The sequence below is a fragment of the Cellulomonas hominis genome (genome assembly GCF_005239125.1).
GTDB classification, from domain to species: Bacteria; Actinomycetota; Actinomycetes; order Actinomycetales; family Cellulomonadaceae; genus Cellulomonas; species Cellulomonas hominis_A.
On record NZ_SZYE01000007.1, the window covers coordinates 1 to 49,544 of the forward strand.

Genomic DNA, 49,544 nt, shown 5'->3' on the forward strand with positions numbered 1-49,544 from the left:
GCGTTCACGCAGTTCGTCGAGCCGATCGCGCGGCTGGTGCTGGGCCTGAACGACGCCACCGCGGGCATCGGGCGGTTCCTGCCCGGCGCGGCGGGCGAGGCGATCAGCGGCGGGTCCGCTGGCGCGGCTGGCGGCGCGGACCCGGGCGCGCGGGGCGTAGGCGCGCCCCGGACCCCCCGACGACGCCGGGTGGAGCGTCCTGCCCGACACGCTTCGGCGCGTCGGGCAGGACGCTCCACCCGATCCGGGGCGGGACCGCGTCAGGTGATGTCGCGCTTCAGGGTCGTGAACCGCCCCAGCGCCGCGAGCGCCACCGCGTACGCCACGAGCACCGCCGCCCCCGCGGCCGGCCCGAGCAGGGCGCCCGCACCGGTCGCCGAGTAGAACGACCCGCCGCTGATCGCCTCGCCCGCCGCGCCGGGCAGGAACCGCCCGATGCCCGCGGTGGCGTCGTTCAGGCCCAGCACCAGCCGCGCGATCGGCTCGACGAACTGCGTGAACGCCAGCACCACGACGATCGCCACCACCTGGTTCGGCATCGCGAACCCGAGGCCGACGCCGACGACGCACCACACGGTCAGCGCCAGCGCGGTCCGGGCGATGATGCCCCACACCGCGCCGTCGCCGAGCAGGTTCGGCGCGTCGGTGAACGCGAAGGCGAGCGCGCCCGCGCCGACGGTGGCCAGCGTGCCGAGCACGCCGTACAGCACGCCCATCGGGACGCTCGCGGCGAGCTTCGCGACGACGAACCGGTTGCGGTCCGGCTGCGCGAGCAGCGTCGGGGTCAGCGTCCGGTGCCGGAACTCGGCGGTCACCGACAGCAGGCCGACCAGCAGCGGCAGCGCGTACCCGAACGACGCGGGCAGCGTGTACACCGCCGTGACGACGGCCTGGGGGTCCAGGACGACGGGGGCGCCGTCCGCACCGGACACGTCCGCGCCGTCGAAGGTGAACGCGAACGCCATCGCGGCGCCCATGAACGCCATGTACCCGATCATGACGATCAGCAGCACCCACCAGGTGCGGGTGGTGACGATCTTCCGGTACTCGGAGACCAGGGAGTCCTTCATCGCGCACCTCCGGCGGGGGCGTCGGTCGGGGCGGGGGCGGGCGCGGCGTGCGCGCCACGAGCCGGGGCGGGGGCGGTGAGCCGGAGGAACACGTCCTCCAGGCCGACGCCGTGCGTGGCGAGCTCGTGCAGCTCGACGCCGGCCGCGAACGCGGCGTGGCCGACGGTCGCGACGTCGGTGCCGACGAGCTCGGCGACCCCGGCGGTCGGCGCGCCGTCCGCGGCGCGCTGCCAGCCGGCGCCCGCGACGAGCGCGTCCAGCGCCGCGGCGTCGGGGGAGGCGACCCGGACCCGCGGCTCGGCGAGCCCGCTGAGCTCGGCGAGCGTGGAGGCGTGCACCAGCCGGCCACCGGCGATGATCACCACGTCGTCCACGGTCTGCTGGACCTCGGACAGCACGTGCGAGGACACCAGCACGGTGCGCCCCTGGGCGGCGAGCGCCCGCAGCAGGTCGCGCAGCCACCGGATGCCCTCGGGGTCGAGGCCGTTGGCGGGCTCGTCGAGCAGCAGCACGGGCGGGTCGCCCAGCAGCGTCGTCGCCAGGGCCAGCCGCTGGCGCATGCCGAGCGAGAACCCGCCGACCCGCCGCTTCGCCGCCGACGTGAGGCCGACGAGGTCGAGCACCTCGTGCGCCCGGCGGTCCGGCACGCCCGCCTGGGGCGCGTACACCCGCAGGTGGTCCAGGGCCGTGCGGCCGGGGTGGAAGTCGGCGGCCTCCAGCGCGGCGCCGACGGTGCGCATCGGGCGGTCGAGCGCCCCGTACCGGCGGCCGCCGATGGTCGCGGTGCCCGCGGTGGGCTGCACGAGGCCGAGCAGCATGCGCAGCGTCGTCGTCTTGCCGGCGCCGTTGGGGCCGAGGAACCCGGTGACCCGCCCGGGGCGGACCGTGAAGCTCAGGTCGTCCACGGCCCGGACCTGGCCGAACGTCTTCGTGAGGTGGGAGACCTCGATGGCGTGCGTCGCGTCGGGTGGCATGCCTCGACCCTAGGGACCCGGCACCCTCCGGCGGATCAGCCGCGAGGCGGAACCGCCGGTCGCCGCCGCCTCCGCCGCCCGGCGGATCTCGAGCGGGCCCGACCGGGCGCGGGGCCCCGTCGGCCTCAGAACGCCGCGGTCGCCGGTCGCGAGGTGCGGCGCGACGGCAGCATCACCCGCATCGTGCAGCCGGACTCGCTGTCCGCCACCTCGACGGTCCCGCCGTGCAGGGTCACCGCCCACCGCACGATCGACAGCCCCAGGCCGGTGCCGCCGGTCGAGATCTGCCCGGTGATCGCGGGGGTGTTGCCGCGCGCGAACCGCTCGAACACCCGCTCGCGCTGGTCGGCGGCGATGCCGGGGCCCTGGTCGATGACGTCGAGCTGGACGAACCCGCCGGCGCGGTGCGCCTCCAGCCGGACCGGCGCGCCGCGGGGGGAGTGCCGGACGGCGTTCTGCACGAGGTTGGCGACGACCTGGTGCAGCCGCTCGCGGTCCGCCGGGAGGGTCAGCCCGGGCGGGTCGACGACCACGGGGAACGTGAGGTCCTTGGACGCCCCCACCAGCCGGCCCTCCTGCGCGGCCTCCTCCAGGAACTGCTGCACGGGCACGTCGGTCACCTGGAGGTCGACGGCGCCGGCCTCGAGGCGCGACAGGTCGAGCAGCGTCGCCACCAGGCGGCTCAGCCGCTGGGTCTGCGCCAGCGCGGCGCGCATCGCCTCGGGGTCGGGGTCCTCGACGCCGTCGACGATGTTCTCGAGCTGCGCCTGCAGCGCCGTGACCGGCGTGCGCAGCTCGTGCGACACGTTCGCGACCATCTCCCGGCGCAGGGAGTCCGCCTGCTCCAGGTCGTCGGCCATCCGGTTGAACGCGGTGGCGAGCTCGCCGACCTCGTCCCTGCTGGTCGCCCGCACCCGGCGGCTGTAGTCGCCGGCGGCCATCGCGCGCGCCGCGGACGTCATCTCCCGCAGCGGCGACGTCATGCCGCGCGCGAGGACCTGGGTCATCACCAGCGCGAGGACGATGACGATCGGGAAGGTCCGCGTCGGGCCGAGCGCGTTGTTCAGCCCGATCCACGTCAGCAGCGCCGCGACGAACACCGCCGCGGCCACCAGGACGCCGAGCTTGATCTTGATCGACCGCAGCCGGTCGAGCGGGCGCACGTCCGGCAGCCTGGCCACCCGGGCGGTCCGCTGGTGGCGGGGCGTCGACGGACCCGTCACGCCGTGCCGCCTCCCGGGGTCGCGCCCGGCGCGGCGGCCGGCTCGAGGGCGTAGCCCACGCCGTGCACCGTCCGGATGAGGTCGGCGCCCAGCTTCCTGCGCAGGGCCTTCACATGCGAGTCGACCGTGCGGGTCCCGGAGGCGTCCACCCAGTCCCAGACCTCGGCCAGGAGGCGCTCCCGGGTGAGGACGGTGCGGGGGCTCGCGGCGAGCGCGAGCAGCAGGTCGAACTCGGTCGGCGTGAGGTGCACCTCCTCGCCGGCGCGGTGCACGCGGCGCTGCGCGCGGTCGATCACCACGTCGCCGACGGCGACGGGCGGCTCGGCCGCCTCCGAGCCCGCCGCGGCCAGCTCGGCCGCCAGGGCGGCGCGCTGCTGACGGCGCAGCAGGGCCTTGACCCGCGCGACGAGCTCCCGCATGGAGAACGGCTTGGTCATGTAGTCGTCCGCGCCGACGCCGAGGCCGATCAGCATGTCCGTCTCGTCGTCCCGGGCCGTGAGCATCAGCACGGGGACCGGGCGGTCGGCCTGGATCCGGCGGCACACCTCGAGGCCGTCGATGCCGGGCAGCATCACGTCGAGCACCACCACGTCCGGTGCCAGGCGGGCCGCGGCGTCGACGGCCTGCAGGCCGTCGCCGACCGTCTCGACCTGCCAGCCCTCGGCGGAGAGCCGGCGCGCGACGGCCGTGGCGATGGCGGGCTCGTCCTCGACGACGAGGACCGAGGTGGCCGCGGCGCCCGGGGCGCCCGCGGGGGTTCCGGCGGCGGCACCGGGGCGGGATGCGAACGTCATCCCGCCAGCGTAGAGCGCAGGTGTGGAGGTTTCGTATGATTGCGCCACCATGAGCAGCTCAAGTCGCTGCCGGCGTCCCTCCCGGGCCGACGTGCCCGGGGGAGACCATGCCGGCCCTTCCTGCCTCCTGACCCTCCCTGCGCGCGTCCCGGCACCGGCGTACCCGCGCGACGGCGGGGGTGACCCGTGCTGACCGACTGGCTGCTCGTGGCCCTCGGCGTCGTGCTCACCGCCGGCACCGCCGTGTTCGTCGCGAGCGAGTTCTCCCTCGTCACGCTCGACCCGGGCGTCGTCGAGGGCCAGACCCGGCCGGACGACCGCCGCGGGCAGAGCGTGCTCAAGGCGCTGCGCCGGCTGTCCACGGAGCTGTCCGGCGCCCAGGTGGGCATCACCGTGACCACCGTGCTGCTCGGCTACACCACCCAGCCGGCGGTGAACGCGCTGCTCGCCGAGCCGCTGCGCGGGTCGTTCCTCGGCCCGGCGATCGGCGGCGGCGTGGCGCTGGTCGTGACGCTCGTCCTGGTCAACGGCTTCTCGATGCTGTTCGGCGAGCTGGTGCCGAAGAACTTCGCCATCAGCCGCCCGCTGGGCACCGCGCGGTGGGTCGCGCCGCTCCAGGCCGGGTTCACGTCCGCGCTGCGCCCGCTCATCACGCTGTTCAACTCGAGCGCGAACGCGCTGCTGCGCCGCCTCGGCGTCGAGCCGCGGGAGGAGCTCTCGGGCGGCCGGTCGCCGCAGGAGCTCGCCGCGCTCGTGAAGCGCTCCGCCCAGCAGGGCACCCTCGACGAGTCGACCGCCACCCTGCTGACCAACTCCATCGAGTTCACCGACCTCACCGCCGTGGACGTGATGACCGACCGCCAGCGGGTCGTCGTGCTGCGGCGCGGCGACACCGCCACCGACGTGGTCCGGCTCTCCCGGGAGACCGGCCACTCCCGGTTCCCGGTGATCGGCGACGACTCCGACGACATCGTGGGCCTGGTGCACCTGCGCCGGGCGATCGCGGTGCCGCACGAGCGCCGGGACGAGGTGCCCGCGGCCGCCCTCATGGTGGACGCGCCCCGGGTCCCGGAGACCGTGCACCTCGGCCCCCTGCTGGTCGAGCTGCGCGAGCACGGCCTGCAGATGGCGGTCGTCGTGGACGAGTACGGCGGCACGTCCGGTGTCGTGACGCTGGAGGACGTGGTCGAGGAGCTGGTCGGGGACGTCGCGGACGAGCACGACCGCCGGCGCACCGCCGCCTCGCGGCGCGCCGACGGCGCGTGGGTCGTGTCCGGGCTGCTCCGGCCCGACGAGCTCACGGAGCGGACCGGCCTGGTCGTCCCGGAGGACGGCCCGTACGAGACGCTCGGCGGCCTGATGATGGCGGCGCTGGGCCGCGTGCCGGAGGCCGGCGACGAGGTGCTCGCCGGCGACGTGCTGCTGCGCGTCGAGACGATGGCCCGCCGACGGGTCGAGCGCGTGCTGGTGCGCCCGGCGCACGCGTCCGCCGGTGCCGAGGGGGCGGCCCGATGAGCCCCGGGGTGGCCCTGGCGCTCGCGGTGGCGCTGCTCGCCGGCAACGCGTTCTTCGTCGCGGCCGAGTTCGCGATCATCTCCGCGCGCCGCTCGGCGATCGAGCCGCTCGCCGCGGCGGGCGACCGGCGCGCGACCACCGTGCTGTGGGCCATGGAGCACGTGTCCCTCATGCTCGCCTGCGCGCAGCTCGGCGTGACCGTCTGCTCCACGAGCCTGGGCCTCGTCGCCGAGCCGGCGATCGCCCACCTGATCGAGGACCCGCTGCACGCGATCGGGGTCAGTGCCTCGCTGGCCCACCCCATCGCGTTCGTCGTCGCCCTGCTGGTCGTCGTCTACCTGCACGTGGTGCTCGGCGAGATGGTGCCGAAGAACCTGGCGGTGTCCGGCCCGGACCGCGCGGTGCTGGTGTTCGGCCCGCCGCTGGTCTGGCTGGGCCGGGTGGTGCGGCCGGTCATCGCGGCCCTGAACTGGATCGCGAACCACGTGCTGCGGCTGTTCCGGGTGGACCCCCGCGACGAGGTCGCGTCGGCGTTCACGGCCCAGGAGGTGCAGTCGATCGTCGAGCAGTCGCAGGCGGAGGGGCTGCTGCACGACGAGCAGGGCCTGCTCTCGGGTGCGCTGGAGTTCTCCGACCGCACGGCGGCCGACGTCATGGTCCCGGTCGCCGACCTCGTCACCGTGCCGGTCGACGTGACGCCCGACGAGGTCGAGCGGCTGGTCGCCCGCACCGGGTACAGCCGGTTCCCGGTGCTCGGCCGGGACGGCGCCCCGGGCGGCTACCTGCACGTGAAGGACGTGCTGTACGCGGACGACGGCTCCCGCCGGCTCCCGGTGCCGACCTGGCGCGTCCGCGCGCTGGCGGTCGTGGCGCCGGGCGACGAGGTCGAGGAGGCCCTGACCGCCATGCAGCGCTCGGGCGTGCACCTCGCGCGCGTGGAGGACGGCGGCCGGGCGGTGGGCGTGGTCTTCCTCGAGGACATCCTCGAGGAGCTCGTCGGCGAGGTCCGCGACGCGATGCAGCGCGGGGAGTTCCGGCACCGGACGGGCGCCTGAGCCGCGTCCGCTGGGCCGTTCGTGGGACCTACGTCACACGACAGGGTGGTCCCGGTGGGTGAACGAGCGCGACACGCCGATGATCCGCCCGCCGCCCCCCGGACGGGGGGTTGGAACCGGTGGGGGCGCTCCGTTATGGTTTCGTGATCGCTCACCCGGATCCCCCCGGCGGTCGCGCTCCCAGCGCGCCGCCCTCTCCCGGGTAGCGCCCCTCGTCCGTCGGCGACCTGTCGCCTGCCCGTGCTCGGAGGTCCCGTGGCGTCGCACCGCGTGCAGCCCGCCGCCGACGCCGGCGCCCCCACCCGCCGCCAGCTCCGCGAGGCGGCCCGCACGCGTCCCGCGGCCGCGGCCCCCGCCGCCGAGGCGCCGGCTGCCCCCACCGCCGAACGCCGCCGCACCAGCCCGCTGGCCCGCTGGGGCACCCGCGCCGGCGTGCTGGTCACGCTGGCCGCCGTCACGGTCGCCGTCCCGCTGTCCCAGGGCGCGGCCCGCAGCGAGGACGGCTTCACCGACGCGCAGGCCGACGCGACGCTCCCGAGCACGGTCGAGGCGCTCACCTCGTCCGCCACGTCCGTGCTCCCGCCGGCGTCGCTCGTGTCGAGCGACGCCACCGCCCTCCGCGCGCAGATCGACGTCAGCCGCAGCGAGGACCGCGAGATCCTGCCCGGCTGCGACGGCGAGGCCGGCACGGCCAGCGCCAACGGGCAGCTGCCGCAGTCCGACCTCTGCTACCTCTGGGACGACAAGACCCAGCTCCGCGCCGACGCCGCCGAGGCGCTCGCCGAGCTCAACGCCATGTGGGTGACCCGCTGGGGCACCGACCTCTGCCTCTCCAGCGGCTACCGCACCCTCGCCGAGCAGCGCGCCGTCAAGGCGGCCAAGGGCTCGCTCGCCGCCCCCGCGGGCCGCAGCAACCACGGCTGGGGCCTCGCGGTCGACCTGTGCACCTCGCAGACCACCGGTGCGCAGTGGGAGTGGCTGAACGAGAACGCGCCGGTGTTCGGCTGGGAGAACCCCGACTGGGCGCGCCCCGGCGGCTCGGGCCCGTACGAGCGCTGGCACTGGGAGTACACCAAGGGCGTCATGGCCGACGGCGAGTACTACGGCTGACGGCCGCCCTCACGACGCGGAACGGCCCCGCCTCCCTCGGGAGGCGGGGCCGTTCGCGTGCGGGGGGCCGGCCCTCCGGGGGCGCCGAGATCGGTGCGCCGTGCCGAGATCGGCGCCCAGGGGCACCGATCTCGGGCGGGAGCGCCGATCTCGGCGTGTGTGCCGGCGCAGGTGCCCGGTCAGGACAGGGTCATGCCCCAGGTGACCTCGTGGGTGGTGCCCGGCTCCAGGCGGACCAGGCGTTCGCCCGTGCGGAACGCGTCCGCGATGCAGCTCATCGGCTCGGCGGCGACGCCCCGGCGGTCGATCTTCGGGATCCCGTTGCCGGTGCACACCTGCCAGGTGTCCATCGAGCCGTCCATCCACATCGCCGCGGCGTGGCCGTCCGGCGACCCGAGCACGATCCAGGACAGCCCGTCGGCGTCCCGGGTCACGTCGACGAACGCGTCGTCCAGCGCCACCCCGGCGAGGGGCTGCGGCGTCCGGCGGTCCTCGGCCCCGGACAGCGGGCGGGTGCCGGTCGGCAGCAGGCGGTCGTCGACGGTCACCTGCGACGCGGCGTCGACGCGCAGGGTGCAGTCGTCCACGGCGGCGTCGCCGGGGGAGAGCCACGGGTGGAAGCCGATGCCGTACGGGGCGGCCGTCGCGTCCAGGTTGGTCGTCGCGACGTGCACCCGCAGCCCGGCGTCGGACAGCGAGTAGGTGACGTCGACGCGCAGCGACCACGGGTAGCCCGGCGTCGGCACCAGGTCGTGCCGCAGCGTGACGGAGGTGTCGCCGTCGGGGCCGGCCTCGGAGGCGACCTTCGCGTACCGGACCTGGGCCACCAGGCCGTGCAGGGCGGTCATCCGGTCGGGCTCGGTGACGGCGACCTGGTAGTCGGTGCCGTCCCAGGTGTACTGCCCGTCCCGCAGCCGGTTCGGCCACGGGGCGAGGACGGCGCCGGAGAAGGCCGGGGCCAGGTCGGACTCGTCGAACGGCAGCACGACGTCGCGGCCGCCGACGCTGTAGGAGCGGACGCTGGCCCCGACCTCGGCGATCACGGCGCGGTGGGCGCCGTGGGCGAGGAGGTGCTGCTGTCCGGAGGGTGCGGGCGTGTTCACGCTCACACCGTAGCGGCCGGCGGGTCGCCCGCGGCCCCGGTGCCCCCGCACCGCCCGGCAGCCGGTAGCCTGGACCGCCGTGGCAGCCACCGACTTCCCCGCCGAGATCCGCGACCTGCGCAGCACCCTGCACTCGATCCAGGCGGTGTCCGACCCCACGGCGCTCCGGGCGAAGATCGCCGACCTCTCCGAGCAGGCGTCCGCCCCCGACCTGTGGGACGACCCCGAGTCCGCGCAGAAGGTCACGAGCGCGCTGAGCGCGGCGCAGTCCGAGCTCGACCGGGTCGACACGCTCGGCGGGCGCATCGACGACCTCGAGACCCTCGTGGAGATGGCGACGGAGGACGGCGGCGACGCCGAGACCCTCGCCGAGGCGGAGGCGGAGCTCGTCACGATCCGCAAGGACCTGGGCGAGCTCGAGGTCCGCACGCTGCTGAACGGCGAGTACGACCAGCGCGAGGCGGTCGTGACCATCCGCGCGGGCGCCGGCGGCGTGGACGCGGCGGACTTCGCCGAGATGCTCATGCGGATGTACCTGCGCTGGGCCGAGCGGCACGGCTACCCGACGACGGTGCTCGACACCTCGTACGCGGAGGAGGCCGGTCTGAAGTCGGCGACCTTCGAGGTGAAGGCGCCGTACGCGTTCGGCCACCTGTCGGTCGAGGCCGGCACGCACCGCCTCGTGCGCATCTCGCCGTTCGACAACCAGGGCCGCCGGCAGACGTCGTTCGCCGCGGTCGAGGTCATCCCGCTCATCGAGCAGAGCGACGACAACATCGAGATCCCCGAGTCGGAGATCAAGGTCGACGTGTTCCGGTCGTCCGGCCCCGGCGGCCAGTCGGTCAACACGACCGACTCGGCGGTCCGCATGACGCACATCCCGACCGGCATCGTCGTGTCGATGCAGAACGAGAAGTCGCAGATCCAGAACCGCGCGGCCGCGCTGCGCGTGCTCCAGTCCCGCCTCCTCCTGGTCCGCAAGGCCGAGGAGGACGCGAAGAAGAAGGAGCTCGCGGGCGACATCAAGGCGTCCTGGGGCGACCAGATGCGGTCCTACGTGCTGCACCCGTACCAGATGGTCAAGGACCTGAGGACCGAGCACGAGGTCGGCAACACCTCCGCGGTGTTCGACGGCGACATCGACGGGTTCATCGAGGCGGGCATCCGGTGGCGCCGGCAGGCGTCCGTCGAGGCCTGATCTCCGCCCGATCGGGGTGGGTGAGGGTGTGAATCGGGCATAACGCCCGGCGCGGGGCCCGGTGGGGCGACTCACAGGTTCCCGCGCGGCGTGTCACGGTCGGGTCACGACGGGCCGCTGCCTACGCTCGACGCGGCCCGGTCGCACCACCCTCCGCACGCCCCTCAGTCCCCGACCGACCGGCCGCCCAAGCCCCGTGATCAGATTCGAGAACGTCACCAAGGTCTACGCGCGCGGCGCGCGCCCCGCCCTGGACCACATCGACCTCGAGGTCGAGCGCGGCGAGTTCGTGTTCCTCGTCGGCGCGTCCGGCTCCGGGAAGTCGACCTTCCTGCGCCTGGCGCTGCGCGAGGAGCGGCCGTCGGCCGGCAAGGTCTTCGTCGCCGGCAAGGACCTCACCACCCTGTCCTCGTGGAAGGTCCCGCACCTGCGCCGCCAGATCGGCGCGGTGTTCCAGGACTTCCGCCTGCTGCACAACAAGACGGTCTTCGAGAACGTCGCGTTCGCGCTCCAGGTGATCGGCAAGCCGCGGCACCACATCCTCACCACCGTGCCCGACGTGCTGGAGATGGTCGGCCTGGCCGGCAAGGAGAAGCGCCGCCCGCACGAGCTGTCCGGCGGCGAGCAGCAGCGCGTCGCCATCGCCCGCGCGTTCGTGAACCGCCCGGCGATCCTGCTGGCGGACGAGCCCACCGGCAACCTCGACCCGACGACCTCCCTGGGGATCATGCGCCTGCTCGACCGGATCAACCGCACGGGCACCACGGTCGTCATGGCGACGCACGACGACGAGATCGTCGACCAGATGCGCAAGCGCGTGGTCGAGCTGTCCGGCGGCGAGATGGTGCGCGACCAGTCGCGCGGCGTCTACGGCTCGGACCGCTGAGGGGGGATCGACGTGCGACTGCAGTTCATCCTCTCGGAGATCGGCATCGGCCTGCGCCGGAACCTCTCCATGACCATCTCGGTCATCCTCGTCACCTTCGTCTCGCTGACCTTCGTCGGCGCGGCCGCCCTGCTGCAGATGCAGATCACGAAGATGCAGGACGACTTCTACGGCAAGGTCGAGGTCGCGGTGTACCTCTGCCCGGCCGGCACCTCGTCCGAGCCCACCTGCGCGGGCGGCGAGGTCACCGACGACCAGAAGCAGGCGATCCTCGACGCCCTCGACGCCCCCGACGTGGCCCCCTACGTGGAGAGCGTCACCGAGGAGTCCAAGGAGCAGGCGTTCGAGACGTTCCAGCGGCAGTTCGAGGGCCAGTTCTGGGCGCAGGTCACCACCGTCGACGACATGAACGAGTCCCTGCGCATCAAGCTCACCGACCCGGAGAAGTTCGAGGTCGTGGCCGACGTGCTCCAGGGCCGGCAGGGCGTCGAGACGGTCCAGGACCAGCGCGACCTCTACAACACGCTGTTCAAGGTGCTGAACTCGGCGACCCTGCTCTCGCTCGGCCTGGCCGGCGTGATGCTGCTGGCTGCGGTGCTGCTGATCACGACGACGATCCGGCTGTCGGCGATGAGCCGCCGGCGCGAGACCGGGATCATGCGGATGGTCGGCGCCTCCAACCTGTTCATCCAGCTGCCGTTCATGCTCGAGGGCGCGATCGCCGCGACGGTCGGCGCCGTGCTGTCGGTCGTCGGGCTGTGGGCGGGCGTCCGCTACCTGGTGACGGACTGGCTCGGCGGCCAGGTCGCCTGGATCCCGTACGTCACCACGAACGAGGTGTGGCAGGTGGCCCCGTTCCTCGTGGCGGCCGCGATCCTGCTCGCCGCGATCTCGTCCCTGGTCACCCTGAGCCGCTACACGAAGGTCTGACATGGCGAGCATGCGCACCCTGACCCCCCGCCGCGCGCGCGGCGCCCGCGCCGTCGCCGCGTCGGTCGCCGGCGTCCTCGCGGTGCTGCTCGGCCTGACCGCGGCCGGGTCCGCCGTCGGTGACGACCTCGACGACCGGCAGTCCGCGCTGCAGCGGCAGCAGGCGCAGAACGACCAGCAGCGCGCCGATGCCGAGGCCGCACTCGAGGGGCTCAGCGCGCAGTACCAGCAGACCGCGCAGGACCTGCTGGCGGTCCAGCAGCAGCTCGCCCCGGCGCAGGCGGCGCTGACCGCCGCGCAGGAGGCGCTGGCCGGCTACGAGCGGGAGGCGGAGCTGATCGCCGCGCGCCTGCAGGACGCCGAGGACCAGGAGACGTCGATCAGCGCGACGATCGCCACCGACACCGAGCGGTCCGACCAGATCCGCAGCCAGATCAGCCAGATGGCGCGCCAGGCCTATCAGGGCGGCCCGAGCATGTCCGGCCTGAGCATCATAGTCGGCGCCCAGACCGTCGAGGAGTTCACCGAGCAGTACGGGCTGGCGACCGCGGCGCAGCGCACCCAGAACGAGGTGCTCGACGAGCTCGCCGACATCGAGGCGGCCAACAAGAACAGCCAGGCGCGGCTGACGGCCGTCCGCGAGCGGATCACCGAGCTGAAGGCCGAGGCGGACGCCAAGGTCGCCGAGGCCGAGAAGGCCCGCCAGGAGGCCGCCGACCGCAAGGCCGAGGTCGAGGACCTGATCGCGCAGCAGACCGCGAAGCAGCAGCAGCTCGCGTCCCAGAAGGCAGCCGCCGAGGCCGAGATCGCGTCGATCGACGCCGAGAAGGCGTCCATCGAGTCCGAGCTGACCAAGGTCGCGAACGAGCAGCGCGCCCGCGCCGCCGCCGCGGCCGCCGCGGCGGGCCAGCCCGCACCCGCCGCCGGTCCCGTGTCCGGTGCGCTGTTCGGGAACCCGACGTCGATCAACCCGATCCACGTCACCAGCGAGTACGGCATGCGGCTGCACCCGATCCTCGGGTACTACCGGCTGCACGCCGGCATCGACCTGCGCACCTACTGCGGCACCCCGATCTACGCCGCCCGCGAGGGGACCGTGCAGTGGGCGCGCTGGCGCAACGGGTTCGGCAACCAGGTCATGATCGACCACGGGCTCTACAACGGCAGCTCGCTGATGACGTCGTACAACCACATGACGAGCTTCGTGGTCGGCGGCGGGCAGCACGTGTCCCAGGGCCAGCTGGTCGGGTACTCGGGCAACACCGGGACGTCGGCGGCGTGCCACCTGCACTTCGAGGTGTACGTCAACGGGGCGACGGTGAACCCGCGGCCCCTGCTCGGCCTGTAGCGGAATCCGGGCGACGCGCGGCGCACGGCCGGATAGGCTGCTGCGTCGCCCCTCGGACCCGCCGGGGCCCGCGCACGACCTCAGGAGGAGAGTCATGGCCAAGCAGAGCGGACGGTCGCTCGTCGCGTCCAACCGCAAGGCGCGCCACGACTACCTCATCGAGGACGTGTTCGAGGCCGGCGTCGTCCTCAGCGGCACCGAGGTCAAGGCGCTGCGCGCCGGGCGCGCGTCGCTGGTCGACGGCTGGTGCACGATCGAGTCGGGCGAGGCCTGGCTCGAGGGCGTGCACATCCCGGAGTACTCCCAGGGCACCTGGACGAACCACGCCCCGCGGCGCAAGCGGAAGCTGCTGCTGCACCGGCAGGAGATCGACCGGCTCGAGGCGAAGACCCGCGAGAAGGGCCAGACGATCGTCCCGCTGAGCCTGTACTTCCTCGACGGGCGGGCGAAGGTCGAGATCGCCCTGGCGCGCGGCAAGCGGGAGTTCGACAAGCGCCAGGCGCTGCGCGAGCGCCAGGACAACCTCGAGGCGCAGCGCGCCATGCGGGAGAAGCGCGACCGCTGACGCGCGCCGACGCGCCGTCCCGCCGCGCCGTCGCACCCATCTCGCCGAGTCTCCACGACGCGTCTGCGCGCGGGCCGCGGTGCAGAGGCGAGAAGTGGAGAGTCGGCGGACGTGGCGGCGCGCGCAGAGCGCGTGGGCGCGCGGCGCGAGGGCGGGTCAGGTCAGGGCGGTGCGCAGGGCGCCCGGGTCGGTCGTCGGGCGGTCGCAGACGAAGCCCCGGCACACGTACGCCGCCGCGCGCCCGCCGACCAGCGGGCGGTCGCGCAGCAGGGCCACCGCCGCGGGGGTCGCCGCCACCTCGTCCGGGTCGCCCTGCGCGAGCACCAGGCCGGGTGCGGGGGAGCGCACCGCCGCACGGACCAGCGCGACCCGGCCCGGGTCGTCGGCCCGGCCGAGCACCGCGACCTCCCGCGGGCCGTCCAGCACCGCCTCGGCGGTCGCCAGCGCCCACGCGACCGCGCGCGGGTGCTGGTGCGCGATCGACAGCGGCCCGGCGAGCGCCAGCTCCGCGGCCTGCCGGTCCGTCGCGGACCCGGACAGCGCGGCCCGGGCGAGCAGCGCCCCGGCGGCGGCGGACTGCCCGGCGGCCGACGGCCCGTCCGCGACGTCCGGCCGGGTCGCCAGGCGTGCCACGACCGGGTCGGTCTGGTCGTCGGCGGTGTCCCGGAACCCGTGGCCCGGGGCCCGGAACCGCGCGAGCACGGTGTCCAGGAGCGCCGACGCGCGCGCCGCCCAGTGCGGGTCGCCGGTCACGCCGCCGAGCACGAGGAAGCCCTCCGCGACCGCCGCGTAGTCGGTGAGCACGCCGGGTGCCGTGCCGACGGCGCCGTCCCGGGACGTGCGCGCGAGCCGGAGCAGGCCGTCGCCGCCGTCGAGGGTGTGGACGGTGTCGAGCAGCCGGGCAGCACCCACCGCCGCGGCGACCCACTCCCGCCGCTCCAGGGCGGCGCCGGCCTCGGCGAGCGCGGCGACCGCCAGCCCGTTCCACGCGGCCACCACCTTGTCGTCCCGCGCCGGCTGCGGCCGGGCCGACCGCGCGCGCAGCAGCGCCCGGCGCACCCGCGCGAACCGCACCTCGTCCTCCGGTGCCGGGTCGGCGCGCAGCTGCAGCACCGAGGTGCCCGCCTCGAAGGTGCCCTCCTCGGTGACGCCGAACAGCGCCGCGGCCCACGCGCCGTCCTCGGGGCCCAGCGCCTCGTCCAGGGTCGCCGGGGTCCAGACGTACGTCGCGCCCTCGACGCCGCGGGTGTCCGCGTCGAGCGACGAGGCGAACGCGCCCTCCGGGGTGCGCAGGTCGCGCAGCAGCCAGTCCGCGGTCCCCTCGACCACCCGGCGTGCCAGGTCCGACCCGGTGCTGCGCCACCAGTGCACGCCGATCCGCAGCAGCATGGCGTTGTCCTCGAGCATCTTCTCGAAGTGCGGCACGGTCCACGTGCCGTCGACGGCGTACCGGGCGAACCCGCCGCCGACCTGGTCCGCCATCCCGCCGCGCGCCATCGCCTCGAGGGTGCCGGTCGCCATCGCCAGGGCGCGCTCGTCGCCGGTGCGCGCGTGCCGGCGGAGCAGCCACTCGAGCGCGGTCGACGGCGGGAACTTGGGGGCGCCGCCGAACCCGCCGTGCTCGGCGTCGTAGGTGGCGGCCAGGGCCTCGGCCGCCAGGTCCGACACCCGGGCGACGGCGTCCAGGTCGAGGACGGGGCCGTCCGCGCCGTCCGCGCCCGGACCGCCGGCAGCGCCCTCGGCGGCCTCGGCGTCCGCGGACCGTGCCGCGTCGTCCGCGGTCCCCGCCGGGGCCCCGCCCCCGAGGTGCGCCAGGAGCTCGGCCGCCCCGCCCCGCACCTCGTCGCGCCGCTCCCGCCACGCCCGGGACAGCGCCTCGAGCACCTGCCCGAACGACGGCCGCCCGGCCACGGGCACCGGCGGGAAGTACGTCCCGCAGAAGAACGGGTCGCCGTCCGGCGTCGCGAACACCGTCATCGGCCAGCCGCCCTGGCCGGTCATCGCCTGGGTCGCCGCCATGTACGCCGCGTCCAGGTCGGGGCGTTCCTCCCGGTCGACCTTCACATTGACGAACCGGCGGTTCATCACCGCGGCGACGCCGGCGTCCTCGAACGACTCGTGCGCCATCACGTGGCACCAGTGGCAGGCGGCGTAGCCCACCGAGACCAGCAGCGGCACGTCGCGGCGGCGCGCCTCGGCGAACGCGTCCTCGCCCCACTCGTACCAGTCGACCGGGTTCTCGGCGTGCTGGCGCAGGTACGGGCTGGTGCTGCGGGCGAGGCGGTTGGGCATGCCTCCACTCTCGCGCCGCGCTCCCGCGGCCGCGACCCCGCGGCCGCCCGGGTGGCCTCGGCCGCCCGGGTGGCCGGGGCGTGCGGAGTCCGCCAGAGTCGGGACCTCAGCCCCCGAACCGAGGAGTCCGTCCGTGCCGTCGTCGCCCTCCGACACCCCGACCCGCGACGGGGGCCGGCGGCTCCCGGGGCGGTTGCTCGCCCGGACGGTCGGGGGCGCCCCGCCCCGCGGGCTCGACCCGGAGGCGGGCGTGGTGGTCACCGACGTCGGGCGCGCCGACGACCCGGCGGTGGTGCTGGTGCACGGGATCGGCGTCTCCGAGCGGTACTACCGCGGCCTGGCCCGCGAGCTCGCCCCCGACCGGCGGGTGCTGGTGCCGGACCTGCCGGGGTTCGGCCGCAGCCCCCGCCCGTCGCGCGTCCCCGCGGTCGAGGACCTGGCGGACGTCGTGCTGGCCGTGCTCCGCCACCGCGGGATCGAGCGGGCCACGCTGGTGGGGCACTCGATGGGTGCCCAGGTCGTCGCGGAGGCGATGCTGCGGGCGCCCGAGGTGGTGGAGCGCGTGGTGCTGATCGGCGCGGTCGTGGACCCGGGTGCGCCCTCGGTGCTGCGCCAGGCGCTCCGGCTCGCGAAGGACGGCCTGCACGAGCCGCTGCGGGTCAACGCGGTCGTGGCGAGCGACTACCTGCGCACCGGCCCGTCCTGGTACTCGGCGGTGCTGCCGCACATGTTCGCCTACGACACGGCGGGGGCGGTGTCCCGGCTGCCGGGGCCCGCGCTGGTCGTGCGGGGCGAGCACGACCCGGTGTCGTCGCGGGCGTGGGCGCGCCGGCTCGGGGCGCTCGCGCCGCGGGCGGACGTGCGGGAGGTGCCCGGTGCCGGGCACGTCGCGATGGCCTCGCACCCGCCGCTGCTCGCCCGCTGGGTGCGCGAGGCGCCGTGCTGACCGCCGCCGAGGGCGCCCGGCGCGCCGTCTGGTGGGGGCAGGACTACGCGTACGCGGGCTGGCGGCAGGCCCGCGGGCTGCTGTCCCGCACGTCGCCCGACTCGTACACGCGCCCCGCGCACCCGAGGCGGCCCCCGGTGCTCCTGCTCCCGGGGGTCTGGGAGACGTGGCGGTTCCTGGAGCCGCTGGCGCGGGGGCTGTTCGCGGGCGGGCACCCGGTGCACGTCGTCGCGCCGTTCGGCCTCAACCGGGGGAGCGTCCCGGACATGGCGGACCTCGCGGCGGCGCAGCTGCGGGACGCCGACCTGCGCGGCGTCGTCCTCGTGGCGCACTCCAAGGGCGGGCTGATCGGCAAGAGCGTCATGGGGCGTGCCGACGTGGGCGACCGGGTGCTGGGGATGGTTGCGATCAACACCCCGTTCTCCGGGTCGCCGTACGCGCGGCTGCTGCCGGTGCGGTCCATCCGGGCGTTCCTCCCGGACGACGAGGTGCTGACGGCGCTCGCGGCGCAGCGCGCCGACCACGGGCGGATCGTGTCCGTCGCGACCTGCTTCGACCCGCACATCCCGACCGGCAGCGAGCTGCCCGGCGCCCGGAACGTGCGCCTGGCGACCCCGGGCCACTTCCGCTCGCTGGCGGACCCGGCGCTGCTGCCGCTCCTGGAGCGCGAGCTGGACCGCCTCGCCGCCCGGGGCTGACGACCGGTCAGTCGTCCAGCACCTCGCGCGTCGGGACCGTCGGCTTGTCGACCCCCCGGGTGCGCAGCGCGCCGCGGCCGACCACCTGCTGCCAGGTCGCCGTGCGCTCGGACCGCCCGCGGCCGATGAAGCTCACCGCCCAGTGCAGCAGCGTCGTGACCCGGTTCTTGAACCCGACCAGGTAGAACAGGTGCACGCCGAGCCACAGCAGCCACGCGCCGAAGCCGGCGGTCTTGATCGGCCCGATCTTCGCGACGGCCTGGAACCGCGACACCGTGGCCAGCGTCCCCTTGTCCTTGTACCGGAACGGACCCGCGCTGGGCTCGCCCTGCACGCGGCGGACGATCTCCTGCGCGGCGTACCGCCCGGTCTGCATGGCGGCGGGCGCGACGCCCGGCACCCCCGGCCGCAGCGCCATGTCGCCGACGACGAACACCTCCGGGTGCCCCGGGAGCGAGCCGTTCGGCTCCACCCGGACCCGGCCCGCGCGGTCGACCTCGGCACCGGTCTTCTCGCCGAGCTGCCGGCCGAGCGGGGAGGCCTGCACGCCCGCTGCCCACACCTTGGTCTGCGCCTGGATGGTGGTGCGGTTCCCGTCGCCGTCCTCGACGGTGACGGACCCGTCGTCGACGTCGACGACCTTGTGGCCCATCAGCAGCTCGACGCCGAGCCCCTCCAGCACCCGCGCGGCCGCGTCCTGGAGCTCCTCCGGGTTCCCCGGCAGCACCTTCGGCACCGGGTCGACGAGCAGGATGCGTGCCCGCGTCGGGTCGAGGCTGCGGAACGACCCGCGCAGGGAGCGGTGCGCGAGCTCGGCCAGCTGGCCCGCCATCTCGACGCCCGTGGGGCCGGCGCCGACGACGACGAACGTGGTCAGCCGCGCCCGCTCGGCCGGGTCGGTCGCGAGCTCGGCCAGCTCGAACGCCCCGAACACCCGCCCGCGGATCTCCAGCGCGTCGTCGATGCTCTTCAGGCCCGGCGCGAAGTCGGCGAACTGGTCGTTCCCGAAGTAGGACTGCCCCGAGCCGGCGGCGACCACCAGGCTGTCGTACCGGGTGCGCGTCTCGCCGAGCGGCGAGGACGACACGACGACCCGCGCGTCCAGGTCGATGTCGGTGACGACGCCCAGCAGCGCGCGGGCGTTCCGCTGGCTCTTGAGCACGTCGCGGGTCGCCGGGGAGATCTCGCCGACCGACAGGACCCCGGTGGCGACCTGGTAGAGCAGCGGCTGGAACAGGTGCGTGGCCGTGCCGTCGATCACGGTCACCCGGACCGGCGCGTCCGCGAGGGCCTTCGTCGCGAACAGGCCGCCGAAGCCCGACCCGATCACGACGACGTCGTGCGGCTTGCCCGGGGCGCGTGAGGGGACGCCAGTGCTCATCGGGGGGTCCTTCCGCGTGGGTTCTCAGGACCTGTCCGACCCTACGAGCGGCCCGGTCGCGGCGCGCGCCGAGCGGTCAGGCCGGGGGCGCGAGGATCTCCGACAGCCGGAAGCCCACCGGCTCCTCCAGCTGCGCGTAGGTGCAGGTGGCGGGATCGCGGTCGGGGCGCCACCGCTTGAACTGGGCGGTGTGCCGGAACCGGTCGCCCTCCATGTGGTCGTAGGCCACCTCGACCACGAGCTCGGGGCGCAGCGGGACGAACGACAGGTCCTTGCTCGCGTTCCACCGGCTGACGGCGCCCGGCATCCGCCTGCCCTCGTGCGCGGACTGGTCGGCCCAGTCGCCCCACGGGTGGCCGGACAGGTCGTCGGCGCGCAGCGGGGCCAGCTCCTCGACGAGCGCCTTGCGCCGGGCCATCGGGAAGGACGCCGCGACGCCGACGTGCTGCAGCCGGCCGTCATCGGTCCACAGGCCCAGCAGCAGCGAGCCGAGCACGTCGCCGGACTTGTGCCAGCGGAACCCCGCGACGACGCAGTCCGCGGTGCGGGCGTGCTTGACCTTGAACATCGTGCGCTTGTCCGGCTGGTACGTGCCGTCCAGGGGCTTCGCGACGACGCCGTCGAGCCCCGCGCCCTCGAACTGCGTGAACCACTGCTGCGCCACCGCGAGGTCGCCGGTCGCGGGTGTGACGTGCACGCGGGGGTCGTCGCCCGTGATCGTGGTGCCGAGGGCGTCCACCAGCCGCGCGCGCCGGTCGCCGAAGGGCGTGCGCATGAGGTCCTCGTCGCCGAGCGCCAGCAGGTCGAACGCCACGAACGACGCCGGCGTCTCGCCCGCGAGCAGCCGGACCCGGCTGTCCGCCGGGTGGATCCGCTGCTGCAGGGCGTCGAAGTCGAGCCGGTCGCCCCGGACGACCACGATCTCGCCGTCGAGCACGCAGCGCTCCGGGGTCGACGCCCGGATCGACTCGACGAGCTCGGGGAAGTACCGGGTCATCGGCTTCTCGTTGCGGCTGCCGAGGACCACCTCGTCGCCGTCCCGGAACACGATGGTGCGGAACCCGTCCCACTTGGGCTCCGTGTGGCCGAGGTCCGGGATCTCGGGCACGGCCTTGGCCAGCATCGGGGACACGGGCGGCATCACGGGCAGGTCCATGGCACCCATCCTGCTGGGCGGGGGCGCAGCGGGCCAGGGGTGGCGCGAGGAGAGAGCGCACGGTGCACGTCCAGAGGCGCACCCGGGTGACGGACGCCCAGGCGTGACGCCCGCGTCAGCCCGCCTCAGCCCGCGTCCGGCCGCTCCGGCGACCGCACCGGCTGCTCCGTGCCCGGGACCGGCAGCCCCGGTGCGCCCTGCGCCGCGGGGTCGAACCCGAACGTCCGGACCTCGCGCCCGCCGTCCGGCCCGATCCGGACCGTCGACACGCTCGCGTTGGCCAGCGGGTCCATCGGCACGGTCCCGGCCATCGCGAGGTAGGCCAGCAGGGTCACGCCGTGGCTGACCACCAGCACGTCGCCGCCGCCCGCGTGCTCCCGCTCGATCCGGCCGAACGCGTCGGCGACCCGCTCGAGGTAGTCGGTGGTGCGCTCCGCGCCGGGCAGGCCCGGGTACGTGCCCGTGAGGATGCCGCCGAACAGCTCGACCGGGTCGCCGAGCGCCAGCAGCTCCGCCTCGGGCCGGGCCTCCAGGTCGCCGAAGTGCATCTCCCGGAGGCCGGGGTCGGTGGTGAGCCCGACGCCGGGGTGCGGGGCCAGCAGCTCGCGCGCCGTGGCGACCGTGCGGCCCGCGGGGCTCGCGTACGCCGCCGCGAACGTCCGGCCCGCCAGCACCCGCGCCGTCGCGCGCACGCCGGTCAGGCCGTCCTCGGTCAGCGGGGAGTCGGACCAGCCCTGCAGCAGGCGGGCGGTGTTGAACTGGGTACGACCGTGCCGCACCAGGTAGAGCGTGGTGGTGCCGTCCGGCGCGGCCTCGTCGTCGAGGCGGGTGGCCGGGCCGTGCTCCGCCGCGTCGGCGGACGTCGCGAGGAAGGGCATGCCCGCGATCCTAGGCACGGTCCCGCCCCCCGTGGCGGGGAGGCGGGACCGTGCGGCACCCCTACGCGCGGCGGCGCAGCGCCCAGGTGGCCCCCGCGACGGACGCGGCGCACCAGGCGAGCAGCACGACGAGCGACCGGCCCGGCATCGAGAACGTGTCGTGCGCGAGCCCCGAGCGGATGAGCTGCGCCATCGGCTCGAACGGGAACCACTCGTGCGCCGTCTGCAACCACCCGGGCATCCGGTCGGCGGGGAAGCTGACGGGCGTGAACAGCAGGATGACGAACACGAGCACCTGGGTCATCAGCATCGCCAGGGTGGGCTTGAGCAGCGACGCCATGCCGTACCCGACGGCCGCGGCCGTCAGCGACACCAGCAGCGCCGCCGGCACCAGCCAGGGCGCGGGCGACAGGTCGACGTCGAACCGGAGCACGCCGGTGACGATGCCGAGCACCATGCCGGGCAGCGCGATGAGCGTCCACACCAGCAGGTCGCTGACCAGGAACGACCCGCGCGGGACGGGCAGCGTGCGCATCCAGTCGAGGCTGCCCTCCGTGCGGGACTGCGACAGCATCTGCGGGGTCATCACCAGCCCGACCATGACCAGCGTGATGGTCGGTGCGCCGGTCGCGAGGTAGAGCGCCTGCTCGGGCGGTGGGTCGCCGATCACGAGCCCGAAGCCGAGGATCGTCGCGATCGCGAGGAACACCTGCACCACGACGAGCAGCGGCAGCATCGTGGCCTGGCGGCGGAACTGCCACTGGGTGAGCAGCAGGGTCTGCTGGACGGTGCTCACGCCGCCACCCCCGCGGTCTCGCCCTGCGGGGCGTGCTCGTGGCCGACCAGGTCGACGTAGACGTCCTCGAGCGAGGCGGGCGTGAGCGCGTACCGCTCGAGGCGGTGCGCCGCGACCTCGCCCTGGGCCCACCCGACGACCTCCGCGGCGTCGGCCGCGCCCACGGTCCCCACCTCGCGGCCCCGCGCGCCGGACACCGCGCGCACCGCCGGGTGCCACCGCCAGCCCGCCTCGACGGCGCCGGGGGAGAGGTCCGCCTCGACGGTCAGCGTGCCCTGCAGGTGCGCGGTGAGCCCGGCGGGGGTGTCGTCCGCGAGCACCCGGCCGCGGTCGAGCACAGCGAGCCGGTCCACGACGCGCTCGGCTTCGCGCACGTTGTGCGTCACCAGCAGCACGGCCCGGCCCTCGTCGGCGAGCGCGCGGATCTGCCCCCAGAGCAGCCGGCGGCGGACGGGGTCGACGTCGTTGGTCGGCTCGTCCAGCACGACGAGGCGCCCCGGGGTGACCACCGTCATGGCGAACGCGGTGAGCCGCGCGATGCCGCCGGACACCTTCTCCGCCGGGGTGTCGGCCCAGGGGCGCAGGTCGAGGGCGTCGAGCAGCTCGTCCGTGCGGGCGCGCACCGCGGTGCGCTCGGCGCCGCGGATCCGCCCGACGAGCTCGATCGCCCGGCGCGGCGTCAGGCCGGTGATCGGCACGTTCGCCTGCGCCTGGATGCAGGTCCGCCGCCGCGCCTCCGCCGGCTGCGCCACCGCGTCCACGCCGTCGAGGTGGATCGTGCCCGCGTCCGGCCGGACCAGCCCGACCACCTGGTTCACCAGCGTGGTCTTGCCCGCGCCGTTGTGCCCGAGCAGGCCGACGACCTGCCCGGCCGCGACCTCCAGGTCGATCCCGTCGTTCGCCTGCACGCCGCCGCGCCCGCGGTACCGCTTCCGCAGCCCGCGGACGGTCAGCACCGTCGTCGCGCCCATCTCCGCACTCCCTCGCTCGTCGGACCCGACCGCTCGCATACCGGTCGGTACATCCTGGAACGTAGCAGGATGCGATGCGGGATACCAGACGGTATCTGCGCGGCTTTCCTGCCGCGTCGGTGCAGGTGGGAGGCTTGGCCATGGCGGCGACGGGATCGACATACCGATCGGTACGGGACCGGGCTACGATGGCGGCATGGCGCGCAGGCAGGACGACGAGACCCCCGACGGCCGGACCGTGGACGACTCGATCGGCGCCGCGACCCGGGCGCTCGCCGACGCCACCGCCGCGCTCACCCGCCTGATCGGCCGGCAGGTGCAGTCCGTCGTCCCCGAGGTGTCGGACGCGGTCGCGGCGAGCCTGCGGGAGGCGTCCCGCGGGCTCGCGGACGCCTCCGAGAGCGTCGGCCGGCGGTCGGGTGGTCGGGCGGAGGAGCGCCGCACCGAGCGGGCGAACCGCACCCGCGAGGAGCTCCTGGACGCCGCGGCGCGGGCGTTCGCCCGCCACGGCTACGAGGGTGCCTCGCTCGGTGACATCGCCGCCGACGCGGGGTACACGAAGGGCGCCGTGTACGCGCACTTCGGCTCGAAGCACGAGCTGTTCCTGGAGGTCGCGCGCCGGCAGATCGCCGCCGCTCCCGTCCAGCCCTGCCTGCCCGACCTGGGGTCCGACGGCCTGGAGGCGGAGCTGTCGGCGGCGCTGCACGGCATGGTCGACGAGGACGACCTGCTGCTCTCGCTCGAGATCCTGTCGTTCGCCGTCCGGCACCCGGAGGCGCGCGCGGAGATCGGCGGCTTCTACGAGGACGGGTTCGCGGAGCTCGCGGAGCAGGTCGCGCGCGCCCGGCACCCGGCGGACCCGGCGCCGGCCGAGGCCGACTGGGACACCGCGCTCGCTGTCGTGAGCGTGTCGAACATCGCGCTGCTGCTCGGCGCCGTCACCGGCTCGCCGCACGCGTCGCCCGCGGCGGGCTCCCGGGTGATCGCCCGGCTGCTGCGCGGCTGAACCCCGGACCCGCCGCGCCGGGCCGGCGCCCGGGTCAGTCGCCCTCGCGCCGCGCCCGGTGCGACAGCCGCAGCGGCAGCACCAGCCACACCAGCGCCAGGCCGGCGAGCGTGGCGCACCCGGCGACCCAGCCGGCGGTCCGGCCCACGACCACGTCGAACAGCAGCAGCGCCGAGCCGGCGAGCACCAGGGCGAGCGCGGCGAGCCCGGTCTGCGCCATCCGGTCCGCCGAGTCGACCAGCTCCCGCTTCAGGTGCCGGCGGAACAGGATCCGGTGCAGCGACACCGGCGCCACGATGAACCCGGTCGCCGTCACCGCCAGCACCACCAGGACCAGGTAGACGCCCTTCTGGTAGTCGTCCAGGTCGAGGAAGCGCTGCTGGAAGGGGACCGTCAGCAGGAAGCCGGTGAGGATCTGCACGCCGGTCTGCGCGACGCGCAGCTCCTGGAGCAGCTCGTTCCAGTTCCGGTCCATCCGCTCGGTCGGGGTCTCGTGGCGGCCGTCGCGGGGGTCGGCGTCGCGGTCCTCGGGGCGGGTGGTGTCGGCGTGCTGCGGCATGGTCGGTCCTTCGCGTGGTGCGCTCCGCCCCGGGTCCTCCGCGGCGTCAGGGCCGATGGTGCCGCGACCGCTCGCGCGCCGCAGGTCGAGCGGGTGCGGCCGTGGGAATGACGGTGCGGTCGTCCGCGTTGGACACGTATGCTGGACCTGCTGCAGCCGACGGCCGGGAGCCCCACGGGGTGATCGGACGGGGGCGGCGGCGATTGACAACTCCACATGGGGGTGATCGGTTTCGACGGTGATCGTCGAGCCAGGAGAAGCGGGCCGAGGACACACGGTTATCTCGCTAACGCTCCGTGTAAACCCATAGGTGCCGATAACAAGCGCACCGACTTCGCCCTCGCCGCCTGAGCGAGCCTCGAAGTCCGTCAGCCTGAGCTAGCTTCCGACTCAGATCCTGGCGTCAGCTAGGGAGCCACTGCTCGCAGTCCTCGTCATCGGGGCTGCGGGGACTTTCAGGTGACTGAGCCCGTCCGCGACTTGTCTGCGTGATCGCGGGGGCTGAGAAAAGCAGCTGCAGACTGCGCCCGGAGAAGCCCTGGTTCCACGTCATCGGACGCGGGTTCGATTCCCGCCACCTCCACTCGAGTGCCGAGAGGCCCGTCCCCGTCCCGGGGGCGGGCCTCTCGTGCGTCACGCGTCGCCGAGCAGCGCGTCCCGGCCGGCGGTGAGCGCGTCGCGCAGGGCGGTGCGCTGCGCGGGGTCGAGGCCGGACAGCATCCGGGCGGTGACCCCGGCGACGCGTTCCTGTGCCGCGGCGAGGGCCTCGTCGCCGGCGCGGGTCAGCAGGGTGGCGCGCTCCCGCCGGGGCCCGGGCTCCTGGGCGCGCTCGACCAGCCCGTGCCGCTCCAGCCCCTGGACCAGGACGTTCATCGACTGCCGGGACACGAACGTGCGCCGGGCCAGCTCCGAGCCGGTGATGCCCGGCTCCGCGTGCAGCGTGCTCAGGCAGGCGTACTGCGACACGGTCAGGCCGAGCGGCCGCAGCACCTCGTCCATCCGCTGGTTCAGGGCGGCCTGCGTGGCCTTGAGCAGGATGCCGAGCTCCTGGGCGAGCGCGGCGTCGGTGTCGTTCATGTCAGCATCTTGACATACCCCCGGGTGTTGGTGTCAGGATGTTGACATGAACACAGCGACCGTCCGCACGTCCGGACCCGACTTCGTCTCCTTCCAGGTGCGCGACCTCGCCGCCTCGGCCGACTTCTACGAGCGGCTCGTCGGGCTCACCCGGCTCCCGGCGCCGAACCCGCAGGCCGTGGTCTTCTCCGACGGCGCCGTCTCCTTCGCGGTGCGGGAGCCGTTCCCGGGGGTGGACCTCGACGCCGTGGGGCAGCTCGGCGCCGGCGTGGGGGTGTGGTTCCACAACCCGGACGCGGCGGGGCTGCACGCGCGGCTCGTCGAGGCCGGCGTGCCCGTCGTGCAGCCGCCGTCCGAGACGCCGTTCGGGACGACGTTCGCGTTCCGCGACCCCGACGGCTACGTCGTGACGGTCCACTCGAAGGCCTGATCGCCCGGCCCGGACGAGGGCTCGGCGCGGCGCCCGGCGTCACCCCAGGTGGCGCGCCGCGTCCTCGTACCACCGGAGCCACGCCGCCCCGGCGTCCCCGGTCCGCCGCCGCAGCGCCGTCCGCCGCAGCTCCATCGGGCGCAGGTCCACCCAGCCCCGCCGGTCCAGCCCCGGGAGCGTCCCCGGCGACCGCGCGTAGCCGTCCCGCCCGTCCTGGTCCTGGGACGTCAGCCGCACGACCGTGCACCGTCGGCCGCGCGCTGACAGCACGACGACCGGCCGGTCCTTCGCGCCGGTCCCGTCCCGGAACGGCACCATCGCGAACCACACGTCGCCGCGGCGCGCCCGGGGCGCCCCGGCGCGGCCGAGCAGCCGCAGCACCAGGGCGACCGCGCCGACGACCAGGACCAGCAGCCACGGGCGGTCGGCGACGAGGTCGGCGAGGGCACCGGGCACGAGCTGGTCGGTCATGCAGGGGAGTGTGGCAGGTCGGCGGACCGTGGCCCGCCGGTCCGGGAGCGAGCGGCGGGCCGGCCAGGCGTCGACCGCCGACGGCGCGCCTCCTCCTCGGGCGGGCGCGGCAGACTGGCGGGCGTGACGACCCCCGCCCTGCACGTCGGCCTCGACCTCGCGTGGTCCACCGGCGTCACCGGTCTCGCGGTCGTCGACGACGCCGGGCACCTGCTCGACTCCGGCTCGTGCCGCACGGACGACGAGATCGCCGCCTGGCTCGCGGGGGTCGGCGGGCCGCTCGCCGTCGTCGGCGTCGACGCCCCGCTGGTCGTGCCCAACGCGACGGGTCAGCGCGAGGCGGAGCGGGCGATCGGCCGCGCGTTCGGTGCCTACGGGGCCTCGGCGCACACCGCCAACCGGGGCACCTTCGGGGGAGCCGACCCGCGGGCGTGGCGGCTGGCCGAGCGGTTCGGCTGGGCGACGGACCCGGCCACCCCGGTCGGCGCCGGTCGCACGGTGTGCCTCGAGGTGTACCCGCACCCCGCGCTGGTCGCCCTGTTCGGGCTGCCCTACCGGCTGGACTACAAGAAGGGCCCGCGCGAGCGGCGGCAGCCCGGGTTCGCGGCGCTCGTCGCGCACCTGGAGTCGGTGCCGGAGCTGCGGGTGGGGGAGAGCCCGCGGTGGCGGCACCTGCGCGCGGTGGTCGCGGACCCCGGGCCGGGCGACCTCGACCGGGTCGAGGACGAGCTCGACGCCGTGGTGTGCGCGCACCTCGCGTGGCTGTGGCACCACCGGCCGGGGTCGCTGGTGGTCTACGGCAGCGCCGCGGGCGGGTACGTCGTGGCGCCGCCGCCGCCCGCGCACCCCGCGGTCCGGCCACCGCGCCCCGGGTCCGCGCGCGCCGCCGTCAGCGGCTGAGCGTCACGGTCCCCGGGTCGAGGTCGAGGAACGCCGCCATCCGGGCGCCCTCCGCCAGCACGTCGTCCTCGGTGCCCGCGGGCAGCGGTGCCAGCGGCCGCACGGCGAGCACGCCGCCGTCCACCGTCCAGGTCGCGGCGACGAACCCGTCCACCAGCACGGTCGCGTGCACCATCGAGTACCCCGGCATGACGGTGGTGCGGAACGGCTCGGGCAGCAGGCGGGTGCGGTCGCGGTGGCCGAGCACGGCGTTGTCGAACGACGCGAGGAACCGGACCGGGGCCGGCCCGTCCTCGTCCGCCGTCGCGGCGTCCGGCGTGTCGAGCAGCTCGGCGCCGTCGGGGCCGCGGTACGTGCGCAGACCGCTCCGCAGGTCGTCGACCACGGGGCCGAGCCGGGTCAGGCCGGTGAACGTCTGCAGGTCCATGACGGACGCCGGCCCGAAGGCGGCCAGGTAGCGGTGCACCAGTGCGGTGAGGTCCGGCGCCCGCATCGGTGCGCCGAGCCACGTCGCCGCGTCCGCGACCCGGATCGACCGCCGGCTCCACCACGACCCGAACGCCGACGTCGCGGGGCCGTGCACCACGGGCCAGCGCGCCTCGACCGCCGCGGCGAGGACCGCGCCGCGGCGGCCCGGCCAGCGTGCGGCGAGCGCCGCCCCGAGGTCGCGCCGCGGCACCAGGTCGTCGCCCAGCACCTCCCGGGCGAGCGCCACCAGCTCGGCCGGGTCGATCCCGTCGCTCTGCTGCCGGTAGTACGTCGAGCGCGCCAGGCGGTCGAGCACCGGCGCGACCGTCGGCCGCAGCCACGGGAAGTCGTCCGCCGTCACGAGGTGCTGCGTGCCCCGCAGCAGCGGCCCGCGCACGAGCGCCCGGGACCCGACCGCCGCCTCCAGGTCCGCGCGCGCGAACCCGGCGACCCGGGACCACAGGGCGGCGAACACCCAGTTCGGCTCCTGCGCCTGCACCGCGAGCAGCCGCGCGACGGCCACGGTCACCGGCAGGTCCGCGCGCGCGTCGAGCAGCTGGCGGCGCAGCAGGGTCCGGTTGAGCCGGCGCAGGGTGAGCGTCGTCGTCATCCCGGCACCGTCCCACGCGACGACGTCCGGGGAGTCCGGTGCGGCGTCACCCGGCCGGCGGCACGTTCTGGTTCCGCCGGAACAGGTTGCCCGGGTCGTACGCGGCCTTGACGGCGGCCAGCCGGTCCCAGGTGGCACCGGGGTAGGCGGCGCGCACCCGGTCCGGGCCCTCGTCGCCGAGGAAGTTCACGTACGCGCCCGCGTCGCCCTGGTCCAGCACGGCCGCGGTGCCCTCGACCCACGCGGCGCGCGCAGCCCGGTCCTCCGGGTCGGTCACGAACGCCGCCACGTTGCCCATCAGCCGGCTCGACCGGTGCGCGAACGCGGTGGCGTCGGCGGGCACGCGCGCGATGGCGCCGCCGAGGGCGCGGAGCTGGACCACCCGCATCCCGTCGGTCTGCTCCAGCCGCCCGACCAGCGCCTCCGCGAGCGGCCGGTCGACGTGGTCGAGCAGCAGCGTCCGCGCGACGGCGGTCGGGCGGTACCCGGGGTCGGCCGGCGGGAACAGCTCCGGGTAGGCGACCGGCCGGACCAGGTCGGCGATCGGCTCGGCGAGCGCCCGGATCGGTGCCAGCGCCGCGTCGGCGGCCTCCGGTGGCCCGGACCAGCAGACCAGCGCCATGACCACGAGCGAGCCGTGGTGCTCCGGCGGGACGAACGGCAGCGGCGGGCAGGGCATCACGTTCACGATCGCGGTCAGCTCGTCCGGGCCGGCCTGCAGCGCGCCGAGGAACCCGGACACCACCGGCGCCGTGGCGGGCAGCAGCAGCATCCCGCCCGTCACGCCGTCCAGCGGGTGCAGCCGGAACCGGAACCGCGTCACGACGCCGAGGTTCCCGCCGCCCCCGCGCAGCGCCCAGAACAGGTCCGGGTGCTGCTCCGCGTCCGCGCGCACCACCCGCCCGTCGGCGAGCACCACGTCCGCGGCGAGCAGGTTGTCCACCGTCAGCCCGTGCGCCCGGGACAGGTAGCCGATCCCGCCGCCCAGGGTGATCCCCGAGACGCCGACGGAGCCGGTGTCGCCGAACCCGACGGCCAGCCCGTGCGCGGCCGTCGCGACGGAGGTCTCCCCGGCGGTGGCGCCGGCCTCCACCCACGCGGTGCGGTCGCCCGGGTCGACGTCGACCGCGCGCATGTCCCGCAGGTCGATCACCAGGCCGTCGTCGACGGTGCCGTGCCCGGCGCCGCTGTGCCCGCCGCTGCGGACCGCGAGCGGCAGCCCCGCGTCCCGGGCGAACGCGACGGCGGCGGCGACGTCCGCGTCGTCGAGCGGCCGCGCGATCACGGCCGGGCGGGGTTCGACGCCGCCGAGCACGACCACCCGGAGGTCGTCGTACCCGGGGTCGTCCGGCTCCACGAGGCGACCCGAGAACCGGGACCGCAGGGCGTCGAGGTCCTGGGTGCTGGGCGATGCGCTCATCGCGGCGCTCCTCTGCACGGCGGCGGGGACGACTCCCAGGGTTCTCCCGCTCGTCGCGCGGCAGCAAGGGGTTTGCGCGCCGGATCGGTGCGAGCCGGGGCGGGGCTCCGTACCCTGGCGCGATGGACCTGCGGTTCCGCGGCGAGATCGTCCACTGGCGTGGTCCGGCGCCCTACCACTTCGTCGCCGTCCCCGCGCCCGAGGCCGACGAGCTGCGCGCGGCGTCCTCCCTGGTCTCCTACGGCTGGGGCGTCATCCCCGTCGCCGTGACCCTCGGGCGGACGCGGTGGCAGACCTCGTTGTTCCCGAAGGACGGCGGGTACCTCGTGCCGATCAAGGACGCGGTGCGGCGGGCCGAGGGCGTCGAGCTGGGGGACCGGGTGGACCTGCGCGTCTCCGTCGCGGTGCGCTGAGTCTCAGGGAGGATGGCGGGTGACCGTTCCCGCGCCGCCCGCGGGCGCGCCGACGCTTCGCCGCCACGCTCGCGGGCCGGGATCGGTGGGGCGCGGAACCGACCACAGGCGCCGGGGGTGTGCGTCGTCCCCAGGGGCGGGCGCGTGGACCGGGTGGTGTCGGTGGTCGTCGATAGGGTCTTCGCATGGTTGACCTGCAGCGATGCACCGATGGCGACGTGGTCGCCGCCGCCGTGCTGCCGGTCTACGGGGACGACGGGACGTGCCTGACCGACTACGGGCCGGACCCCGTGGTGGCGGCCGGCGGGTCCCCGCGGACGGCCGGGCAGCGGGAGGCCGAGGCGATCGCGTCCTGCCCGCCCGGGCCCGAGCTGGAGGCCTGGCTGCGGGGGCTGGACCTGACGGTGCTGTCGCCGCTGATCCTGCTCGAGGTGGTCGCGGCGCGGGCCCGGATGGAGGCCTACCAGCACGCGGCCACGCTGGAGGCGATCGCGGAGCTCGCGGGCCGCCCGGAGATGAGCCCGGACTGGTCCCCGCTGGCCGGGGCCCCGCCGGTCCGGTCCTCGGTGGCCGGGGACGAGCTGTCCGCGCGGCTCGGCTGGTCCAGGGGTACCGCGAGCGCCGCGGTGCACCGGGCGCTCGTGCTGAACGGCATGCTGGCCTCCACCGGCGAGGCGCTGGCCGTCGGGCACGTCGACGCAGCCAAGGCCGAGGTCCTCGCGAGCGGCCTGACGGACGTGCCGTGGCAGGCCGCGCACGCCGTGGAGGACGCGGTGCTGCCGGACGCGGACCAGTGCTCGGTGGCCCAGCTCCGGCAGCGCGTCGAGCGCGAGATCCGCCTGGTCGACCCCGAGGGTGCAGCCGGGCGGCACCGCCGCGCCCGGTGCACCCGGCGGGTGACGCACCCGCGGCAGCGGCCGCACGGGATGGCCGCGATGTGGGTCGTGCTCGGTGCGGAGGACGCCACCCGGGTCGACGGCGTCCTCGACCACGCCGCCCGCGCGGCGCAGGCCGTCGGCGACCAGCGGACGCTGGACCAGCTGCGCGCCGACGGCCTGCGCGACCTGGTGGTGGGGGACGTGCCGCCCGTCGACGGGCCGGCGGTCGAGGTGCACCTCGACCCGCCCGTGCCGGTGCCCGCGCGGCGCAGGTCCGGCCCCGAGCTGGTGACCACCATCCGCCGGGCGCCGCGGCCCGCTCAGGCCGCGCCCCGCCCGACCGCCACGCTCGTGCCCGTGGGGCCACCCGAACCCGCCGTGCCCGGCCTCGTGCCCGCAGCCACCGCCCCGACCGCCCTCGACCCCGTAGCGCCGCGTGCCGGTCGCTGCGGTTGCGCCCGCCCCGGTGCCGAGGTCCGCGTCACCGTCTCCGCCGCGACGCTCCTCGGCCTCGACGACGCCCCCGCCGACCTGGACGGGTACGGTCCGATCGACGCCGTGCGCGCCCGCGCCCTGGCCGCCGGCGGGGTGTGGCGGCGCGTGGTCACCGACCCGCGCACCGACCGGGTGCTGGACCTCGGGCGCGAGCGCTACCGGCCCAGTGCTCCGCTGGCCGAGCTCGTCCGCGCCCGCGACCGCACCTGCACGTTCCCCGGGTGCACCGTCCCGGCCCGCCGCGCCGACCTGGACCACACCGTCGAGTACCACCCGCCACCCGGCGCGCCCCCGGACCGACCCCTCGGTCGCACCGACGCCGACAACCTCGGGCCCGCCTGCCACCGCCACCACCGCCTCAAGACCGACGGCGGCTTCCGGCTGCGGCAGATCCAGCCCGGTCTGTTCGAGTGGATCACCCCGACCGGGCACCGGTACCTCGTGCGCCCCGGCACCGGGCGGACCCACGACGCGACCGCCGACGCGCACGACGACCCGCCGCCGTTCTAGGCTCGGTGCGAGCGCCGCGGCTCCGGCCGGGCCTCGTCGTCACCGCCGACCCGAGGGACCAGCATGAAGACGTTCACCCTGCCCGGAACCGACATCGTCGCGCCGAACGTGATCCTCGGCCTGATGCGCATCCAGCAGAAGTCCGACGACGAGGTGCGGGAGCTCGTCCGCACCGCGCGCGACGCGGGGATCGCGTTCGTCGACCACGCCGCCGTCTACGGCGACGAGAAGCACGGCTGCGAGGCCCGGTTCGCCGAGGCGCTCGACCTGACGCCGTCCCAGCGCGACGAGTTCGTCATCCAGACCAAGGCCGGGATCATCAAGGACGGCCCGTACTTCGACTTCTCCTACGAGGAGATCGTGTCCTCCGTCGAGGGCTCGCTGCGCGCGCTGCGGACCGACCACGTCGACATCCTGCTGCTGCACCGGCCGGACGCCCTGGTCGAGCCCGACGAGGTCGCGCGGGCGTTCGACGAGCTCTCCGCCGCCGGCAAGGTGCGCGCGTTCGGCGTCTCGAACCACACCCCGCAGCAGATCGAGCTGCTCAAGCGGTCCGTCCAGCAGCCGCTGGTGGTCAACCAGCTGCAGCTGAGCATCACGCACGCGCCGCTGATCGCCCAGGGGGTCGCCGCGAACATGGCGGCGCTCGACCAGTCGATCTCCCGGGACAACGGCCTGCTCGACTACTGCCGGTTGCACGACATCACGGTGCAGGCGTGGTCGCCGTTCCAGAAGGGCTTCTTCGACGGGGTGTTCCTCGGCGACCGCGAGGCCTACCCGGAGCTGAACGACGTGCTCGACCGGCTGGCGGACAAGTACGGCGTCACGCCGACCGGCATCGCGGTCGCGTGGATCACCCGGCACCCGGCCCAGATGCAGGTGGTGCTCGGGACGACGACGCCGTCCCGGGTGACCGAGTCGGCGGCGGGCTCCGAGGTGCCGCTCACGCGGGCGGAGTGGTACGAGCTGTACCGCGCCGCGGGCCACACCGTCCCGTGACCTGACCGTCGGGAGGCCGGGATCCGCTGCCGGCGCAGGAGCGCCCGTTCGCTCGGGCGCTCCTGGGCGCCTTCGACCCCCGGCCGGTGTCGGCGGCGTGCGGCAGCATCGGGGCATGACCTTCGACTTCGAGGCCCCGCTGTGGGTGTGGGAGGCCCGGCGCGCCGAGCGCTGGACCTTCGTCAGCGTCCCGGAGGACGCGTCCGACGAGATCCTCGAGCGGGCGGGCGCGTTCGCGCGGGGGTTCGGGTCGTTGCGCGTCGAGGTGACCGTCGGCGGCACGACCTGGCGGACGTCGATCTTCCCGGACAGCGGGAAGCGGGCCTACTCGCTGCCGATCAAGAAGGCCGTGCGGGCCGCGGAGGACCTGGAGGTCGGCGGGCCCGTGCGCGTCCGGCTGCGGGTGCTCGACGTCTGACCGCGCGGCGGCCTCAGGCGGCCAGGTCGACCACGCGCGCCGGCACCGGCTCGACCGCGACGGCCGGCACCTCGGCGACCTGCGCCCCCGCGCGCTCCGCGGCCTCGCGCTGCCGCTGCCGCCGGGCCTTCAGCACGACCGCGACGGCGTGCGCACCGACGACCGCCCACACCGCGTTCGTGACGACCGACGGCCACACCCCGCTGCTCGCCGCGACGAGCCCCATGAACAGCCCGGAGACGACGTTCGCGAGCTGGTACCGGCCGGACGTGGGGGCCCACTTCCCGCGGGTGACGAGGACGTAGGCGACGAGGCACGTGACCGCGCCGACCCAGCCGAGCGCGGTGACGAGAGCGGACACGGGCGTACTCCTGGCAAGGCGGAGGGGTGGGTGGAGGACCGGCCGCGCGGGGGTCCCGCGGCTCGCCGGCAGCAGAATCATGCGGCCAGATCGGGTTCAGCACAATCGAATGATGTTGCGACAGGGATGCAGCAGAACTGAATTAGGATGAATCGGTGCCGACCGACCCCCGCCGCCTCGCCGTCCTGCTCGCCGTGCACCGCGCCGGCGGGGTGCTCGCCGCCGCCGACCTGCTGCACGTGACCCCCTCGGCGGTGTCCCAGCAGATCGCCCGCCTGGAGGCGGAGGAGGGCGTCGCGGTCCTCGACCGCAACCCCCGCGGCGCGACCCTGACGGCCGCCGGCCGCATCCTCGCGGAGGCTGCCGAGCGCATCGAGTCGGAGCTCGTCGAGGCGCGCAAGTCGCTCGCGGAGCTCGGCGGCGAGCTGTCCGGCCGGGTGACGGTCGCCGCGTTCCAGACCGCCATCCGCGCCGTGATCGCCCCGGCGTTCGCGGTCGTGGCGGAGCACCACCCCGGAATCGAGCTGCTCATCGAGGAGCGCGAGCAGGGCGAGTCGATGCGCCGGCTCCGCGAGGGCGACGCGGACATCGTGCTGCTGGAGCGGGACGAGGACGCGGACACGCACGTGCCGCGCGGGCAGCGGGACGTCGTGCTGCTGGAGGAGCCGTGGCGCCTGGTGCTGCCGGGTGCGGTCGCGACGCCCACGCAGCTGTCCGACCTGACGGGCGTCACGTGGCTGGCGGCCGAGCCGCAGACCGCCGCCGCGCGGGCGATGGGCCGGGTCACCGCGGCGCTCGGGCCGGTGACCTCCCGGCACCTGTACTACGACTTCGACGTCGCGCTCGCGCTGGTGGCCGCGGGGCAGGGCGTCGCGCTGCTCCCGGCGCTGGCCCTGCAGGGGGAGCTGCCGGACGGCGTCACGGTCGCGACGGTGCCGGGCCTGGGGTCGCGCCGGCTCGTCGCCCGGCACCGCGCGACGCGGCGCGAGCCCGGGCCGGCGGTGGTGGCGGTGATCGACGAGCTGCTCGCGGTGGCGTCGGGCATCGACCTGGTGTGACGGCGGAGCGGCCCGCGGGGCCCGCCGGGCGCCGCACTCACCGGGCACCTAGGCTCCCGGCATGGACTGCGACGTCGTGGTGGTCGGGGCCGGACTGGCCGGTCTGACCTGCGCACGGACCCTGCACGCGCGCGGGCTGGACGTGCGGGTGCTGGAGGCGGGCCCGGCCGTCGGCGGGCGGGTGCGCAGCGAGCAGGTCGACGGGTTCACGCTCGACCGCGGGTTCCAGGTGATCAACCCGGCCTACCCGGCGCTGCGGGACACGGTCGACGTCGACGCGCTCCGGCTCCAGCCGTTCCTGCCCGGTGTCGCCGTGCGGCGGGACGACGGGCTGGCGGTGCTGGCGGACCCCCGGCGCGCCCCGGCCCGGCTGCGCGAGACGCTCGGCAGCGGCTACATCCGGGTCGGGGAGCTCGCGGCGCTCGCGCGCTGGGCGGCCCCGGCGCTCGGACCGGTGCGCGCGCTGGAGTCGGGCCCGGATGTGACGCTCGCGGAGTCGCTCACCGCGGCGGGCGTCGACGGGCGGCTGCGGCACGAGGTGCTGGAGCCGTTCCTCGCGGGGGTGCTGGCCGACGAGTCCGGCGCGACGTCGGCGACGTTCGCCCGGCTGGTGGTGCGGTCGATGCTGCGCGGGACGCCGGGCCTGCCGGTCGGGGGCGCGGGTGCGCTGCCCGCGCTGCTCGCGGACGGCCTGCCGCACGTGGCGACCGGCGCGCGCGTCACGGCGGTCGAGCGCGCCGACGGCGGCCGTGCGGTGCAGGTCGATGGCAGCCGGGTGCGGGCGCGGGCCGTGGTCGTCGCCGCGGACCCGGTCACGGCGGCCGCGCTCGCCGGGGTCGACGCACCGCCGATGCGCGGGCTCACGACGACCTGGTGGGCGGCCGAGGGCATCCCGCGGGTGGACGCGGTCGTCGTCGACGGCCGGCGGCGCGGGCCCGTGGTCGACGCGGCGCTGATCTCGGCGGCCGCCCCGTCGTACGCTCCGGCGGGCGCCCAGCTGGTGCAGGCGACGTCGGTGCTGCCCTCGGGGCCGTGGGACGCCGCGGCCCGCCCGGACCCGGCGGAGGTCCGCCGGCAGGCGGGGGAGCTGCTGGGCGCCGACCCGCGCGGCTGGCGGGAGCTCGCGACCCACGAGATCGCGCACGCGCTGCCCGCCGCGACGCCGCCGCTCCGGGTGCGCAAGCCGGTCGACCTCGGTGACGGGCTGTACGTGTGCGGCGACCACCGGGACACGCCGTCGCAGCAGGGCGCGATCGCGTCGGGCCGGCGGGCGGCGCGGGCGGTCGCCCGGCGGCTGCTGGGGGCGTGACGCCGCGGCCTCGACGCCACCCGGTCGTCGCGTCGCCACCGGACCGGTCGGAGGGCGACGCGACGATCGGGTGGGGATCCGAGGCGGAGCGGGCCGAGCGCCCCCGGAGTGGGTGTTGACGGCGCGAGCCCGGCAGCGGCAGTGTGAGCCAGATCACATCGAGTCGATCGTCCCGGAGCAGGAGACCGCCATGGCCACGCGCCTCAACCCGTACCTCGGCTTCCGTGACACCGCGCGGCAGGCGATGGAGTTCTACCGGTCCGTGTTCGGCGGCGAGCTCACCGTGAGCACGTTCGGCGACTTCCAGGCGAGCGACGACCCCACCGAGAAGGACAAGGTCATGCACGCCCAGCTCGAGACCCCCGGCGGGCTCGTGCTGATGGCGGCCGACACCCCGAACGCCATGCCCTACACCCCGGGCGACGCCTTCTCGGTGTCGCTCAGCGGAGGCCCCGCCGAGGAGGCCGAGCTGCGCGGGTACTGGGAGAGGCTCGCCGACGGCGGGAACGTCGTCGAGCCCCTCGCCACGGCGCCGTGGGGCGACGCCTTCGGCATGGTCACCGACAGGTTCGGCACGATGTGGCTGGTGAACATCGCGGGGAACGCCGGCTGACCCGTCGGCCCGCGCGGGTCAGTCGTCCAGGTCGTCCAGCAGGCCGCCGCCGACCCAGTCGTCGATGGCGATCTCGTCGGCCTCGGTGAGCTCCATCCGCGCGCCGCGGCACAGCCCGACGACGTTGTCCGCCCACGCCTCGGCCACGTCGACCGCGGTGACCGTCTCGTCCAGCTCCAGGCCGACGTAGAGCACGCCGGAGATGACGGTGTTGACGGTGGAGCGCCCGACGGCGGCGCCGGCGGCCTGGCACGCGTCCCGGACCCGGCGGGCCGTGGCGGTGCGCTCGAACGGGTGGGCGCGCACGTCGTCGGCCAGGGCGGTGAGCAGCACGCGGTAGTTGTCCCGGCTGAGCCCCGGCGTGTCGGTGACCGCCACGACCTGGCGCTGCAGCGCGGTGGCGTCCGTGCCCGCGGGGCCCTCGGCGGCGGCCCCGGGCAGGTCGGCCTCGCCGAACCGCTTCGGGTCCCAGACGTAGCCCGGGGAGGGGCGCGCGGCGACGCCGAGCTCCGGCACGGCCTGGGACAGCCACGGCAGGAACCCGCCGGTGCCGGCCCACCGGGTGCTGGGCAGCGTCGGGTCGGCCTTCTGCGCGGCCTGGGCGACGGCGCCGGTCGGCACGGGCCGGTCGGCGGACCGCACGCGCTGGAGCACGGCGCGGCGGGCGGCCAGCGAGCCGGGGGCGGCGGGGGAGACGGGCTGCTCGTCGCGCCGCCCGGTACCGCGGGACCCGGATCCCGACGCGGCGGGCTCCGGCGCCGCCGCGGCGGCCTGCTCGGGCTCGCCGGTCGTCGGCGCGGGCTCGGCCGCGGGCGCGGGCTCGGTGCCCTCGGCGGCGGCCTGGCCGGCGGTGACCAGCTCGGCCAGGTCGTCGGCCGTGATCACGGTGTCGGCGACGGCCCGGTACGCGCTGGCGGCGGGGCTCGCGGTGATGATCGTGACCCGCCGGTCGGCGGCGCGGCACCGCTGCACGAGCGGCGTGAAGTCGGCGTCGGCGGACACGATGACGAACTCGTCGTACCGGGTGTCGGCGTCCAGTGCGTCGACGGCGTCGAGCACGAGGTTGATGTCCGCGCTGCTCTTGCCCTGCTGGGTCAGCGACGGGCAGTCGACGACCTGGAACCCGGCGCGGGTGAAGTTCGGCCGGAACCGGCTGAAGACCGAGGGGTTGAGGTAGCAGGCCCGCACCAGGAACCGGCGGGTGAAGTCGCCGTCGGCGTCGCTGCCGCTCTCCAGCTCGGCGAGCCAGTGCCCCGGGTCCGTCGCGAACGCCTCCGCGGCGTCCGGGTCCAGGCGGCGCAGGCCGATGTAGACGTTGTCGAAGTCGACGAACATCGCCGTGCGCAGGCGGCGCGGCGTGTCGAGGCGGCTGGGGTCCAGTGCTGACGTCACGGCGCCATCCTGCCGCGAATCCCGTCCGTCCGCTGCGCTCGTACACTGTCCCGGTGCCGAGCGGGACCAGGTGGTGAGCAGTGGACGTCCGTGACCTCCTGGCCGCACCCGACCTCGGGCTGAGCGTGGTGGCGGCCGAGCCGGACGCCCTCGACCGCCCGGTGACCGCCGCCTACATCACCGACCTGCCGGACCCGTCGCGGTTCCTGTCGACCGGCGACGTGGTGCTCACGAGCGGCCTGTGGCTCGACCGCCCGGACGGCGCGGCGACGTTCCTCGGCGCCCTGGCGCAGCAGAACGTGGCGGCGCTGATCATCGGGCTCATCGAGATCGGCGTGATCCCGGACGAGGTCATCGCCGTGTGCCGCGCCCGCGGGCTGACCCTGCTGACGGTGTCGCCCGGGGTGTCGTTCCGGCGGATCGCCGACGAGATCGCCGCCCGCCAGCCGGGGTCGGCCGCGGGGCTCGCGAGCCGGACCATGCGGTTCAGCCGGCGGATCGCCGACACGGTGTCCCGCGGCGGCGGGGTCGCCGAGCTGCTGGCGCAGTTCTCCGCGGAGTTCGCGGTCGGCTGCTGGGTGATCGACGAGACGGGGATGCTGCTCGCGACCGCGGGCGCCGCGCCCGACCGCGCGCAGGTCGCCGAGCAGTGGAACGCCGTGATCGCCCGCGAGCACGAGAAGCGGGTCATCCTGCCCGGCGAGGGCACCGAGCACGGGCCGGCGACGATCGTGCGCACCGGCGCGCGGGACCGGTCCGGGTTCTTCGGCTGCTGGGGCGACCACCGGTCGTTCTCCGACGAGGTCGCCCTCGCGCTGGACGCCGTCGTCGGCGCGCTGCGGGTCGAGATGGAGCTGGCCGCCCGGTGGCGCGAGACCCGGGACGCGCAGGTCGCGGCGCTGATCACGGCGATCCGCGACGCCGAGGCGTCGCCCGGCGCGATCTCCGCCCGGATGCGCCTGGAGGGCATGGCGCCGTCGGACGAGACGACGATCGTGGCGGCCCGGGTCGACGACCCGCGGTTCCCGCGCGCCGCCGTGCTGGAGATGCTGCAGCGCACCCTGACCGCCCGGGGGCACCGGGTGCTGGGCTGCCGGTTCGACGACCAGGCGATCCTGCTGGTCAACGGCGCGGGGGAGGACGAGCGGCCGCTGGCGGACCACCTGGCCGAGGAGTACCTGCTGCTGCTCGACGGCCGGCAGCTGCGGGTCGGCATGAGCGACCCCGTCAGCGGGGTCAGCCGGCTGAACTCGGCGATCGCCACGGCCGTCGAGCGGGTGCAGAACGCCTCGGGCCCCGAGCCCGTGGTGGTGTCGACGTCGCTGCACGTGCAGACCCACCGGGCGCTGCTGCGGATGCTGGGGGCGAGCACCCGGTCCGGCTACGCCCGCGAGGTGCTGGCGCCGCTGCTGTCGTACGACGAGCGGCACAACGCGGACCTGGTGGGCACGCTGCGGGCGTTCCTCGACGGCGGCGGGGCGTGGCAGGAGACGGCGCGGCAGCTGCACCTGCACACGAACACGCTGCGCTACCGGATCGCCCGCATCGAGGAGCTGACCAACCGGGACATGAGCACCATGTCCGACCGGGTCGACCTGTTCCTCGCGATGACCTGCCTGGACGAGACGGACTGACTCAGGCGAACCGCATCGTCGGGATGCCGTACGCCCGCGGGTCGGGGACGCGCAGCATCGCCGGTGCGACGACCTCCTCGATGAGCACCTCGACCGTGTAGTGGGTCTCGGCGCCGAGGACGTGCCCGGCGAACCCCGCCGCGGCCGCGTTCTTCACCCCGACGGCCAGGTGCAGGTGCGGGGTCGCCACGCCGGCGTCCGCGTCCCACAGGATCGTGCCGCTGCCGATGCCCTCGGTGTAGGTCACGGTGACCTCCTGGGGGAGCGGCGGCTCCTGGTCGTCGACCGGCACGTCCGCGGCGATGAACCGCGCGGTGCGGAAGGCCCCGGAGAACACCGGGACGAACCCCTGGCGGATGCCGTGCTCCCGGCACGCCTCCGCGAGCGAGGCCAGCACCTCGTCGCCCGGCTCCAGCACGACCGCCAGGCGCCGGCCGGTGGTCACCTCGCTGCTCTGCACGCTCAGACCGCCGCGGGGTCGAGGGCGAGCGCGGGCACCGCGGCGCCGATCTGCTCGGCGTGCGCGCGGATCTCGGCGAGCAGCGCGGCCTTGCCGGCGTCGGGCAGGAAGGACGACGCCACCGCGTTGGCGGCGAGCACGCCGACCTGGTCCTCGGTGACGGTCCCCGCCGCGACCAGCGCGCGCACGTTGTCGTCCAGGTAGCCGCCGAAGTAGGCCGGGTCGTCCGAGTGCACCGACGCCCGCAGGCCCTCGTCGAGCATGACCGCGATCGGGTGGTCGGCGAGGTCGGGGCCGGCGGTGCGCAGGGCGAGGTTCGACAGCGGGCACACGGTGAGCGGGGTGCGGGTGGCGCGCAGGTGCGCGACCAGCTCGACGTCCTCCAGCGCCCGGTTGCCGTGGTCGATCCGCTCGGCGCCGAGGATGTCCAGGGCCTCCCAGACGTAGTCCGGCCCGCCCTCCTCGCCCGCGTGGGCGACCCGGCGCAGGCCCTCGGCGGCGGCGCGCTCGAACACGTCGCGGAACAGCGCCGGCGGGAAGCCGACCTCGGTGGAGTCCAGCCCGACGGCGATCAGGTGCTCGCGGTGGGGGAGGACGGCCTCCAGCGCCGCCATCGCGGCGTCGGGGCCGAGGTGCCGCAGGAAGCAGGCGATCAGCCCGCCGGACATGCCGTGGGCGGCGCGGGCGTCGGCCAGCGCGGCGGACAGGCCGAGCAGCACGTCCTCGACCGGCACGCCGCGCGCGGTGTGCGACTGCGGGTCGACGAAGATCTCGGCGTGCCGGACGCCGGCCGCCGCGGCGCGCGCCAGGTACGCCGCGCCGAGGTCGTGGAAGTCCTGCCGGGTGCGCAGCACGTCGAGGTTCGCGTAGTACACGTCCAGGAAGTCCTGCAGGTCGCGGAACGGCGCGCCCCGGCCGGCGCCCGCGGGGACGGGCAGCCCGTTGCGGTCAGCCAGCGCGCGGATGAGGTCGGCGTCCAGCGTGCCCTCGATGTGCACGTGCAGTTCAGCCGTCGGCCACACGTCCTGCTCCCGGTCGTTCGTCGGTCGTCGCGGACAGGTGGTCCACGCTTGCCGGGAAGCCAACCACAGGCCCGTGGCCTGGGGCCTCGTGCGATCCACCAACGACCGGGCCGCCCCCGGGCGCCCTGCGCTGGGTGATCCGCCGGGCGCGCCACCACCGGCCTCCGCCGTGTGACGCGCACGTGACGCGCTCGGTGGGTCGCACAACGGACCGCACCGCTGGGGCGGGGGGAGTTCGGAGGATCCCACATGGCGACGGCCGAGCCCGGACCTGTCGAATGGGAGCAGTCGCCGGGTCGCCCCGGTGCGACCCTCCCCCTGGCACCGCGGCCGCCCGAAGCTGCGGGCGCCGCACGACGTGAACGAGGTTGACGTGACCCGCTCCTTCACCGCGCGCCCCGGGCGCCGGATCGCCGGCCTCGCCGCCGCCGTGGCCGCCGCCGGCCTGCTGCTCTCGGCCTGCTCCTCCGACGACACCGCCGGTTCGACCGGCGACGCGTCGGGCGACGCCGGGTCGTTCGACGCGGTGAGCGTCCAGCTCTCCTGGCTGAAGAACCAGCAGTTCGCCGGCGAGTACCTCGCGGTGGAGGACGGCCTGTACACCGACGCCGGCTTCGCGGACGTGACGCTGACCGCGGGCGGCTCGTCGGCCACCAGCGCCGAGGCGGCCGTCGCCTCCGGCCAGGCGTTCGTCGGCCTGTCCTCCCCGCTGATCACCGCCCCGGCGATCCAGAGCGGCGCCGCGCTGAAGATCGTCGGCGCGACGTACCAGCAGAACCCGTTCGCGCTCGTGTCGGCCGCCTCGGCGCCGATCGCCGGCCCCGACGACCTGGCGGGGAAGACCATCGCGGTCTCCGACTCGAACACCCTGGTGTGGAACGCGTTCCTCGCCGCGAACGACATCGACGCCTCCGAGGTCACCACGGTGCCGCTGTCCGACACCTCCATGCTGACCACCGGCCAGGTGGACGGCTTCATCGGCTACACCACGACCGGCGCCGCCGCGCTGGCCGCGGCCGGCTTCGAGGCCACCGAGTTCCTGCTCGCCGAGAACGGCCTGCCCATGGTGGGCGAGGTGCTGGTCACCTCCCAGGAGGCCATCGACGAGCGTCCCGAGGAGGTCAAGGCGTTCCTGCTCGCCACGGCCGAGGGCTGGCGCGCCGCGCTGGACGACCCGGAGCGCGCCGTCGACCTGACCGTGAACACCTACGGCAAGGAGCAGCAGTACGACGCCGACGCGATCGCGCTGTCCTTCGACCGCCAGGCCACGCTGATCGAGTCCGACGACACCGCCGCGAACGGCCTGCTCACCATCAGCCCCGAGCTGCAGGAGGGCACCATCGCCTCGCTCGGCTACGCCGGCGTCGACATCGCCGCCGACGAGCTGTTCGACCTGTCGCTGCTCGACGAGGTGTACGCCGAGAACCCGGACCTGCTGTCGTGACCGACCCCCAGACCACGCCCGCCCCCGCGCTGCCGGCCCCCTCGGCCGCGGGGGCGGGCGTGCCCACGTCGGTCGCCGAGCCCGGCATCGAGATCACCGGGCTCGGCAAGGAGTTCCGCTCCGGCCGGCGCTCGGTGACCGCGCTGGAGGACGTCAGCCTGTCCACCCCGCGCGGGTCCTTCCTGTCGCTGCTCGGGCCGTCCGGCTGCGGCAAGTCGACGATCCTGCGCATCCTCGCCGGGCTCGAGACGCCGACGTCCGGGACGGTGGCCGTCAACGGCACGCCCGTCGCGACCGGGAAGCGCGCCGACGGCATGGGCATCGCGTTCCAGGACCCGGCGCTGCTCCCGTGGCGCTCGGTGCAGAAGAACATCCGGCTGCCGCTGGAGATCCAGAAGCGCGCGGACGACGGGATCGTCGACGAGCTGATCGAGCTGGTCGGTCTGACGGGCTTCGAGAAGGCCCGCCCCGCGCACCTGTCCGGCGGCATGCGCCAGCGCGCGTCGATCGCCCGGGCGCTCGCGGTGCGCCCGGACTTCCTGCTGCTGGACGAGCCGTTCGGCGCCCTGGACGACATGACCCGGCAGCGCCTGAACTTCGAGCTGCAGCGGATCTGGACCGAGCGCTCCGCGACCACGCTGATGGTCACGCACGGCATCGCCGAGGCCGCCCTGCTCTCGGACCACGTCGCCGTGATGTCCGCGCGCCCGGGCCGGATCGTCGAGATCGTCGAGATCCCGTTCGAGCGGCCGCGCACGCCCGAGATGATGCGGACCCCCGAGTTCCACGAGGTGGTCGACCACCTGTCGGGGCTGCTGTTCTCGCCGGGGTCCGCGGGCAAGGGCGTCGAGTGAGCGTCGCGCTCGCGCGGTTCCGCGGCGCGCTGGCGCGCCCGTGGGTCGGCGGCACCGTCGGCATCGTGCTGCTGATCGCCCTGTGGTGGGCGATGACCGCGAACCTGGAGAACAGCACGTCGTTCCCGTCGCCGGTGGACGTGGCCCGCTCCGCGGTCGCGGACGGCTGGCCGTTCTACGAGGCGAACGTCGTCCCGACGCTGACCCGCGCCGCCCAGGGCTACCTGTGGGGCAACCTCGCCGGCCTGGCGCTGGCGGCGGTCGTGCTGGTCGTGCCGCGGCTGGAGGACGTGATCACCCAGCTCGGCGTGATCTCGGCGTGCCTGCCGGTCACCGCGATCGGCCCGATCGTCATGGTCATCTTCGGGGGCCGCGCCTCGTCGATCTTCCTGGGCGCCCTGCTCGTCTTCTTCACCACGCTCGTCGGCGCCGTCCTCGGGATGCGCTCCGCGAGCCGCAGCTCGCTGGACCTCGTCGCCGCGTACGGCGGCGGCCGGTGGACGCAGATCCGCAAGGTCCAGCTCATGTCGGCGCTGCCGGCGATCGTCACCGCCCTGCAGGTGGCGGTCCCGGCAGCGCTGCTCGGCGCCGTCGTCGGGGAGTACCTCGGCGGCATCGACGCGGGCATCGGCGTGGCGCTCAACGCGGCGCAGCGCCAGATCCAGCCCGACCGGGTGTGGGCGCTGAGCATCCTGGCCGGTCTGATCGCGCTCGGCGGCTACGCGCTCGTCGGGCTGGTCGGGCGGGTCCTGACCCCCTGGGCGAAGGAGACGCGCGGATGAGCGGCGGGACGGGGCGGTTCATCGGCCGCCGGGTCTGGACGCTGGGGCTGGCGGTCGTCGTCGCGCTCGCGGTGTGGGTCGCCGTGCTCGAGGTGTTCGACGTCAGCCCGCTCATCGGCAAGCGACCGTGGGACGTGTTCGACTACGTCGTCACCGCCGAGGGCGCCGCCGAGCACCGCGCGACGATCGCCGCCGACCTCGCGGTCACGGTGCGGGACGCCGGCATCGGGTACGTCGTCGGCCTCGCCGCGGCGTTCGGCCTCGCGGTCGTGTTCTGCGTGTCGCCGGTGCTGGAGCGCATCGTCATGCCGACCGCGATGGTGCTGCGGTCGATCCCGCTCGTCGTGCTCACGCCGCTGATCACGCTGATCTTCGGCATCGGGCAGGCCGGCGTGACCGCCATCGTGATCCTCGTGGTGTTCCTGCCGGCGCTGGCGAACATCCTGTACGGCCTGCGCAGCGTCTCGGGCGAGCACCGGGACCTGGTGCTCGCGTACGGCGGCTCGTCGTGGACGGTGCTGCGCAAGGTCGCCCTGCCGGCGGCCGTGCCGTCGACGCTCGCCTCCGCGCGGATCGCGGTCCCGTCGGCGGTCACCGGCGCGATGATCGCCGAGTGGCTGTCGACCGGCGAGGGCCTGGGCGGGGCCATCTCGAAGGCGGCGGGCTCGTTCGGCTACGACGCGATGTGGGCCTCCGCGATCACCGTCGCGGCCGTGACGATGCTCGCCTACGCGGTGCTGAGTGTCGTGGACACCCTGGTGCAGGAGCGGATCGGGCAGCTGTCGTGACCGACGTGACGCTGGTGCTGCGCGGCGGGACCGTCGTCGACGGCACCGGCGCGGCACCGGTCGTCGCCGACGTCCTCGTCGCCGGCGACCGGGTCGCGGCCGTCGGCGCCGGCCTCGCCGCCACGGCGCCCGCCGCGGCGCGCGTGGTCGACGCCGCCGGGCTCGTCGTCGCGCCGGGGTTCATCGACGCGCACACCCACTCCGACGTCGTGCCGTTCATGGCCCAGCCGCAGCCGTTCAAGGTGCTGCAGGGCGTCACCACCGAGGTGGTCGGCAACTGCGGGAACTCCGCGGCGCCGCTGGTGGACGAGCGCGCGGTCGAGCTGCACCGGCCGATCTCGTCGACCGTCGCCGCCGGGGTGTCCTCCTGGCCGCGGACGTTCGGGGAGTACCTGGACGCGGTCGAGGAGCACGGCCCGACGACGCACGTCGCCTCCCTGGTCGGGCACCACACGCTGCGGATCAGCGCGAACGGCATGGCCGAGCGGCTCGCGCCGCGCGCGCTGGACCGGATGGCGGAGCTGGCGGACGCCGCGTTCGCGGACGGCGCGTTCGGGTTCTCGACCGGGCTGATCTACGCGCCGGGGGTGTACGCGGACACCGACGAGGTCGCCGCGCTGGCCGCCGTCGCCGCCCGCTGGGGCCGGCCGTACGCCACGCACATGCGCGACGAGGGCGACGGCCTCGCGGCGTCGCTGGCGGAGACGTTCGAGGTCGCGCGGCGGACCGGGGTCCGGGTGCAGGTGTCGCACTGCAAGGCGGCGGGCCGCCGGAACCACGGCCGGGCCGGCGAGCTGCTCGCCGCGCTCCGCGCCGCGCGCGCGGCGGGGATCGACGCGCACGGCGACGCCTACCCGTACACGACGGGGGAGAGCTTCCTCACCGCGCTGCTGCCGGCCGAGGCGCAGGTGGGCGGGCGGCCGGAGCTGGTGCGCCGGCTGGCCGACCCCGCGACGCGCGCGGCCCTGCTCGCCCGGGCCCTCGCCGGCGGCCCCGGCGCCGGCTCGTGGACCCAGACCACCGCGGCGGGCGTGCTGCTGAGCATGCACACCGACGCGTCGCTGCTGGGCCGGAGCGTCGCCGACGTCGCCGCCGAGCGAAGCCTGACGGCCTGGGACGCCCTGTGCGACCTCGTGCTCGCCGACCCCGGCGCGATGATGGTCTACGAGCTGATGGCCGAGGACGACGTGCGCGCGATCCTGGCGGACCCGCTGATCGCGATCGGCTCGGACAACTCGGTGCCCGTGGGCAACGCGCACCAGCGCGGCTGGGGCTGCTTCCCGACCGTGCTCGGCCGGTACGTGCGCGACCTCGGCGTGCTCGACCTGGCGGAGGCGGTGCGCAAGATGACGTCGCTGCCCGCCGACGTGCTGGGGCTGCCCGACCGCGGGCGGCTGGTGCCGGGCGCGATCGCCGACGTCGCGGTGGTCGACCCGGCCACGGTCGGGCACCCGGGGACGCCGCAGCGGCCGTGGGAGCGGCCCACCGGCGTCGTGTGCACGGTGCTGGCCGGGACCGTCGTCGTGGACGGCGGGGAGTTCACCGGCGCCCGGGCCGGGCGGGTGCTGCGCGCGGGCCGGCCGGAGCCCGCCGGGCGCGCGGGGGTGCGCGCGTGACCGGCCGGCACACCGCCGCGGCCGGGACCCCGGCCGGGGGCACCGCCGCCGTCGCCGCCGCGGACCTCGAGCTGCCCGCCATGCTGCTGCGCGACGACGCGATCGCGCACAACCTCCGCGCGATGGCCGACTGGTGCCGCGCCGCGGGCGTCCAGCTCGCGCCGCACGCCAAGACGCACATGTCCCGCGACCTGGTCCGCCGGCAGACCGCCGCCGGCGCGTGGGGGTTCACCGCCGCGACCCCCGCGCAGGTCCGCACGCTCGCCGGCTGGGGCGTGGGCCGGGTGCTGCACGCGAACGTGCTGGTCGACCGCGGGTCGATCGCCTGGGTGGCCGAGCACCTGCTCGCCGCCGGCTCGGCCACCGAGTACCTCTGCTACGTCGACAGCGACGCCGGGCTGGACCTGCTGCTCGCCGAGCTCGACCGGCTCCGGCCCGACCGGCCGCTGCCGCTGCTGCTCGAGCTCGGCTTCCCCGGCGGCCGCACCGGCGTGCGCGACGACGTCGCCGCGCTCGCGCTGGCCGGGCGGGTCGCCGCGGCGGAGCGGGTCCGGCTCGCGGGCGTCGCGGCGTTCGAGGGCCTGATGCCCGTCGGCGACGACCCCGGTGCGCCGCCCGGCGCGGCCGACCTGCTCGCCCGCGTGCGGGCGCTCCTCACGGCGGTCACCGAGCAGGGGCTGGTGGCGGGCGTGCCCGTCGTCACCGCGGGCGGCTCGTCGTACTTCGACCTGGTGGCGCGCGAGCTCGGGCCGGCGATGTGGGACCGTCCGGTCACCACGGTGCTGCGGTCCGGCTGCTACGTCACGCACGACCACGGCGTGTACCGGCGCACCTCGCCGCTGGGCGCCGACCGGGGGAGCGCCGCGCTGCGGCCCGCGTTCGAGCTGCGGGCGTCCGTGCTGTCGGCGCCGGAGGACGGGCTGGTGATCGCCGGGTTCGGGCGCCGCGAGGTGCCGACGGACGACCGGCTGCCGGTCGTGCTGGGCGTGGCGGCGGCCGCGGCGGACACCCCGGCCCCCGACGTGCGCGGCTGGCGGGTCACCGGCGTCAACGACCACCACGCGTTCCTCCGGGTGCCGCCGGGCACCCGCGTCGCCCCGGGTACCGTGCTGCGGCTGGGGATCAGCCACCCCTGCGGCGCGTTCGACCGGTGGCGGCACCTCCCGCTCGTGGACGCCGCGGACCGCGTGATCGGCGAGATCACCCCCCGCCTCTAGGGCGCCGCCGCGCCCGCCCGACCACCGCCGGGGCCCGACCGGACCCGGCCCGCACCACCCGCGAAGGACCCGATCGCCATGACCGACAGCACCCCCGAGCACGTCCTCGACGGCCTCCCGCTCTGGGACGGCGAGCGCGAGGTCGGCCCCGCCCGCCTCGTCTGGTCGGGCGACGAGATCCTCGCCGTCGACCAGGCGCCGGCGCGGCACGCGGACCTCAGCGTCGTCCCGGGCCTGGTCGACACGCACGTGCACCTCGGCTACCCGGCGGGCGGCCCTGCCGCGGACCCGTCGGCGTGGCCGATCCTCACCCCGCCGGAGGAGCGCTCGCTGCACGTCGCCGCCAACGCGCTGCGCTGCGCCCGCGCCGGCGTGACCACGGTGCGCGACCTGGCCGCCGACTCGATCCAGCTCGCCGTCGGCCGCGCGTTCGACTCCGGGGTGCTCGCCGGGCCGCGGCTGCTGTCGCACGGCCAGGTCGGCATGACCGCCGGGCACGGCGACCTGTTCGTCCCGCCGCACTACCCGCACCGGCCGCCGACCGCCGACAGCCCCGACGAGTGCCGCCGGCTGGTCCGCGTCTGGGCCCGGTCCGGGGCGGCGGGTGTGAAGATCTACACCTCCGGCGGCGTGCTCTCCATGGGCGACAAGGTCGGCTGGCGGAACCAGACCACCGAGGAGATCCGCACCACGGTCGACGAGGCGCACGCGCTCGGCATGCTGGTCGCCGCGCACACGCACTCCGCCGAGGGGCTCGACATCGCGCTCGCCGAGGGCGTCGACTCGATCGAGCACGGCACCGCGATCGCCGAGCAGCACGTCGCGGCCCTCGTGGAGCGCGATCTGCCCGTCGCGCCGACGCTGCTGATCAACGACATCATCGCCGAGGCCCGCCGCCCGGTGTCCGCCGAGGCGCAGGCGAAGGCCCGCGACGTCGTCGCGCTCCGGGACGCCGGGTTCGCCCGCGCGGCCGAGGCGGGCGTCCGGTTCGTGCTCGGCACCGACGCCTCCGGGCAGTTCGTCGGGTTCGGCGACCAGATGGAGGAGGTCCGCGCGATGGCGGCGATGTTCGGCTGGACGCCCGCCCGGGCGCTCGCCGCCGCCACCTCGGACGCGGCCGACGCGATCCGGATGGGGTCGGTCACCGGCCGGCTCCGCCCCGGGCTGGGCAGCGACTTCGTCGTGCTGCGCGGCCGGCCCTGGGAGGACGTCGACGCGCTGCGGGTGGAGAACATCGTCGCCGTGGTGTCGCGCGGCCGGGTCGTCGCCGGCGCGCTGCCGGCCTGACCGGCGGGCAGGATGTCCGGCATGCCGACCCGCGCCCCCGCCCGGACCCGGGGCGTCCTCGCCCGGGCGACCGCCCTCGCGGCGCTGCCCGCGCTCCTGCTCGCGGCGTGCGGGCCGTCGGGCGACCCCGACCCCGACCCCGAGCCCGCGGCGCGGACCACGTC

At 75.6% G+C, this 49,544-nt stretch carries 48 protein-coding genes and 1 other RNA gene; 29 read left to right on the top strand and 20 right to left on the bottom strand.

Annotated features, from left to right (window positions below; all coding sequences use genetic code 11):
- Positions 1-260: 260 nt before the first annotated feature.
- From FA014_RS02140 to FA014_RS02155, 4 genes are all read right to left on the bottom strand, one after another.
- Positions 261-1,070, bottom strand: coding sequence for an ABC transporter permease (locus FA014_RS02140; RefSeq protein ID WP_154728070.1), 810 nt, complete (start codon positions 1,068-1,070; stop codon positions 261-263).
- Positions 1,067-2,044 (bottom strand): ABC transporter ATP-binding protein, encoded by a 978-nt coding sequence (locus FA014_RS02145; RefSeq protein WP_154728071.1) that lies wholly within the window; start codon positions 2,042-2,044, stop codon positions 1,067-1,069. Before FA014_RS02145 ends, FA014_RS02140 begins: the two co-directional genes overlap by 4 nt.
- 125 nt (positions 2,045-2,169) lie before the next feature.
- Positions 2,170-3,216, bottom strand: a complete 1,047-nt coding sequence (locus tag FA014_RS02150) for a HAMP domain-containing sensor histidine kinase (RefSeq protein ID WP_419178361.1) — start codon at positions 3,214-3,216, stop codon at positions 2,170-2,172.
- A gap of 47 nt (positions 3,217-3,263) precedes the next feature.
- Positions 3,264-4,061: a response regulator transcription factor gene (locus tag FA014_RS02155; protein ID WP_154728073.1), complete on the bottom strand. Its 798-nt coding sequence runs from the start codon at positions 4,059-4,061 to the stop codon at positions 3,264-3,266.
- A gap of 186 nt (positions 4,062-4,247) precedes the next feature.
- On the opposite strand from FA014_RS02155, the gene FA014_RS02160 reads away from it, so the two are divergent.
- From FA014_RS02160 to FA014_RS02170, 3 genes are all read left to right on the top strand, one after another.
- A complete protein-coding gene (locus FA014_RS02160) occupies positions 4,248-5,576 on the top strand; it encodes a hemolysin family protein (RefSeq protein ID WP_230322794.1) in 1,329 nt (442 codons plus the stop codon).
- Positions 5,573-6,631, top strand: a complete 1,059-nt coding sequence (locus tag FA014_RS02165) for a hemolysin family protein (RefSeq protein WP_154728074.1) — start codon at positions 5,573-5,575, stop codon at positions 6,629-6,631. Before FA014_RS02160 ends, FA014_RS02165 begins: the two co-directional genes overlap by 4 nt.
- A 255-nt stretch (positions 6,632-6,886) precedes the next feature.
- Entirely contained in the window at positions 6,887-7,741 is an 855-nt protein-coding gene (locus tag FA014_RS02170; RefSeq protein WP_154728075.1) for a M15 family metallopeptidase, read from the top strand.
- 179 nt (positions 7,742-7,920) lie between these two features.
- Here FA014_RS02170 and FA014_RS02175 read toward each other — a convergent pair whose 3' ends face one another.
- Positions 7,921-8,844, bottom strand: coding sequence for an aldose 1-epimerase family protein (locus FA014_RS02175; RefSeq protein ID WP_154728076.1), 924 nt, complete (start codon positions 8,842-8,844; stop codon positions 7,921-7,923).
- Between the two features lie 79 nt (positions 8,845-8,923).
- On the opposite strand from FA014_RS02175, the gene prfB reads away from it, so the two are divergent.
- The 5 genes from prfB to smpB all read left to right on the top strand — a co-directional run bounded on the left by prfB (position 8,924) and on the right by smpB (position 13,771).
- On the top strand, positions 8,924-10,042 hold the full coding sequence (gene prfB / locus FA014_RS02180) for a peptide chain release factor 2 (RefSeq protein ID WP_154728077.1): 1,119 nt from the start codon (positions 8,924-8,926) through the stop codon (positions 10,040-10,042).
- A gap of 196 nt (positions 10,043-10,238) precedes the next feature.
- Positions 10,239-10,928: a cell division ATP-binding protein FtsE gene (gene ftsE, locus FA014_RS02185; RefSeq protein ID WP_154728078.1), complete on the top strand. Its 690-nt coding sequence runs from the start codon at positions 10,239-10,241 to the stop codon at positions 10,926-10,928.
- A 12-nt stretch (positions 10,929-10,940) separates the two neighbouring features.
- Positions 10,941-11,858, top strand: coding sequence for a permease-like cell division protein FtsX (gene ftsX, locus FA014_RS02190; protein WP_154728079.1), 918 nt, complete (start codon positions 10,941-10,943; stop codon positions 11,856-11,858).
- Between the two features lie 10 nt (positions 11,859-11,868).
- Entirely contained in the window at positions 11,869-13,206 is a 1,338-nt protein-coding gene (locus FA014_RS02195) for a M23 family metallopeptidase (RefSeq protein ID WP_154728080.1), read from the top strand.
- Positions 13,207-13,300: 94 nt separating this feature from the next.
- Complete coding sequence (gene smpB, locus FA014_RS02200) at positions 13,301-13,771, top strand: SsrA-binding protein SmpB (RefSeq protein ID WP_154728081.1); 471 nt, start codon at positions 13,301-13,303, stop codon at positions 13,769-13,771.
- A gap of 156 nt (positions 13,772-13,927) precedes the next feature.
- Here smpB and FA014_RS02205 read toward each other — a convergent pair whose 3' ends face one another.
- Positions 13,928-16,063 (bottom strand): thioredoxin domain-containing protein, encoded by a 2,136-nt coding sequence (locus tag FA014_RS02205; RefSeq protein ID WP_154728082.1) that lies wholly within the window; start codon positions 16,061-16,063, stop codon positions 13,928-13,930.
- A gap of 133 nt (positions 16,064-16,196) precedes the next feature.
- On the opposite strand from FA014_RS02205, the gene FA014_RS02210 reads away from it, so the two are divergent.
- Both FA014_RS02210 and FA014_RS02215 read left to right on the top strand, forming a co-directional pair.
- Positions 16,197-17,009, top strand: a complete 813-nt coding sequence (locus FA014_RS02210; protein ID WP_195969125.1) for an alpha/beta fold hydrolase — start codon at positions 16,197-16,199, stop codon at positions 17,007-17,009.
- Positions 17,003-17,707, top strand: a complete 705-nt coding sequence (locus FA014_RS02215) for an esterase/lipase family protein (RefSeq protein ID WP_154728084.1) — start codon at positions 17,003-17,005, stop codon at positions 17,705-17,707. Before FA014_RS02210 ends, FA014_RS02215 begins: the two co-directional genes overlap by 7 nt.
- Positions 17,708-17,714: 7 nt before the next feature.
- On the opposite strand, the gene FA014_RS02220 is transcribed toward FA014_RS02215, so the two are convergent.
- The 5 genes from FA014_RS02220 to FA014_RS02240 form a co-directional block, all read right to left on the bottom strand.
- Positions 17,715-19,088: an NAD(P)/FAD-dependent oxidoreductase gene (locus FA014_RS02220; protein WP_154728085.1), complete on the bottom strand. Its 1,374-nt coding sequence runs from the start codon at positions 19,086-19,088 to the stop codon at positions 17,715-17,717.
- Between the two features lie 76 nt (positions 19,089-19,164).
- Entirely contained in the window at positions 19,165-20,244 is a 1,080-nt protein-coding gene (locus tag FA014_RS02225; RefSeq protein WP_154728086.1) for an ATP-dependent DNA ligase, read from the bottom strand.
- 125 nt (positions 20,245-20,369) lie between these two features.
- Positions 20,370-21,122 carry a histidine phosphatase family protein gene (locus FA014_RS02230; RefSeq protein WP_154728087.1) on the bottom strand — a complete coding sequence of 251 codons (753 nt, stop codon included), beginning with the start codon at positions 21,120-21,122 and terminating at the stop codon, positions 20,370-20,372.
- A gap of 61 nt (positions 21,123-21,183) precedes the next feature.
- Positions 21,184-21,918 carry an ABC transporter permease gene (locus tag FA014_RS02235; protein ID WP_154728088.1) on the bottom strand — a complete coding sequence of 245 codons (735 nt, stop codon included), beginning with the start codon at positions 21,916-21,918 and terminating at the stop codon, positions 21,184-21,186.
- A complete protein-coding gene (locus FA014_RS02240) occupies positions 21,915-22,889 on the bottom strand; it encodes an ABC transporter ATP-binding protein (protein ID WP_230322795.1) in 975 nt (324 codons plus the stop codon). Before FA014_RS02240 ends, FA014_RS02235 begins: the two co-directional genes overlap by 4 nt.
- Positions 22,890-23,085: 196 nt before the next feature.
- Here FA014_RS02240 and FA014_RS02245 point away from each other — a divergent pair, with 196 nt between their 5' ends.
- The gene (locus tag FA014_RS02245; protein ID WP_154728090.1) at positions 23,086-23,895 is read left to right on the top strand and encodes a TetR/AcrR family transcriptional regulator; all 810 of its coding nucleotides are present in this window, start codon (positions 23,086-23,088) and stop codon (positions 23,893-23,895) included.
- Between the two features lie 34 nt (positions 23,896-23,929).
- Here FA014_RS02245 and FA014_RS02250 read toward each other — a convergent pair whose 3' ends face one another.
- Positions 23,930-24,454: a DUF6328 family protein gene (locus FA014_RS02250; protein ID WP_154728091.1), complete on the bottom strand. Its 525-nt coding sequence runs from the start codon at positions 24,452-24,454 to the stop codon at positions 23,930-23,932.
- 218 nt (positions 24,455-24,672) lie between these two features.
- Here FA014_RS02250 and ssrA point away from each other — a divergent pair.
- Positions 24,673-25,040: a transfer-messenger RNA gene (gene ssrA, locus FA014_RS02255) on the top strand.
- A gap of 47 nt (positions 25,041-25,087) precedes the next feature.
- Here the strand turns inward: ssrA and FA014_RS02260 are convergent.
- A complete protein-coding gene (locus FA014_RS02260) occupies positions 25,088-25,531 on the bottom strand; it encodes a MarR family winged helix-turn-helix transcriptional regulator (protein WP_154728092.1) in 444 nt (147 codons plus the stop codon).
- Positions 25,532-25,577: 46 nt separating this feature from the next.
- On the opposite strand from FA014_RS02260, the gene FA014_RS02265 reads away from it, so the two are divergent.
- Positions 25,578-25,961 (top strand): VOC family protein, encoded by a 384-nt coding sequence (locus tag FA014_RS02265; RefSeq protein WP_154728093.1) that lies wholly within the window; start codon positions 25,578-25,580, stop codon positions 25,959-25,961.
- Between the two features lie 39 nt (positions 25,962-26,000).
- On the opposite strand, the gene FA014_RS02270 is transcribed toward FA014_RS02265, so the two are convergent.
- On the bottom strand, positions 26,001-26,432 hold the full coding sequence (locus tag FA014_RS02270; protein ID WP_154728094.1) for a type II toxin-antitoxin system PemK/MazF family toxin: 432 nt from the start codon (positions 26,430-26,432) through the stop codon (positions 26,001-26,003).
- Between the two features lie 123 nt (positions 26,433-26,555).
- Between FA014_RS02270 and FA014_RS02275 the strand changes: the two genes are divergently transcribed.
- Positions 26,556-27,332 (top strand): DUF429 domain-containing protein, encoded by a 777-nt coding sequence (locus FA014_RS02275; RefSeq protein ID WP_195969126.1) that lies wholly within the window; start codon positions 26,556-26,558, stop codon positions 27,330-27,332.
- Here the strand turns inward: FA014_RS02275 and FA014_RS02280 are convergent.
- Together FA014_RS02280 and FA014_RS02285 are read right to left on the bottom strand one after the other, a co-directional pair.
- The gene (locus FA014_RS02280; RefSeq protein ID WP_154728096.1) at positions 27,322-28,410 is read right to left on the bottom strand and encodes a winged helix DNA-binding domain-containing protein; all 1,089 of its coding nucleotides are present in this window, start codon (positions 28,408-28,410) and stop codon (positions 27,322-27,324) included. The two genes, FA014_RS02275 and FA014_RS02280, sit on opposite strands and share 11 nt — an antisense overlap.
- A 46-nt stretch (positions 28,411-28,456) precedes the next feature.
- Positions 28,457-29,830, bottom strand: a complete 1,374-nt coding sequence (locus FA014_RS02285) for an FAD-binding oxidoreductase (protein ID WP_154728097.1) — start codon at positions 29,828-29,830, stop codon at positions 28,457-28,459.
- Positions 29,831-29,952: 122 nt separating this feature from the next.
- Here FA014_RS02285 and FA014_RS02290 point away from each other — a divergent pair, with 122 nt between their 5' ends.
- The 4 genes from FA014_RS02290 to FA014_RS02305 all read left to right on the top strand — a co-directional run bounded on the left by FA014_RS02290 (position 29,953) and on the right by FA014_RS02305 (position 33,543).
- Positions 29,953-30,243, top strand: a complete 291-nt coding sequence (locus FA014_RS02290) for a DUF1905 domain-containing protein (protein ID WP_154728098.1) — start codon at positions 29,953-29,955, stop codon at positions 30,241-30,243.
- A 185-nt stretch (positions 30,244-30,428) separates the two neighbouring features.
- Positions 30,429-32,126 carry a DUF222 domain-containing protein gene (locus tag FA014_RS02295; protein ID WP_154728099.1) on the top strand — a complete coding sequence of 566 codons (1,698 nt, stop codon included), beginning with the start codon at positions 30,429-30,431 and terminating at the stop codon, positions 32,124-32,126.
- Between the two features lie 63 nt (positions 32,127-32,189).
- Positions 32,190-33,125 carry an aldo/keto reductase gene (locus FA014_RS02300; protein WP_154728100.1) on the top strand — a complete coding sequence of 312 codons (936 nt, stop codon included), beginning with the start codon at positions 32,190-32,192 and terminating at the stop codon, positions 33,123-33,125.
- 115 nt (positions 33,126-33,240) lie between these two features.
- Positions 33,241-33,543, top strand: coding sequence for a DUF1905 domain-containing protein (locus tag FA014_RS02305; RefSeq protein ID WP_154728101.1), 303 nt, complete (start codon positions 33,241-33,243; stop codon positions 33,541-33,543).
- A 13-nt stretch (positions 33,544-33,556) separates the two neighbouring features.
- Here the strand turns inward: FA014_RS02305 and FA014_RS02310 are convergent, their stop codons facing one another.
- On the bottom strand, positions 33,557-33,904 hold the full coding sequence (locus FA014_RS02310) for a CBU_0592 family membrane protein (protein WP_195969127.1): 348 nt from the start codon (positions 33,902-33,904) through the stop codon (positions 33,557-33,559).
- Positions 33,905-34,059: 155 nt separating this feature from the next.
- Here FA014_RS02310 and FA014_RS02315 point away from each other — a divergent pair, with 155 nt between their 5' ends.
- The 3 genes from FA014_RS02315 to FA014_RS02325 all read left to right on the top strand — a co-directional run bounded on the left by FA014_RS02315 (position 34,060) and on the right by FA014_RS02325 (position 36,884).
- Positions 34,060-34,962 carry a LysR family transcriptional regulator gene (locus FA014_RS02315; RefSeq protein WP_154728102.1) on the top strand — a complete coding sequence of 301 codons (903 nt, stop codon included), beginning with the start codon at positions 34,060-34,062 and terminating at the stop codon, positions 34,960-34,962.
- Positions 34,963-35,023: 61 nt separating this feature from the next.
- Complete coding sequence (locus tag FA014_RS02320; RefSeq protein ID WP_154728103.1) at positions 35,024-36,271, top strand: flavin monoamine oxidase family protein; 1,248 nt, start codon at positions 35,024-35,026, stop codon at positions 36,269-36,271.
- A gap of 190 nt (positions 36,272-36,461) precedes the next feature.
- The gene (locus FA014_RS02325) at positions 36,462-36,884 is read left to right on the top strand and encodes a VOC family protein (RefSeq protein ID WP_154728104.1); all 423 of its coding nucleotides are present in this window, start codon (positions 36,462-36,464) and stop codon (positions 36,882-36,884) included.
- An 18-nt stretch (positions 36,885-36,902) separates the two neighbouring features.
- Here the strand turns inward: FA014_RS02325 and FA014_RS02330 are convergent, their stop codons facing one another.
- Entirely contained in the window at positions 36,903-38,276 is a 1,374-nt protein-coding gene (locus FA014_RS02330) for an NYN domain-containing protein (RefSeq protein ID WP_154728105.1), read from the bottom strand.
- Positions 38,277-38,356: 80 nt separating this feature from the next.
- On the opposite strand from FA014_RS02330, the gene FA014_RS02335 reads away from it, so the two are divergent.
- Positions 38,357-39,910 carry a PucR family transcriptional regulator gene (locus FA014_RS02335; RefSeq protein WP_154728106.1) on the top strand — a complete coding sequence of 518 codons (1,554 nt, stop codon included), beginning with the start codon at positions 38,357-38,359 and terminating at the stop codon, positions 39,908-39,910.
- 1 nt (position 39,911) lies between these two features.
- On the opposite strand, the gene FA014_RS19805 is transcribed toward FA014_RS02335, so the two are convergent.
- A complete protein-coding gene (locus tag FA014_RS19805; protein WP_195969128.1) occupies positions 39,912-40,370 on the bottom strand; it encodes a PPC domain-containing DNA-binding protein in 459 nt (152 codons plus the stop codon).
- 2 nt (positions 40,371-40,372) lie between these two features.
- Entirely contained in the window at positions 40,373-41,392 is a 1,020-nt protein-coding gene (gene add / locus FA014_RS02345) for an adenosine deaminase (protein WP_154728108.1), read from the bottom strand.
- Positions 41,393-41,765: 373 nt separating this feature from the next.
- On the opposite strand from add, the gene FA014_RS02350 reads away from it, so the two are divergent.
- From FA014_RS02350 to FA014_RS02380, 7 genes are all read left to right on the top strand, one after another.
- Positions 41,766-42,836, top strand: a complete 1,071-nt coding sequence (locus tag FA014_RS02350) for an ABC transporter substrate-binding protein (RefSeq protein WP_195969129.1) — start codon at positions 41,766-41,768, stop codon at positions 42,834-42,836.
- On the top strand, positions 42,833-43,690 hold the full coding sequence (locus tag FA014_RS02355) for an ABC transporter ATP-binding protein (protein WP_328288165.1): 858 nt from the start codon (positions 42,833-42,835) through the stop codon (positions 43,688-43,690). The genes FA014_RS02350 and FA014_RS02355 overlap by 4 nt, the downstream gene beginning before the upstream one ends.
- Positions 43,687-44,472, top strand: a complete 786-nt coding sequence (locus FA014_RS02360; RefSeq protein ID WP_230322796.1) for an ABC transporter permease — start codon at positions 43,687-43,689, stop codon at positions 44,470-44,472. Before FA014_RS02355 ends, FA014_RS02360 begins: the two co-directional genes overlap by 4 nt.
- Positions 44,469-45,260, top strand: coding sequence for an ABC transporter permease (locus tag FA014_RS02365; protein WP_154728110.1), 792 nt, complete (start codon positions 44,469-44,471; stop codon positions 45,258-45,260). Before FA014_RS02360 ends, FA014_RS02365 begins: the two co-directional genes overlap by 4 nt.
- On the top strand, positions 45,257-46,876 hold the full coding sequence (locus tag FA014_RS02370) for an N-acyl-D-amino-acid deacylase family protein (protein WP_230322797.1): 1,620 nt from the start codon (positions 45,257-45,259) through the stop codon (positions 46,874-46,876). The genes FA014_RS02365 and FA014_RS02370 overlap by 4 nt, the downstream gene beginning before the upstream one ends.
- Complete coding sequence (locus tag FA014_RS02375) at positions 46,873-48,093, top strand: alanine racemase (protein WP_154728111.1); 1,221 nt, start codon at positions 46,873-46,875, stop codon at positions 48,091-48,093. Before FA014_RS02370 ends, FA014_RS02375 begins: the two co-directional genes overlap by 4 nt.
- A 78-nt stretch (positions 48,094-48,171) precedes the next feature.
- Complete coding sequence (locus tag FA014_RS02380) at positions 48,172-49,380, top strand: amidohydrolase family protein (RefSeq protein ID WP_154728112.1); 1,209 nt, start codon at positions 48,172-48,174, stop codon at positions 49,378-49,380.
- Positions 49,381-49,544 lie beyond the last annotated feature (164 nt).

Coding starts and splice junctions, on each gene's coding strand:
- FA014_RS02140 (WP_154728070.1), bottom strand. CDS start 1,070: ATGAAGGACTCCCTGGTCTCCGAGTACCGGAAGATCGTCACCACCCGC.
- FA014_RS02145 (WP_154728071.1), bottom strand. CDS start 2,044: ATGCCACCCGACGCGACGCACGCCATCGAGGTCTCCCACCTCACGAAG.
- FA014_RS02155 (WP_154728073.1), bottom strand. CDS start 4,061: ATGACGTTCGCATCCCGCCCCGGTGCCGCCGCCGGAACCCCCGCGGGC.
- FA014_RS02165 (WP_154728074.1), top strand. CDS start 5,573: ATGAGCCCCGGGGTGGCCCTGGCGCTCGCGGTGGCGCTGCTCGCCGGC.
- FA014_RS02195 (WP_154728080.1), top strand. CDS start 11,869: ATGCGCACCCTGACCCCCCGCCGCGCGCGCGGCGCCCGCGCCGTCGCC.
- smpB (WP_154728081.1), top strand. CDS start 13,301: ATGGCCAAGCAGAGCGGACGGTCGCTCGTCGCGTCCAACCGCAAGGCG.
- FA014_RS02205 (WP_154728082.1), bottom strand. CDS start 16,063: ATGCCCAACCGCCTCGCCCGCAGCACCAGCCCGTACCTGCGCCAGCAC.
- FA014_RS02220 (WP_154728085.1), bottom strand. CDS start 19,088: ATGAGCACTGGCGTCCCCTCACGCGCCCCGGGCAAGCCGCACGACGTC.
- FA014_RS02225 (WP_154728086.1), bottom strand. CDS start 20,244: ATGGACCTGCCCGTGATGCCGCCCGTGTCCCCGATGCTGGCCAAGGCC.
- FA014_RS02230 (WP_154728087.1), bottom strand. CDS start 21,122: ATGCCCTTCCTCGCGACGTCCGCCGACGCGGCGGAGCACGGCCCGGCC.
- FA014_RS02240 (WP_230322795.1), bottom strand. CDS start 22,889: ATGGGCGCGACGACGGTGCTGACCGTCCGCGGGCTGCGGAAGCGGTAC.
- FA014_RS02245 (WP_154728090.1), top strand. CDS start 23,086: ATGGCGCGCAGGCAGGACGACGAGACCCCCGACGGCCGGACCGTGGAC.
- FA014_RS02250 (WP_154728091.1), bottom strand. CDS start 24,454: ATGCCGCAGCACGCCGACACCACCCGCCCCGAGGACCGCGACGCCGAC.
- FA014_RS02260 (WP_154728092.1), bottom strand. CDS start 25,531: ATGAACGACACCGACGCCGCGCTCGCCCAGGAGCTCGGCATCCTGCTC.
- FA014_RS02265 (WP_154728093.1), top strand. CDS start 25,578: ATGAACACAGCGACCGTCCGCACGTCCGGACCCGACTTCGTCTCCTTC.
- FA014_RS02270 (WP_154728094.1), bottom strand. CDS start 26,432: ATGACCGACCAGCTCGTGCCCGGTGCCCTCGCCGACCTCGTCGCCGAC.
- FA014_RS02280 (WP_154728096.1), bottom strand. CDS start 28,410: ATGACGACGACGCTCACCCTGCGCCGGCTCAACCGGACCCTGCTGCGC.
- FA014_RS02285 (WP_154728097.1), bottom strand. CDS start 29,830: ATGAGCGCATCGCCCAGCACCCAGGACCTCGACGCCCTGCGGTCCCGG.
- FA014_RS02290 (WP_154728098.1), top strand. CDS start 29,953: ATGGACCTGCGGTTCCGCGGCGAGATCGTCCACTGGCGTGGTCCGGCG.
- FA014_RS02295 (WP_154728099.1), top strand. CDS start 30,429: ATGGTTGACCTGCAGCGATGCACCGATGGCGACGTGGTCGCCGCCGCC.
- FA014_RS02300 (WP_154728100.1), top strand. CDS start 32,190: ATGAAGACGTTCACCCTGCCCGGAACCGACATCGTCGCGCCGAACGTG.
- FA014_RS02305 (WP_154728101.1), top strand. CDS start 33,241: ATGACCTTCGACTTCGAGGCCCCGCTGTGGGTGTGGGAGGCCCGGCGC.
- FA014_RS02320 (WP_154728103.1), top strand. CDS start 35,024: ATGGACTGCGACGTCGTGGTGGTCGGGGCCGGACTGGCCGGTCTGACC.
- FA014_RS02325 (WP_154728104.1), top strand. CDS start 36,462: ATGGCCACGCGCCTCAACCCGTACCTCGGCTTCCGTGACACCGCGCGG.
- FA014_RS02365 (WP_154728110.1), top strand. CDS start 44,469: ATGAGCGGCGGGACGGGGCGGTTCATCGGCCGCCGGGTCTGGACGCTG.
- FA014_RS02380 (WP_154728112.1), top strand. CDS start 48,172: ATGACCGACAGCACCCCCGAGCACGTCCTCGACGGCCTCCCGCTCTGG.